49 protein-coding genes, 1 tRNA gene and 1 pseudogene (2 of these 51 cut by a window edge) are annotated in these 57,051 nt (G+C 63.9%); 22 read left to right on the top strand and 29 right to left on the bottom strand.

The features are described from left to right. The 9 genes from lolA to OIN59_RS06210 form a co-directional block, all read left to right on the top strand. A protein-coding gene (gene lolA, locus OIN59_RS06170) for an outer membrane lipoprotein chaperone LolA (protein ID WP_274108201.1) crosses the window boundary here: on the top strand, nt 1-224 show its end. It extends 409 nt beyond the left edge of the window; the window shows 224 of its 633 coding nt (coding positions 410-633); the start codon falls outside the window, past its left edge; the stop codon is at nt 222-224. A 94-nt stretch (nt 225-318) separates the two neighbouring features. Next, entirely contained in the window at nt 319-1,674 is a 1,356-nt protein-coding gene (locus tag OIN59_RS06175) for a replication-associated recombination protein A (RefSeq protein ID WP_274108203.1), read from the top strand. A gap of 357 nt (nt 1,675-2,031) precedes the next feature. Then, nucleotides 2,032-2,961 (top strand): branched-chain amino acid ABC transporter permease, encoded by a 930-nt coding sequence (locus tag OIN59_RS06180; protein WP_274108205.1) that lies wholly within the window; start codon nt 2,032-2,034, stop codon nt 2,959-2,961. Nucleotides 2,962-2,974: 13 nt separating this feature from the next. Next, nucleotides 2,975-4,051 (top strand): ABC transporter permease subunit, encoded by a 1,077-nt coding sequence (locus OIN59_RS06185; RefSeq protein WP_274108207.1) that lies wholly within the window; start codon nt 2,975-2,977, stop codon nt 4,049-4,051. Nucleotides 4,052-4,071: 20 nt separating this feature from the next. Beyond that, complete coding sequence (locus tag OIN59_RS06190; protein WP_055403064.1) at nt 4,072-4,866, top strand: ABC transporter ATP-binding protein; 795 nt, start codon at nt 4,072-4,074, stop codon at nt 4,864-4,866. Between the two features lie 2 nt (nt 4,867-4,868). Continuing rightward, a complete protein-coding gene (locus OIN59_RS06195) occupies nt 4,869-5,597 on the top strand; it encodes an ABC transporter ATP-binding protein (RefSeq protein WP_274108210.1) in 729 nt (242 codons plus the stop codon). 220 nt (nt 5,598-5,817) lie between these two features. Beyond that, on the top strand, nt 5,818-6,180 hold the full coding sequence (locus OIN59_RS06200; RefSeq protein WP_015013099.1) for a DMT family protein: 363 nt from the start codon (nt 5,818-5,820) through the stop codon (nt 6,178-6,180). Nucleotides 6,181-6,366: 186 nt separating this feature from the next. After that, nucleotides 6,367-7,014 (top strand): DUF47 domain-containing protein, encoded by a 648-nt coding sequence (locus tag OIN59_RS06205; RefSeq protein WP_274108212.1) that lies wholly within the window; start codon nt 6,367-6,369, stop codon nt 7,012-7,014. Nucleotides 7,015-7,033: 19 nt separating this feature from the next. Next, a complete protein-coding gene (locus OIN59_RS06210) occupies nt 7,034-8,044 on the top strand; it encodes an inorganic phosphate transporter (protein WP_274108214.1) in 1,011 nt (336 codons plus the stop codon). 125 nt (nt 8,045-8,169) lie between these two features. On the opposite strand, the gene OIN59_RS06215 is transcribed toward OIN59_RS06210, so the two are convergent. Then, nucleotides 8,170-8,616 carry a TM2 domain-containing protein gene (locus OIN59_RS06215; RefSeq protein ID WP_056061068.1) on the bottom strand — a complete coding sequence of 149 codons (447 nt, stop codon included), beginning with the start codon at nt 8,614-8,616 and terminating at the stop codon, nt 8,170-8,172. A gap of 11 nt (nt 8,617-8,627) precedes the next feature. Continuing rightward, a complete protein-coding gene (locus tag OIN59_RS06220; protein ID WP_274108217.1) occupies nt 8,628-9,149 on the bottom strand; it encodes a GNAT family N-acetyltransferase in 522 nt (173 codons plus the stop codon). Nucleotides 9,150-9,294: 145 nt separating this feature from the next. Here OIN59_RS06220 and rpsP point away from each other — a divergent pair, with 145 nt between their 5' ends. The 6 genes from rpsP (at nt 9,295) to OIN59_RS06250 (ending at nt 13,335) form a co-directional block, all read left to right on the top strand. Beyond that, complete coding sequence (gene rpsP / locus OIN59_RS06225; protein ID WP_015013104.1) at nt 9,295-9,546, top strand: 30S ribosomal protein S16; 252 nt, start codon at nt 9,295-9,297, stop codon at nt 9,544-9,546. A gap of 74 nt (nt 9,547-9,620) precedes the next feature. Next, entirely contained in the window at nt 9,621-10,193 is a 573-nt protein-coding gene (rimM, locus tag OIN59_RS06230; protein WP_274108220.1) for a ribosome maturation factor RimM, read from the top strand. Between the two features lie 26 nt (nt 10,194-10,219). Further along, nucleotides 10,220-10,978: a tRNA (guanosine(37)-N1)-methyltransferase TrmD gene (gene trmD / locus OIN59_RS06235; protein ID WP_274108222.1), complete on the top strand. Its 759-nt coding sequence runs from the start codon at nt 10,220-10,222 to the stop codon at nt 10,976-10,978. A 128-nt stretch (nt 10,979-11,106) separates the two neighbouring features. Then, nucleotides 11,107-11,490 carry a 50S ribosomal protein L19 gene (rplS, locus tag OIN59_RS06240; protein ID WP_274108224.1) on the top strand — a complete coding sequence of 128 codons (384 nt, stop codon included), beginning with the start codon at nt 11,107-11,109 and terminating at the stop codon, nt 11,488-11,490. Nucleotides 11,491-11,646: 156 nt separating this feature from the next. Next, nucleotides 11,647-12,291 (top strand): CoA pyrophosphatase, encoded by a 645-nt coding sequence (locus OIN59_RS06245; protein WP_274109045.1) that lies wholly within the window; start codon nt 11,647-11,649, stop codon nt 12,289-12,291. A 57-nt stretch (nt 12,292-12,348) separates the two neighbouring features. Beyond that, a complete protein-coding gene (locus tag OIN59_RS06250) occupies nt 12,349-13,335 on the top strand; it encodes a CobD/CbiB family protein (protein WP_274108226.1) in 987 nt (328 codons plus the stop codon). A 48-nt stretch (nt 13,336-13,383) separates the two neighbouring features. On the opposite strand, the gene rsgA is transcribed toward OIN59_RS06250, so the two are convergent. Genes rsgA through OIN59_RS06265 form a run of 3 tightly spaced genes read right to left on the bottom strand, consistent with a single transcriptional unit; the run spans nt 13,384 to nt 15,983 of the window. After that, nucleotides 13,384-14,328 (bottom strand): ribosome small subunit-dependent GTPase A, encoded by a 945-nt coding sequence (gene rsgA, locus OIN59_RS06255; RefSeq protein ID WP_274108228.1) that lies wholly within the window; start codon nt 14,326-14,328, stop codon nt 13,384-13,386. 12 nt (nt 14,329-14,340) lie between these two features. Further along, entirely contained in the window at nt 14,341-14,679 is a 339-nt protein-coding gene (locus OIN59_RS06260; RefSeq protein WP_060986897.1) for a 4a-hydroxytetrahydrobiopterin dehydratase, read from the bottom strand. Continuing rightward, nucleotides 14,676-15,983, bottom strand: a complete 1,308-nt coding sequence (locus tag OIN59_RS06265) for a M48 family metallopeptidase (RefSeq protein ID WP_274108231.1) — start codon at nt 15,981-15,983, stop codon at nt 14,676-14,678. Before OIN59_RS06265 ends, OIN59_RS06260 begins: the two co-directional genes overlap by 4 nt. A 37-nt stretch (nt 15,984-16,020) precedes the next feature. Between OIN59_RS06265 and orn the strand changes: the two genes are divergently transcribed. The 3 genes from orn to OIN59_RS06280 all read left to right on the top strand — a co-directional run bounded on the left by orn (nt 16,021) and on the right by OIN59_RS06280 (nt 20,496). Beyond that, on the top strand, nt 16,021-16,614 hold the full coding sequence (gene orn / locus OIN59_RS06270) for an oligoribonuclease (RefSeq protein ID WP_274108233.1): 594 nt from the start codon (nt 16,021-16,023) through the stop codon (nt 16,612-16,614). A gap of 388 nt (nt 16,615-17,002) precedes the next feature. Further along, nucleotides 17,003-18,883 carry a DEAD/DEAH box helicase gene (locus OIN59_RS06275; protein ID WP_274108235.1) on the top strand — a complete coding sequence of 627 codons (1,881 nt, stop codon included), beginning with the start codon at nt 17,003-17,005 and terminating at the stop codon, nt 18,881-18,883. A gap of 143 nt (nt 18,884-19,026) precedes the next feature. Further along, nucleotides 19,027-20,496, top strand: coding sequence for a sensor domain-containing diguanylate cyclase (locus OIN59_RS06280; RefSeq protein ID WP_274108237.1), 1,470 nt, complete (start codon nt 19,027-19,029; stop codon nt 20,494-20,496). Nucleotides 20,497-20,512: 16 nt separating this feature from the next. On the opposite strand, the gene OIN59_RS06285 is transcribed toward OIN59_RS06280, so the two are convergent. From OIN59_RS06285 to OIN59_RS06330, 10 genes are all read right to left on the bottom strand, one after another. Beyond that, on the bottom strand, nt 20,513-21,745 hold the full coding sequence (locus OIN59_RS06285; protein ID WP_274108239.1) for a multidrug effflux MFS transporter: 1,233 nt from the start codon (nt 21,743-21,745) through the stop codon (nt 20,513-20,515). Between the two features lie 176 nt (nt 21,746-21,921). After that, nucleotides 21,922-23,484: a cellulose biosynthesis protein BcsG gene (gene bcsG, locus OIN59_RS06290; protein WP_274108241.1), complete on the bottom strand. Its 1,563-nt coding sequence runs from the start codon at nt 23,482-23,484 to the stop codon at nt 21,922-21,924. After that, nucleotides 23,481-25,676 carry a UDP-forming cellulose synthase catalytic subunit gene (gene bcsA / locus OIN59_RS06295; protein WP_274108243.1) on the bottom strand — a complete coding sequence of 732 codons (2,196 nt, stop codon included), beginning with the start codon at nt 25,674-25,676 and terminating at the stop codon, nt 23,481-23,483. The genes bcsG and bcsA overlap by 4 nt, the downstream gene beginning before the upstream one ends. A gap of 311 nt (nt 25,677-25,987) precedes the next feature. Next, complete coding sequence (gene bcsQ, locus OIN59_RS06300; RefSeq protein ID WP_274108245.1) at nt 25,988-26,779, bottom strand: cellulose biosynthesis protein BcsQ; 792 nt, start codon at nt 26,777-26,779, stop codon at nt 25,988-25,990. Between the two features lie 192 nt (nt 26,780-26,971). Then, nucleotides 26,972-28,792, bottom strand: a complete 1,821-nt coding sequence (locus OIN59_RS06305; RefSeq protein ID WP_274108246.1) for a BcsE family c-di-GMP-binding protein — start codon at nt 28,790-28,792, stop codon at nt 26,972-26,974. Between the two features lies 1 nt (nt 28,793). Then, nucleotides 28,794-32,702: a cellulose synthase subunit BcsC-related outer membrane protein gene (locus tag OIN59_RS06310; RefSeq protein ID WP_274108248.1), complete on the bottom strand. Its 3,909-nt coding sequence runs from the start codon at nt 32,700-32,702 to the stop codon at nt 28,794-28,796. Continuing rightward, complete coding sequence (gene bcsZ / locus OIN59_RS06315; protein ID WP_274108250.1) at nt 32,699-33,853, bottom strand: cellulose synthase complex periplasmic endoglucanase BcsZ; 1,155 nt, start codon at nt 33,851-33,853, stop codon at nt 32,699-32,701. The genes OIN59_RS06310 and bcsZ overlap by 4 nt, the downstream gene beginning before the upstream one ends. Beyond that, entirely contained in the window at nt 33,846-36,221 is a 2,376-nt protein-coding gene (gene bcsB / locus OIN59_RS06320) for a cellulose biosynthesis cyclic di-GMP-binding regulatory protein BcsB (RefSeq protein ID WP_274108252.1), read from the bottom strand. The genes bcsZ and bcsB overlap by 8 nt, the downstream gene beginning before the upstream one ends. Nucleotides 36,222-36,718: 497 nt before the next feature. Beyond that, nucleotides 36,719-36,794: transfer RNA gene (locus OIN59_RS06325), tRNA-Lys, on the bottom strand. 83 nt (nt 36,795-36,877) lie between these two features. Beyond that, nucleotides 36,878-38,044: an NAD(P)-dependent oxidoreductase gene (locus OIN59_RS06330; protein WP_328517974.1), complete on the bottom strand. Its 1,167-nt coding sequence runs from the start codon at nt 38,042-38,044 to the stop codon at nt 36,878-36,880. On the opposite strand from OIN59_RS06330, the gene OIN59_RS06335 reads away from it, so the two are divergent. Continuing rightward, nucleotides 37,971-38,852: an alpha/beta hydrolase gene (locus tag OIN59_RS06335; protein ID WP_274108255.1), complete on the top strand. Its 882-nt coding sequence runs from the start codon at nt 37,971-37,973 to the stop codon at nt 38,850-38,852. The genes OIN59_RS06330 and OIN59_RS06335 overlap by 74 nt on opposite strands. Before the next feature lie 30 nt (nt 38,853-38,882). Here OIN59_RS06335 and OIN59_RS06340 read toward each other — a convergent pair whose 3' ends face one another. Together OIN59_RS06340 and OIN59_RS06345 are read right to left on the bottom strand one after the other, a co-directional pair. Beyond that, nucleotides 38,883-39,860 (bottom strand): GMP reductase, encoded by a 978-nt coding sequence (locus OIN59_RS06340; RefSeq protein ID WP_274108257.1) that lies wholly within the window; start codon nt 39,858-39,860, stop codon nt 38,883-38,885. Between the two features lie 203 nt (nt 39,861-40,063). Continuing rightward, nucleotides 40,064-40,795 (bottom strand): hypothetical protein, encoded by a 732-nt coding sequence (locus tag OIN59_RS06345; RefSeq protein ID WP_274108259.1) that lies wholly within the window; start codon nt 40,793-40,795, stop codon nt 40,064-40,066. A gap of 43 nt (nt 40,796-40,838) precedes the next feature. Between OIN59_RS06345 and OIN59_RS06350 the strand changes: the two genes are divergently transcribed. Further along, the gene (locus OIN59_RS06350; RefSeq protein WP_274108260.1) at nt 40,839-43,292 is read left to right on the top strand and encodes a UvrD-helicase domain-containing protein; all 2,454 of its coding nucleotides are present in this window, start codon (nt 40,839-40,841) and stop codon (nt 43,290-43,292) included. Between the two features lie 123 nt (nt 43,293-43,415). Here the strand turns inward: OIN59_RS06350 and OIN59_RS06355 are convergent, their stop codons facing one another. The 5 genes from OIN59_RS06355 to OIN59_RS06375 all read right to left on the bottom strand — a co-directional run bounded on the left by OIN59_RS06355 (nt 43,416) and on the right by OIN59_RS06375 (nt 48,634). After that, a complete protein-coding gene (locus tag OIN59_RS06355) occupies nt 43,416-44,393 on the bottom strand; it encodes a Bug family tripartite tricarboxylate transporter substrate binding protein (protein WP_274108262.1) in 978 nt (325 codons plus the stop codon). Between the two features lie 388 nt (nt 44,394-44,781). Then, entirely contained in the window at nt 44,782-45,735 is a 954-nt protein-coding gene (locus OIN59_RS06360; RefSeq protein WP_274108264.1) for a Bug family tripartite tricarboxylate transporter substrate binding protein, read from the bottom strand. Further along, entirely contained in the window at nt 45,732-46,538 is an 807-nt protein-coding gene (locus OIN59_RS06365) for a citryl-CoA lyase (RefSeq protein ID WP_274108266.1), read from the bottom strand. Before OIN59_RS06365 ends, OIN59_RS06360 begins: the two co-directional genes overlap by 4 nt. A 10-nt stretch (nt 46,539-46,548) precedes the next feature. After that, the gene (locus tag OIN59_RS06370; RefSeq protein ID WP_274108268.1) at nt 46,549-47,442 is read right to left on the bottom strand and encodes a dioxygenase family protein; all 894 of its coding nucleotides are present in this window, start codon (nt 47,440-47,442) and stop codon (nt 46,549-46,551) included. A 40-nt stretch (nt 47,443-47,482) separates the two neighbouring features. Then, nucleotides 47,483-48,634, bottom strand: a complete 1,152-nt coding sequence (locus OIN59_RS06375; RefSeq protein ID WP_274108270.1) for a CaiB/BaiF CoA transferase family protein — start codon at nt 48,632-48,634, stop codon at nt 47,483-47,485. A 154-nt stretch (nt 48,635-48,788) separates the two neighbouring features. On the opposite strand from OIN59_RS06375, the gene OIN59_RS06380 reads away from it, so the two are divergent. Further along, complete coding sequence (locus OIN59_RS06380) at nt 48,789-49,709, top strand: LysR substrate-binding domain-containing protein (protein ID WP_274108272.1); 921 nt, start codon at nt 48,789-48,791, stop codon at nt 49,707-49,709. Between the two features lie 15 nt (nt 49,710-49,724). Here the strand turns inward: OIN59_RS06380 and OIN59_RS06385 are convergent, their stop codons facing one another. The 7 genes and pseudogenes from OIN59_RS06385 to OIN59_RS06415 all read right to left on the bottom strand — a co-directional run bounded on the left by OIN59_RS06385 (nt 49,725) and on the right by OIN59_RS06415 (nt 56,017). Beyond that, nucleotides 49,725-50,234, bottom strand: coding sequence for a DUF1513 domain-containing protein (locus tag OIN59_RS06385; protein WP_328517975.1), 510 nt, complete (start codon nt 50,232-50,234; stop codon nt 49,725-49,727). Nucleotides 50,235-50,249: 15 nt separating this feature from the next. After that, nucleotides 50,250-50,393, bottom strand: a pseudogene (locus tag OIN59_RS06390) (imelysin family protein); the annotation flags it as partial. Between the two features lie 236 nt (nt 50,394-50,629). Next, nucleotides 50,630-52,582 (bottom strand): PhoX family protein, encoded by a 1,953-nt coding sequence (locus OIN59_RS06395; RefSeq protein ID WP_274108274.1) that lies wholly within the window; start codon nt 52,580-52,582, stop codon nt 50,630-50,632. A 244-nt stretch (nt 52,583-52,826) separates the two neighbouring features. Further along, nucleotides 52,827-53,618, bottom strand: a complete 792-nt coding sequence (locus tag OIN59_RS06400; protein ID WP_274108276.1) for a FecR family protein — start codon at nt 53,616-53,618, stop codon at nt 52,827-52,829. Next, on the bottom strand, nt 53,566-54,420 hold the full coding sequence (locus OIN59_RS06405; protein WP_274108278.1) for a BPSS1780 family membrane protein: 855 nt from the start codon (nt 54,418-54,420) through the stop codon (nt 53,566-53,568). The genes OIN59_RS06400 and OIN59_RS06405 overlap by 53 nt, the downstream gene beginning before the upstream one ends. A 176-nt stretch (nt 54,421-54,596) precedes the next feature. Beyond that, entirely contained in the window at nt 54,597-55,550 is a 954-nt protein-coding gene (locus OIN59_RS06410; protein ID WP_274108280.1) for a homoserine kinase, read from the bottom strand. A gap of 104 nt (nt 55,551-55,654) precedes the next feature. Then, nucleotides 55,655-56,017, bottom strand: coding sequence for a hypothetical protein (locus tag OIN59_RS06415; RefSeq protein ID WP_274108282.1), 363 nt, complete (start codon nt 56,015-56,017; stop codon nt 55,655-55,657). A 52-nt stretch (nt 56,018-56,069) separates the two neighbouring features. On the opposite strand from OIN59_RS06415, the gene polA reads away from it, so the two are divergent. Then, a protein-coding gene (polA, locus tag OIN59_RS06420; RefSeq protein ID WP_274108284.1) for a DNA polymerase I crosses the window boundary here: on the top strand, nt 56,070-57,051 show its 5' end (the start). It continues 1,817 nt past the right edge of the window; the window shows 982 of its 2,799 coding nt (coding positions 1-982); its start codon is at nt 56,070-56,072; its stop codon lies off the right edge, out of view.

A 57,051-nucleotide genomic window follows, 5' to 3' on the forward strand; every position in this document is an offset into this window, starting at 1 on the left:
CCGATGGCCTGCAGTGGGTGCTGGCCAGCCCCAAGACCAAGGACGGCCAGCTCAAGAGCGTGCGTGTCGGTTTTGCAGGAGATCAACTGGCGGCGCTGGATATTTTGGACAGTTTTGGACAGCGTTCGTTGATTCGCTTTAACGGCATGCAGGCCAACGCAGCGCTGCCTGCCAGCACCTTCCAGTTCAAGCCGCCCGCTGGAGCGGATGTGGTCAAACAATAGGTTGCTACGAAAGATATAGCTGCCAGCGCTTAATGGTAAGGCGCTAGAGGCCAATTTGGCTTAAAAATCAGCGTGACGTAGACAGGACACGAACATGGCAGCACGCGGTGCCTCCGCCCCTTCCCCGGCACACCCTTCCACCCACCAGCCCCTGGCCGAGCGCCTGCGGCCCCGCACGTTGGGCGAGGTGATCGGCCAGCAGCATGTGCTGGGCCCGGGCATGCCGCTGCGGCTCGCGTTCGAATCGGGCCGCCCGCACAGCTGCATCCTCTGGGGCCCGCCGGGTGTGGGCAAGACCACCATCGCGCGGCTCATGGCCGATGCGTTCGATGCGCAGTTCATCAGCATCAGCGCGGTGCTGGGTGGGGTCAAAGACATCCGTGAGGCCGTAGAGCAGGCCCAGGCCGCGCGCGATGGGCTCATGCAGCAGCGCACCATCGTGTTTGTCGATGAAGTGCACCGCTTCAACAAGAGCCAGCAGGACGCCTTTTTGCCGCACGTCGAAAGCGGGCTGTTCACCTTCATTGGTGCCACTACCGAGAACCCGTCGTTTGAAGTCAACTCCGCGCTGCTGTCGCGTGCGGCGGTGTACGTGCTGCAGCCGCTGTCCGAGCAGGATCTGAAGCAGATTGTGGTCCTGGCGCAGGCAGAAGATGCCTTGCCCGCTATCGAAGATGTAGCGATAGACCGCCTGGTGGCCTACGCCGATGGCGATGCGCGCAGATTGCTCAACACGCTCGAAACCCTGGCCATGGCGGCTACGCAGGAGAAACTCGTCGAGATCACCGATGCCTGGCTGCTCAAGGTGCTCGGCGAGCGCATGCGCCGCTACGACAAAGGTGGCGAGCAGTTCTACGACACCATCAGCGCGCTGCACAAGTCGGTACGGGGCTCCGACCCCGACGCCGCGCTGTACTGGCTGGTGCGCATGCTCGACGGTGGCGCCGACCCGCGCTACATGGCGCGTCGGCTGGTGCGCATGGCTGCCGAGGATGTGGGCCTGGCCGACCCGCGAGCGCTGCGCCTGGCGTTGGATGCCAGCGAGGTGTACGAACGCTTGGGAAGCCCCGAAGGCGAGCTCGCCCTGGCTGAATGCGTGGTGTACCTGGCGGTAGCGCCCAAGTCCAACGCGGTCTACAAGGCCTACAACGCCGCGCGAGCCTGGGTCAAACAAGACGGCACGCGCCCGGTGCCCATGCATCTGCGCAATGCGCCCACCCGGCTCATGAAAGAGTTGGACTATGGCAAGGGCTACCGCTACGCCCACGACGAGGAGGGCGGCTTTGCGGCGGGTGAGAACTACCTGCCCGAAGGCATGCCCGAGCCCGGCTTCTACCAGCCCGTGGAGCGCGGGCTGGAGATCAAGATTGCTCTGAAGCTGCGTGAGCTGCGCGAACGAAATGTCGCAGCCGCCACATCCAGCCCCCAAGGTTCAGATACCCCCTCCTGATCGGTGATTGGGGCAGGAGGGCAGGGTGGCCACGCATCTCCTGCGGCGGCCCCACCGCACTCTGCAGCCCGCTTTATGCCGATTCGGCATGATCTCGGTAATAAGTTTGCACATCAATTATCTTGCGTGCATCAAGATTACTTATGCAGTGCGTGGCGCGCTGATGTGACCAAAACCCGAGGGAAAACCCCGCCCAGCTTGGATTGGGGTGGTTGTGACTACTCGCTACAATCCCGTCCACAAACCCGCACAGCTGCATTCCTGGCGGGTTTTTTGCTAGATGGCAGTCGGGCCCACAAGGCTGTACCGATTTCGGTGCCAAAGCGGTGGGTACGTCACAAACGAAGGACTTCTCTTATGGACATTTTGCTGCAGCAGATCATCAACGGTCTGGTACTCGGCAGCATGTACGCCTTGATAGCCTTGGGCTACACGATGGTGTACGGCATTATTCAACTGATCAATTTTGCGCACGGTGAGGTGCTCATGATTGGCGCGCTGACCAGTTGGAGTTGTATAGGAATGATGCAGGAGGCCATGCCCGGTGCGCCTGGCTGGGTCATCTTGCTGCTGGCCACGCTGATCGCCTGCGTGGTGGCTGCCACGCTCAATTTTGTGATCGAAAAAGTGGCCTACAAGCCACTGCGCACCAGCCCCCGTCTGGCCCCCCTGATCACCGCCATCGGCATGTCGATCCTGCTGCAGACGCTGGCCATGATCATCTGGAAGCCCAACTACAAGCCGTACCCCACGTTGCTGCCCAGCACGCCGTTCCAGGTGGGTGGTGCGTACATCACGCCCACGCAGATCCTGATCCTGGGTGTGACGGCGGTGGCCCTGGCCTCGCTGGTCTATCTGGTCAACCACACCAACCTGGGCCGCGCCATGCGTGCCACGGCTGAGAACCCCCGCGTGGCATCCCTGATGGGCGTGAAGCCCGACATGGTGATCTCGGCCACCTTCATCATCGGCGCCATCCTGGCGGCCATCGCCGGCATCATGTATGCGTCCAACTACGGCACGGCGCAGCACACCATGGGCTTCCTGCCCGGGCTCAAGGCCTTCACGGCGGCGGTGTTCGGCGGCATCGGCAATCTGGCCGGCGCGGTGGTGGGCGGCATTTTGCTGGGCCTCATCGAAGCCATCGGCTCGGGCTACATCGGCACGCTCACGGGCGGCTTGCTGGGCAGCCACTACACCGACATCTTTGCGTTCATCGTGCTCATCATCATCCTGACGCTGCGCCCCTCGGGCCTGCTGGGTGAGCGTGTGGCTGATCGCGCCTGAGGAGCCACACACCATGAAGAACACCAAAACCAACTGGATCATCGGCGCCGTCGCGCTGCTGGTGCTGCCGCTGATCCTGCAATCCTTCGGCAACGCCTGGGTGCGTATCGCCGACCTGGCCCTGCTGTACGTGCTGCTGGCACTGGGCCTGAACATCGTGGTGGGCTACGCCGGCCTGCTGGACCTGGGCTACGTGGCGTTCTACGCCGTGGGTGCCTATCTGTTTGCCTTGATGGCTTCGCCGCACCTTGCGGACAACTTTGCGGCGTTTGCCGCCATGTTCCCCAACGGGCTGCACACCTCGCTGTGGATCGTGATACCGGTGGCGGCGTTGTTAGCGGCGTTCTTTGGCGCCATGCTGGGGGCGCCCACGCTCAAGTTGCGCGGTGACTACCTGGCCATCGTGACGCTGGGCTTCGGCGAAATCATCCGCATCTTCCTGAACAACCTGGACCACCCCGTCAACCTGACCAACGGCCCCAAGGGCCTGGGCCAGATCGATTCGGTCAAGATCTTTGGCCTGGACCTGGGCAAGCGACTGGAGGTGTTCGGTTTCGACATCAACTCCGTCACGCTGTACTACTACCTGTTCATGATCCTGGTGGTGGTGTCCATCGTCATCTGCTACCGCCTGCAGGATTCGCGCATCGGCCGTGCCTGGATGGCCATCCGCGAAGACGAAATTGCTGCCAAGGCGATGGGTATCAACACCCGCAACATGAAGCTGCTGGCCTTCGGCATGGGTGCTTCGTTCGGCGGCGTGTCGGGCGCCATGTTCGGTGCGTTCCAGGGCTTTGTGTCGCCCGAGTCGTTCAGCCTGATGGAGTCGGTCATGATCGTCGCCATGGTGGTGCTGGGTGGTATCGGCCACATCCCCGGCGTGATCCTGGGGGCCGTGCTGCTGTCGGCCTTGCCCGAAGTGCTGCGCTATGTGGCGGGCCCGCTGCAGGCCATGACGGACGGCCGTCTGGACTCCGCCATCCTGCGCCAGCTGCTGATCGCGCTGGCCATGATCATCATCATGCTGATGCGTCCCCGTGGTCTGTGGCCTGCGCCCGACCATGGCAAGAGCCTCACGCAGAAGACCTGAACACCGCAGAAAGTTAGAACATGGCAGAGAACATTCAGAAATCAGCCAGCGACGTGGTGCTGCGGGTTGCCGGCATTTCCAAGCGCTTTGGCGGCTTGCAAGCCCTCTCCGACGTGGGCATCACCATTGAGCGAGGCCAGGTGTATGGCCTGATCGGCCCCAACGGCGCGGGCAAGACCACGTTCTTCAACGTGATCACCGGCCTGTACACGCCTGACAGCGGCACCTTCGAACTGGCGGGCAAGCCCTACGAGCCCACCGCCGTGCACGAAGTGGCCAAGGCGGGCATTGCGCGCACCTTCCAGAACATCCGCCTGTTTGCAGAAATGACGGCGCTGGAGAACGTGATGGTGGGCCGCCACATCCGTACCAAGTCCGGCCTGCTGGGCGCGGTGCTGCGCACCAAGGGCTTCAAGGAAGAAGAACTGGCCATCGCCAAGCGCGCGCAAGAGTTGCTTGACTATGTTGGCATTGGCAAGTTTGCCGACTACAAGGCGCGTACTCTCTCCTACGGCGACCAACGCCGCCTGGAGATCGCCCGCGCCCTGGCCACCGACCCGCAACTGATTGCGCTGGACGAGCCCGCCGCTGGCATGAATGCCACCGAGAAGGTGCTGCTGCGCGAGCTGATCGATCGCATCCGCAACGACAACCGCACCATCTTGCTCATCGAGCATGACGTGAAGCTGGTGATGGGCCTGTGCGACCGCGTGACGGTGCTCGATTACGGCAAGCAGATCGCCGAAGGCACGCCTGCCACCGTGCAGAAGAACGAAAAAGTGATTGAGGCCTATCTGGGCACCGGAGGACATTGAGAATGGCCGAAAAATCCAACAAGGTACTGCTGCAGGTCAAGGGCCTGAAGGTGGCCTACGGCGGTATCCAGGCCGTGAAGGGCGTGGACTTTGAAGTGCGCGAAGGCGAACTGGTCTCGCTGATCGGCTCCAACGGTGCTGGCAAAACCACCACCATGAAGGCCATCACCGGCACGCTGGCCATGAACGATGGCGACATCGAGTATTTGGGCGAGAGCATCAAGGGCAAGGGCGCTTGGGACCTGGTGAAAAAGGGCTTGGTGATGGTGCCGGAAGGCCGTGGCGTGTTCGCACGCATGACCATCACCGAGAACCTGCAGATGGGTGCCTACACGCGTCGCGACAAGGCAGGCATCCTGGCTGACATCGAGAAGATGTTCACCATCTTCCCGCGCCTGCGCGAGCGCAAGGACCAACTGGCCGGCACCATGTCCGGTGGCGAACAGCAGATGCTGGCCATGGGCCGCGCACTGATGAGCCAGCCCAAGGTGCTGCTGCTGGACGAGCCCTCCATGGGCCTGTCCCCCATCATGGTGGACAAGATCTTTGAGGTGGTGCGCGACGTGTACGCGTTGGGCGTGACCATTGTGCTGGTGGAGCAGAACGCCAGCCGCGCGCTGGCGATTGCCGACCGCGGCTACGTGATGGAGTCCGGCCTGATCACCATGTCGGGCCCTGGCCAGCAACTGCTCAACGACCCCAAGGTGCGCGCAGCCTACTTGGGCGAATAAGCGGCTGCAAGCCTGCGCACCGCTTGTGTGGTGCCGCTGCTTTCCAACAAGGCACTCCCTCGGGAGTGCCTTTTTTATGCCTGGTGATGACGTTGGTGATGTAGTGAATTGCTATTGAAAGTATAGCTATCAAGGCATGTCATACCGGCGCAAGTGGTCGATTTTGTTCATAATCGGCCGCTTTGTTCATCCACCCACCCATCCAGACTGTCGCCCGACCATGAACGCGCTTCAATCCCTGCCCATCTCGTTGCAAACGGTGTTGCTGCTCACGGCCAGCAATATCTTCATGACCTTTGCCTGGTATGGCCACCTGAAAAATCTGGCGTCCTCGCCGTGGTACGTCGCCGCCCTCGTCAGTTGGGGCATCGCCCTGTTTGAATACCTGTTGCAGGTGCCAGCCAATCGCATCGGCTTCACCCAGTTCAACGTGGGCCAGCTCAAGATCATGCAAGAGGTCATCACGCTGGGCGTATTTGTGCCGTTCGCCGTGTTCTACATGGGCCAACCCCTGAAATGGGACTACCTCTGGGCCGGGCTCTGCCTGGTGGGCGCGGTGTATTTCATCTTCCGGGGCGCTTGAGGCGTGAACGTCTGAACGGCCAGCGCCCCGCCGCGCCGCCGCCCATGGCCCCGTGCGCATGACTGCATGAGGCAGCGGCATCAGTCCCTGCTGGGCGCACGGTTAAACTCGCCGGGTCACGAAAGCGTCATGGTTTTGTCATGGCGCGGCCTTTTCTCACCATTCGTTCCCGATCCAGGAGTCTCCATGCTGTTTGCCAAGCTGTTGCCACGCGAAGGCAATTTTTTCGAAATGTTCAACCAGCATGCGGACCGCATCGTCGAGGCGGCCCGGGCCTTCTCGCAACTGGTGGCCAACTATAGCGATCCGCACCTGCGCGACAAATACAACCAGGACGTGGACAACGCTGAGCGTGCCGCTGACCGGGTGACGCACGAGGTGAACAAGGCCATCCACAAGACCTTCATCACCCCCATCGACCGCGAGCAGATCCATGCACTGATCAACACCATGGACGACGTGGCCGACCTGATCCAGGACTCGGCCGAGACCATGGCGCTGTACGACGTGCGCCACATGACGGAGGAGATCACCCGCCTCACGGACCTGAGCCTCAAGTGCTGCGAGCGCCTGCGCGATGCCGTCAAGCTGCTCGACAAGATCGCCGACCCTGCTGTGGCCGAGGCCGCACTCAAGACCTGCGAAGAGATCGACAAGCTCGAATCCGACGCCGACCGCGTGATGCGCAGCGCCATGAGCAAGCTGTTCCGCGAGGAGCCCGATGTGCGCGAAGTGATCAAGCTCAAGGCCATCTACGAGTTGCTGGAGACGATCACCGACAAGTGCGAGGACGTGGCCAACTGCATCGAGGGCATCGTCCTCGAGAACTCCTGATCCGCGCAGGCTGACCAGTATGGAAACCGTACAGACGGCCCTCTGGGTTGTGGTTCTGCTTGTGGCCCTGGCAATCCTGTTCGACTTCATGAACGGGTTCCACGACGCGGCCAATTCGATCGCCACGGTGGTCTCCACCGGCGTGCTCAAGCCCGCGCAGGCGGTGCTGTTTGCCGCCTTCTTCAACTTTGTCGCGATCTTCGTCTTTCACCTGAGTGTGGCGGCAACGGTGGGCAAGGGCATCGTGCAGCCCGGCATTGTGGACACGCACGTGGTGTTTGGCGCCCTTGTGGGCGCGATCACCTGGAACGTGATCACCTGGTACTACGGCATCCCCAGCAGCTCTTCGCATGCGCTCATCGGCGGCATCGTGGGGGCCGTGATTGCCAAGGCCGGCTCGGGCGCGTTGATCTCGGCGGGCATTCTCAAGACCGTGGCGTTCATCTTTGTCTCTCCGCTGCTGGGATTTACGCTGGGCTCGCTCATGATGGTGGCCGTGGCATGGATCTTCCGGCGCACGCGCCCGAGCAAGGTGGACAAATGGTTCCGCCGGTTGCAGTTGGTGTCTGCTGGCGCCTACAGCCTGGGTCACGGCGGCAACGATGCGCAAAAGACCATCGGCATCATCTGGCTGCTGCTGATTGCCACGGGGTATTCGTCGGCGTCTGACGCCTCGCCCCCCGTCTGGGCCATCATCAGCTGCTACGTGGCCATTGGCCTGGGCACCATGTTTGGCGGCTGGCGCATCGTGAAGACCATGGGCCAGAAGATCACCAAGCTCAAGCCCGTGGGCGGCTTCTGTGCCGAAACGGGCGGGGCGCTGACCTTGTTCCTGGCCACCACGCTGGGAATTCCGGTGTCCACCACGCACACCATCACGGGCGCCATCGTCGGTGTGGGCTCCACCCAGCGCGCCAGCGCCGTGCGCTGGGGTGTGGCGGGCAACATCATCTGGGCGTGGATTCTGACCATTCCGGCGAGCGCGTTTGTGGCTGCCGTCGCTTACTGGATCAGCCTGCAGCTGTTCTGACGGCCGATGGCCCCGGTGGTTGTGATTGCTATTAAATAGATAGCTATCAAGGCAATCAGCACTGGCGCAAAAGCCCCATTGGATGTGAATTCAATGGGGCTTTTGCTTGGGCGCCTGCCCGCAGATCACTGCGAGATCTTGCGCGCTTCCTCGATCTGGTATTCAAAGTACCGCTGGAAGCTAAACGCCAGGCTGGCCATCAGCACCGTGGTGCCAATCAGCAGCGACACCACGATGGCGCCCACGGTGATCCATTGCGTCCTGCCCGGCGCGGCATCGGGTGCTGCGCTGGGGTTGTAGCGCGCATTCCACGCCTCGGGCGTCATCAGTGCGTACAGGATGGCACGCAGCGCACAGGCGGCTATCGTGAAACCCAGCAGCGGAATCAGCACCCAACTGTAGTGGTCGTCCTGGCCGAGTTGCTGCACTCTCTGGATGCCATAGATGCCCAGCGCAGTGGGAATGGGCAACAGCCAGCCGAGCATGTCGGACAGGCCGTGCAGATAAAAGCGGTGCAGGCCCAGCGGCCCGCCCACAAAGGCGAGCCAGGCCGCGACGGTTTTGTTTTTCATGGGATGCCGTGCTATTCGGGAGAAGTGGTGTTGCCCGCGCCCAGGGTCTTTTCCATGAGCACAATGTCGCGCCAGGCGCCAAACTTCCAGCCCACCGAGCGCATGACGCCCACATCGGTAAAGCCCAGGGCACGGTGCACGCCGATCGAGCCAGCATTGGCAGAGTCGCCAATCACCGCCAGCAGCTTGCGCACGCCAGCCGCTTCGGACTGCACGGCCAGCTCGGTGAGCAGCTTGCGGCCCAGGCCCATGCCACGGGCGCCGTCGGCCACGTAGATCGAGTCTTCGGCCGAGAAGCGGTAGGCCGGGCGGGGTTTGAACCAGTTGGCATAGGCAAAACCCAGCACTTGGCCGTCTTTCTCCGCAACCAGCCAGGGCAGGCCACGCGCCAGCACGTCAGCGCGGCGGCCCGTCATGTCAGCTTCGGAGGGGGGATCTATCTCGAAGGTGCCCGTGCCGTGGAGCACATGGTGTTGGTAAATGGCCGTGATGGCAGGAATATCGCTGTCAGTGCTGGGGCGGATAGAGGGCATTTTGGGGAAATGGATATAATCGCAGGCTTTGCAGCGTGTCGCTGGCCGGGTGGCCATGTCGCGTGTCTCAAGCGTTGCGAATATGGTTGCGAACACTGTGGCTTACGGCAAATGTTGCCGGAGTTCACCACCCGAAGGATAAATCATGGTCGTCATTCGACTCTCCCGCGGCGGCTCCAAGGGCCGTCCTTTCTTCAACATCGTTGTTGCTGACAAGCGCGTGCGCCGTGATGGCCGCTTCATCGAGCGCATCGGCTTCTACAACCCCACCGCCAAGGAATCTGAAGAAGGCCTGCGCATCGTGCAAGACCGTCTGGCTTACTGGGTGGGCGTTGGCGCCCAGTCCTCCCCCACGGTGGACCGCCTGATCAAGCAAGCCGCCAAGAAGGCTGCTTAAAGCTCCCTGAAAAGGGCGGGTTCCGTCGGCTGGTCTGGCGGAACCCGCCCTTTTCTCATTCTGGATTCACTGCCATGGCCACCACACCGTTGACCCTCGAACCCGCAGAACTGCCTGCCGACGCCGTTGAAGTGGGGCGTATCGCAGATGCCTGGGGTGTCAAGGGCTGGTTCAAGGTGCTGTCGCACAGCGGCAATCCTGAGGCACTTTTTTCGTCCAAACGGTGGTATTTGCAGCCCTCGGAGCGTGGTGCCAAGACCTTCAGCGGCACCGTGCTGCTGCCCATCCGCCAGGCCAAGGACCACTCGGACACCGTGGTGGCCTGGGCGCAGGGCATAGACGACCGCAATGGCGCAGAGGCGTTGCGGGGTGCGCGGATTTTTGTGCCACGGTCCAGTTTCCCGTCCACCTCGGATGATGAGTATTACTGGGTCGATCTGATTGGCCTTTCGGTCATCAACCGCGAAGGTGTGGCGCTGGGCCAGGTGCGCGAGCTGATGTCCACCGGCCCCCAGACCGTGCTGGTGCTGGGCTATGAGCAGGACGGCAAGGCGCAGGAGCGCATGATTCCGTTTGTCTCGGCGTTCGTGGACAAGGTGGACCTGGCCGAAAAACGCATCACCGTGGACTGGCAGCCCGACTACTGACAGGCGCATGGACAGTGCCGCGCACCATGCGCTTTGACATCATCACCCTCTTTCCCGAGCTGTTCGCCCCCTTTCTGGCGAGCGGCGTGACCCGGCGCGCCTATGCCAGCGGCCAGGTCGATGTGCGTCTGTGGAACCCGCGCGACTACGCCGACGGCAACTACCGCCGCGTGGATGACCGACCGTTTGGTGGTGGCCCGGGCATGGTGATGATGGCAGAGCCTCTGGCACGGTGCCTTGTCGCCATCCGGGCCGAGCGCGGTGAGCCCGAAGGCGGTCAGGCGCCAGTGGTTCTTTTTTCACCCATCGGCGAGTCGCTGAACCACGCTGCTGTGGAGCGCTGGTCGGCCAGCGCGGGGGGCGTGTTGCTGTGTGGGCGCTACGAAGGCATCGACCAGCGGTTCATCGATGCGCATGTGAATGTGCAGATGAGCCTGGGCGACTTCGTGCTCTCGGGCGGCGAGATTGCAGCCATGGCCCTGCTAGACGCCGTGGCACGCCTGCAGCCCGGCGTGCTCAATGACGAGGGCAGCCACCAGCTCGACAGCTTCAACCCGGCGCTCGATGGCCTGCTGGACTGCCCACACTACACGCGGCCCGAAGAGTGGGCGGGGCAGCAGGTGCCCGTTGCCCTCATGTCGGGCCACCATGCGCAGATCGAGCGTTGGCGGCGTGATCAGCGCTTGGTCACGACGGCCCGCCACCGGCCAGATCTCATCGACGTCGCGCGCAAAGCAGGGCGTTTGGCGCCTGCCGATGAGGCAGTATTGGCCAAGCTCGGCTGAATTGCTATAATCAAAGGCTTTTCGATCCTCTGGCCGGCCGTTTTGACTGGGAGTTCTTCCGCAAAACACTGAGGCGTCAATCCCGACGCAGCCATTTTTGGCGCGGACAAGATCACTAGGAAACTCACATGAACCTGATCCAGACCCTGGAAGCGGAAGAAATTGCCCGCTTGAACAAGACCATCCCCGAATTCGCCCCTGGTGACACCGTCATCGTGAGCGTGAACGTGGTGGAAGGTACCCGCAAGCGCGTGCAGGCTTACGAAGGTGTGGTGATTGCCAAGCGCAATCGCGGCCTGAACAGCGGCTTCACCGTGCGCAAGATCTCCAGCGGCGAAGGCGTGGAACGTACGTTCCAGACCTACAGCCCGCTGATCGCCAACATCGAAGTCAAGCGCCGCGGTGACGTGCGCCGTGCCAAGCTGTACTACCTGCGTGAACGCAGCGGCAAGTCGGCACGTATCAAGGAAAAGCTGCCTTCGCGCGTCAAGGCTGCAGCCACCGCCGCATAAGGCGCGGGCTCGTCCTGACAAGCCGCTACAGCATCTGCCTGTAGCGGCTTTTTGTTTTTTGGCTCGTTCAACCTGCTTTTCGTGAACCCTACTTCCCCTCCCGCCTTCTCATCGGTCATTGCGCCTCTGTCGAGCCTGCCCGACTTTGACCCCCGCATGGTGCCGGTGGTGGGTGTGGACGCGCACTTGCCTGCTGTGCCGTTGGCCGCACAAACGCCCGATGCGCTGCGTGCGCGTTTTGCGCAGCCACCCCAGTGGGAGCCGGAGGTGGTGCTGGAGAAGAAGTTCATGAACCGCGAGCCAGCTCACGCGTCTGTGTTGCTGGCGATCGTGTTGCGCGAGCAGCCCACGGTGTTGCTGACGGAGCGCACCGCACATCTGTCCACCCATTCCGGGCAGGTCGCATTCCCTGGTGGGCGGGCCGATCCGGAAGATGCCAGCCCTGCTGAAACCGCCTTGCGCGAAGCGCAGGAGGAAGTGGGTCTGGACCGGGAGTTTGTCGAGGTGCTGGGAACCTTGCCGACCTACGTGACCGGCTCCTCGTTCATCATCACCCCCGTGGTCGCCCTGGTGCAGCCGGACTGTGTGCTTCGGCCCAATCCGTATGAAGTGGCCGACTTGTTCGAGGTCCCGCTGGCCTTCCTGCTCGACCCTGCCCACCATCGCCGCCATGTGTTCGACCGCGATGGCGTGCACCGGGAGTGGTTCTCCATGCCGTACCAGCAGGGGGACAAAACCCATTTCATCTGGGGCGCGACGGCGGGCATGCTGCGCAATTTCTACCGGTTTATGCAGGCCTGAACCTGCTGCACACGCCATGGGGCGCACCGGCGCGAAGCACCAGTATCATTGCTCCCCATGAGTTTCTTCGCCATCCTGTTCGCTCTGCTGATCGAGCAGGCACGCCCTCTGGCTCGCAGCAATCCTATCCACGCGGGGCTGCGTGCATGGGCGCTGTCCGTGAGCCGCAATTTCGATGCGGGCAAGTCGCACCACGGCTGGGTGGCGTGGAGCCTCGCAGTGCTTGTCCCTGCATTGGTCACTCTGGCCATCCACTGGCTGTTGTTGTGGGGCCTTGGCTGGCCATTTGCGGTGCTCTGGAGCGTCGCGGTGCTGTACGTCACGCTGGGGTTTCGGCAGTTCAGCCACCATTTCACCGGCATCCGCGATGCGCTGGAAGAGGGCGACGAAGACGCTGCCCGTGAGCGCCTGGCGCACTGGCAGCAGGTGGACGTAGGTGTGCTGCCGCGCAGCGAAATCGTGCGCCATGTGATTGAGTATTCGGTGTTGGCTGCCCACCGGCATGTGTTTGGCGTGCTGGCCTGGTTCTCGGTGCTGGCCGCGCTGGGTCTGGGGCCGACGGGGGCGGTGCTGTATCGCCTGGCTGAATTTGTCTCGCGCTACTGGCATTACAAGCAGCGTACGGGCGCATTACCCGCGAGCGAGTCCTTGCAGCAGGCGTCCGCCCAGGCCTGGACTGCCATCGACTGGTTGCCTGCGCGGCTCACGGCACTGAGCTTTGCGGTGGTCGGCAGTTTTGAAGAAGCGATTGAAGGCTGGCGTTTTCATGCGCAGCGGTTTCCCAACGACAACGATGGTGTGGTTCTTGCCGCCACTGCAGGAGCCATCAATGTGCGCCTGGGCGGTGAGGCGTTGAAGGCTCGTACCGAGCTGCATGCGCCACAGGGCCTGGAGATTGACGCCGATATGGGAGACAGCGACTCCACCCCCGGCCGTGAGCCCGAGGTGGGCCACCTGCGCAGCGTGGTGGGCCTGGTGTGGCGCTCGGTGGTGGTCTGGATGCTGCTGCTGGCGTTGCTGACGCTGGCGCGTTTGCTGGGTTAGCCCGCTCCTGTAGCGCTACCTTTGTGCGGCGCTGCTGGCGGGCACCGGTCAATACCGGGTGTGACTCAGCTCTTCAAATAAGTCGCTATATATTTTGTAGCGAGAGGGACTTATTCCTCCGGCGCTTGGCCCCTGTTTGACTGCATCCAGCACACCACAACCCGGTTCGTGCAGATGGGTGCAGTTGTAGAACTTGCAGGCGGTTGCATGCTCGGCGATGTCGGGCATGCAGGCCGCCAATTGCATGGGGGCGATGTGGTGCAGCCCGAATTCCTGGAACCCTGGTGAGTCGATCAGCGCCGTGGTGCGTGCCGCATCCATCCAGTACCAGTGGGTGCTGGTGGTGGTGTGTTTGCCCGAGTTCAGCGCCTGCGAGATTTCGCCGGTCAGTACCGAAGCACCTGGTACCAGCAGGTTGATCAGCGTGCTCTTGCCAGACCCCGACGGGCCCAGCACCAGCGTGGTCTTGCCCTGCAAGTGTTCCATGAGCAGGGCGCGGTCCACATCGCTGGACAGCGCCAGAGATAGCGGCAGCACGCCATAGTGTTTGCCTGCGCCCATGTGCCGGTACGGCAGCAGTCGCTCCCATGCGCGGGCGAAGGGTTCGACCAAATCACTTTTGTTGAGGGCAATGATGGGTTTGATGCCCTCGGCCTCGGCCGCAATCAGCGCGCGGGCGAGTTGACTTTCCGAGAACACCGGTTCAGCCGCAATCAGGATGAGCACCTGATCGAGGTTGGCGGCAAATGACTTGGTGCGGATCTCGTCCTGTCGGTAGAACAGGTTGCGCCGCTCCTTGACCTTTTCGATGGTGCCTTCTTCGCCTTGTCCGGGCGGCGGCGCTTGCCACAGCACATGGTCGCCGACCACGGCCTGGCTTTTTTTGCCACGGGGGTGGCAGATGCGGCGCTCCCCATCCGGGGTTTCGACCATGCAGTGGCGCCCATGGCTGGCCACCACGGTACCTTCCATGAGGGCGCTGCGTTCAGCCATGGTGGGCCCGTGTCACAGCGCGACCAGTGCGTCGAACTGAGTGGCGCACTCGAAGTCGGTGCTGGAGATTCCGTGCACGTCGTGTGTGTTCAGCCGCACCACGCAGCGGTTGTAGTGCACCGACAGGTCGGGGTGGTGGTCTTGCGCATTGGCGATAAAAGCAAGGGCGTTCACGAACGAGATCGTCTCGTAGTAATTGGCAAAGTGGTAGGTCTTCTCGATGGCGACGTTGGCGCCGTCACCGCTGAGGCTCCAGCCCTCCAGTTTGGCCAGGTTTGCTACCACTTCTGTAGCTGTCAGGGCACGGCGGGTCAGCGTGGACCAATCTTTTTTCTTCAACATGGTAGTCATGGGTGGGCTGGGGTTTGCATGCGCGCCAGCCGTTCTGTGGCGGGTGGATGCGAGTAGTAAAACTTCACGTACAGCGGGTCGGGCGTGAGCGTGGAGGCGTTGTCTTCGTACAGCTTGAGCAGGGCCGACGACAAGTCGGTGCCGCTGGCTTGGGCCGTGGCATATGCATCCGCCTGGAATTCGTGGCGGCGCGATTGCTGTGAAAACAGCGGCGAGATGAAGAAAGTAAACACCGGTACGACCAGCATGAACAGCAGCAATGCCAGCGCATCATTGGGTGCGGCAGCCATGGCCGGGTCCAGCGAGATATTGGGCCGCACGCCCAGCCCGGTGTAGAACCACACCTGGGTGGATATCCAGCCCAGCAGCGCAAAGCCCGCCAGGCTCAGCGCAAACATCGTCACGATGCGCTGGATGATGTGGCGGTGTTTGAAGTGGCCCAGCTCATGGGCCAGCACGGCTTCCACCTCGCCAGGCGCTAGCTGGCGCAGCAGGGTGTCGTAAAACACCACGCGCTTGGCCGCACCAAAGCCCGTGAAATAGGCGTTGGCATGGGCGCTGCGGCGGCTGCCATCCATCACGAACAGGCCCTTGGCCGAGAAACCGCAACGCTGCATCAGCGCTGTCACGCGGGTCTTGAGCGACTCGTCTTCGAGCGGCTGGAACTTGTTGAACAACGGTGCGATGAAGGTGGGATAGATCACCATCAGCAGCAGGTTGAACCCCATCCAGAAGCACCAGGCCCACAGCCACCACAACGGGCCCGCAGCGCCCATCAACCAGAGGATCAGCGCGGCAATGGGCAGTCCGATGATCGCGCCCACCAGCAGGCCCTTGAGCGAGTCCACCAGCCATAGGCGCCAGGTCATCTTATTGAAGCCAAACCGTTCTTCCACCACGAAGGTCTGGTACAGCGACAGGGGCAGGTCGACCAGGCCGCTGATGGCGGCAAAGGCCACCAGCAATGCCATCTGTTGCCACATGCCGCCGCCCAGTGCGGCAAGCAGCGTCTGGTTCAATGCGTCCAGGCCACCCAGCAAGGTCCAGCCCATCAGCACTGCTGCGCCCAGCGTCATCTCCAGCATGCCCAAGCGGGCTTTGGTGATCGTGTAGTCGGCCGCCTTCTGGTGCGCGGCCAGGGTGATGCGCTCGGAAAATGGCGCCGGGACCGCTGCGCGGTGACGGGCCACGTGCCGGACCTGGCGCGTCGCCAGCCAGAATTTGAGGGCCAGGCCCAGCAACAGCGCTGCAGCAAAGGCCAGGGTGAGCAGCAAAGAGGGGGAAATGTCGTCAGAGGTGGGCATGTGCGGCGAGTTTAGGCCATCGGCGACAATGCGCGCCATGTCAGAAGCCAACAACCCCACCCCTCTCGCGCTTGCCAAATCCGACCAGAACCTGGTCTGGCTGGACTGTGAAATGACCGGCCTGGAGCCCGACACCGATCGCTTGCTGGAGATCGCTGTGGTCGTGACCGGCCCGAGCCTGGAGCCCCGCATTGAAGGCCCCGTGTTTGCCATTCACCAGTCGGATGAATTGCTGAACAAGATGGATGCCTGGAACAAGGGCACGCACGGCCGCAGCGGCCTGATCGACAAGGTGAAGGCCTCTGCCGTCACCGAGGAGGAAGCGGAGCAGAAGATTCTTGCTTTCCTGGCCCAGTACGTGCCCAAGGGCACCGCGCCCATGTGTGGCAACAGCATCGGTCAGGACCGGCGTTTTCTGGTGCGTTACATGCCCAAGCTCGAACGGTTCTTTCACTATCGCAATGTGGATGTGAGCACGCTCAAGGAACTGGCCAAGCGCTGGAAGCCTGATGCATACACCAGCTTCAAAAAGGCGCAAAAACACACGGCCCTGGCCGATGTCCACGAGTCCATCGACGAACTGGCGCATTACCGCCAGCACCTCTTGGCTGTGGATGTGAAAACGTCTTGAGTCGCTTCTTCCCCTCCTTTGTGGTGAGGGCGAGAGCCCCGCGTGATGCCCGTGCCTTTGAGGCGCGTGCTTCACAAAGACTCGGGAAAAAATTCGGCGCAATCTAGGTGGTTCCACCGGGGCAAAGCACAGGGGGTATTGCGGGCAAACCCTTAATCGTGCAATAATCGATGGCTGCGCAGGAATCCCTCGCAGATTGTGCATCTCCCCTCACACACCGGGCTTGCCAGCCGACTGTCCATAGACAGTGCAGGACTGGCGAATAACGCCCACCCGCTCCGGCCTTTTCTGAGCCAGCGCAGGTTTCGTTTGATGGTTGATGTTTTTTAACCATTTGACGAAGCCAATCGTGGGCTGCGCCCGCGACCGTCTTCGTGAGAGAAAAATCATGACCGACACCTCTTTGGTGCAGGGCGAATTCGCGCCTGCAGACACTTCCTTTGCTGCCGACATTTCCGTGCAGTCTTCTCCCCTGGACGCCGTGGTATCGGCTGTCGAAGCCGATGCTGCTGTGACCGCTGAGCCCAATGGCTTCATCGAGCTGGGCCTGGCCCCTGAACTCGTGCAAGCCGTGGCTGATCTGGGTTACACCCAGCCCACCAGCGTGCAGCTCAAGGCAATCCCTCTGGCGATGGGCGGTGGCAACGACTCCACCAAGTTCATCGACCTCATGGTCTCCAGCCAGACGGGCAGCGGCAAGACCGCCGCCTTCCTGCTGCCCGTGCTGCACACGCTGATCAACCAGCAAGCTGCTGCCGAAGCCGAAGAACGTGCTGCTTTCGAGCGCGCCGTGGCTGAAGCTGCAGCCCGTGGCGAACCTGCTCCGAAGCGCGCCAAGCGCAAGGACCCCACCAGCTCGCGCAACTTCAAGGCTGCCACTCCCGGTGCCCTGATCCTTTGCCCTACGCGGGAACTGGCGCAACAAGTCGCGCACGATGCCATCGACCTGGTCAAGCATTGCCGTGGCCTGCGCGTGGCCAACGTGGTGGGCGGCATGCCCTACCAGCTGCAGATCGCCAAGCTGCAGAACGCCGACCTCGTGGTCGCCACCCCCGGCCGCCTGCTGGACCTGCAGCGCTCGATGCAGATCAAGCTCGACAAGGTGCAGTTCCTGGTCGTTGACGAAGCCGACCGCATGCTCGACCTGGGCTTCTCGGATGACCTGGCTGAACTGAACCAGCTGACCGCTCAGCGCAAGCAGACCATGATGTTCAGCGCCACCTTCGCGCCCCGTATTCAGCAACTGGCCATGCGCGTGATGCACGATGGTGGTTCGTCTGTGCAGAAGGTGACCATTGATTCTCCGCAAGAGAAGCACGCCAACATCAAGCAAGTGCTGTACTGGGCCGACAACGCCCAGCACAAGCGCAAGATGCTGGACCACTGGCTGCGTGACACCACGATCAACCAAGCCATCGTATTTGCTAGCACCCAAGTGGAATGCGATGGTCTGGCTAACGACCTGCAGCAGGAAGGCTTCTCGGCCGTGGCGCTGCACGGCGCCCTGAGCCAGGGCCTGCGCAATCGCCGCTTGATGGCGCTGCGCGCTGGCCAGGTTCAGATCCTGGTGGCTACCGACGTGGCCGCACGGGGTATCGATGTGCCCACCATCACCCACGTGTTCAACTTTGGCCTGCCCATGAAGGCCGAGGACTACACCCACCGCATCGGTCGTACCGGCCGTGCGGGCCGCGATGGCCTGGCCATCACGTTTGCCGAGTTCCGCGATCGCCGCAAGATCTACGACATTGAGTCGTACAGCCGCCAGCAGTTCAAGGCCGAAGTGATTCCGGGCATGGAGCCCTCGCAGCGCGCACCCCAGGCACCTCGCGGTGGCGATTTTGGTGGTGGCCGTGGCGCCCCAGGCCGTTCGTATGACAACCGTGATAACCAGTCGCGCGGTCGCTTCGGTGCTCCCGCACGCGGTGGCAATGACCGTGGCGGCTTTGGTGGTGGTTTTGGCGGTGGCTTTGCCGGTCGTGACAACCGTGGTGCCCCTGCCCGTGGTGAAGGCGGCGGTTTCGCTGGCCGTGATGACCGTGGCGGCGACCGTGGTTTTGCGCCGCGTCGTGACGGTGAAGGCTATGGCCGCAAGCCTGGCTTTGGTGACACAGGCCGCGGTGGCTTTGCTCCCCGTGGCGATGCAGGTGCACCGCGCGGCGATTTCGCTCCCCGCAAGCCGGCGTTTGCCAAGCCTGCAGGCGGTGGTGGTGGCAAGCCTTTTGTGGCCCATGACGCCCGCAAGCGTCCTGCTCGCCCCGCGCGCTGATCGCTGACAGTTCGGTGGCGCTAGCGCCATCCCTGTTGCCAAGGCTGGTACCGCAAGGTGCCAGCCTTTTTTCATGGTGGAGGCCTTGTCAGCCGCAGATGCCGTCGGCGGCTCGTCAATAATGGCCGCCGGAGGAATCTGCTGTGTCGTCTTCTTTTTCTTCGGGTGCGGACTTTGAGCACATGTTTGGGCTGGCCCCAGTGTCACTCTGGTTAGAGGACTACAGCGCGCTCAAGCAGCTTTTTGACCAGTGGCGCGCCGAGGGTGTGGCCGATATCCGCGCATATCTGGCGCAAGACCCGGCGCGCCTGCGGGCCTGCAGCTCCGCACTCAAGGTGCTTCAGGTCAATCAACGCACACTGGACCTGTTTGCCGCCGAGAACCAGCAGGTTCTGGAGGCCAACCTGGACAAGGTGTTCCGCGACGACATGCACGACGCGGTGGCGCACGAGCTGTCACAGCTGTGGGACGGACAGTTGGAGTTCTCCAACCAGACCGTGAACTACGCGCTCGATGGGCGGCGACTGGATGTGCAGATTCGAGCGCGTATCTTGCCTGGTTATGAGGACAACTGGAGCCGGGTGCTGGTGTCGCTGGAGGATGTGACCGGTACCGTGCGCGCAGGTGTCGAGCTGCGCCGTAGCGAGCAGTATGCGCGCGACTTGTTCGAGCATTCGCCCGTTTCCCTGTGGGTGGAGGACTTCAGCACGGTCAAAAATCTGCTCGATGGCGTGCGTGCACAGGGTATCGACGACTTCAAGACCTTCCTCAGGGTGCATCCCGAGTTCGTGACGCGCTGCATGCACGAAATCCGGGTGATCGACGTCAACCAACAGACCCTGCGCATGTTCGGTGCATCGAGTAAGGAGATGCTGCTGAACAACATTGGCCGTGTGTTTCGCGGGGAAATGCATGAGTCCTTTGCGGAGCAGTTGCTGGACCTGTGGGAGGGCAAGACCTTTCAGCAGCGCGAAGTGGTCAACTACGCACTGTCTGGGGATGCCGTGCATATCCACATGCAGTTCTCGGTGCTGGCCGATCACATGAGCGACTGGGGCCTGGTGCTGTTGTCGCTGGTGGATATCACGGCGCGCAAAAAGGCCGAGGCTTATCTGGAGTACCTGGGCAAGCACGATGTGCTCACGCAATTGCGCAATCGTGCCTTCTACGCGGAGGAGCTCAACCGCCTAACCCGTAAAGGCCCATGGCCGCTGTCCATCATCGCCATCGACCTGAATGGTCTCAAGGTGGTGAACGATGAGCAGGGCCACGCAGCGGGGGACTCCATGCTGCGCCGTGTGGGCGAGGTGTTGGCGAAGGCCGTGGATGCCCCCGCCTGCGCAGCCCGTATTGGCGGAGACGAGTTCACCGTGTTGTTGCCTGGCACGGATGAGCGTGGAGCTGTGGCTTTGCAGGAGCGCATTTTGTCGATGCTCGAACTCAACAATCAGTTCTACCCCGGCCAGCATCTGAGCTTGGCCATGGGGATTGCCTGTTGCCAGTCTGGAGATGCGGTGGAGGCAGCGATCCACCGCGCAGACCAGGCGATGTATGCGGAAAAAAACCGCTACTACCAGCAAAAGAACGTGGACAGGCGGCAGCCCAATCCTTGATCAGTTTGTGTCTTGATCAGAGGTGGACCGGCGTGCGGCCGATCTCGGGCCAGCGGTGGTGCAGAAAGATCCAGGACAGCATGCCAATGCACAACATCAAGAGCGATGACAGTGCCAGCAAAATGGTGGAGTGCATTACCAGCGGTGCAATGAGGCCTGCCACCAGTCCATTGGCCGAAGAGCCGACAAACGCCTGCATGGACGAGGCCATGCCCCGGCGCTCGGGGTGGAGGTCTAACACCAGCAGCGTCACCACCGGCACCATCAGCGCCCAGCCAAAAGAGAAGACTGCAATGGGTGCCAGGGCCCACCAGGCGTGGGGTGCGAACAGCAGATTGGCGATCAGGTTCAGTACCGCCACAGAGAACATGATGACAAATCCGTGGCGGATCTGGCGCTTGGGTGGAATACGCCCAGCCAGCCGTCCGCTAAACCACGCGCCGCCCATGATGCCCGAGATGGTGAGCACAAAAAACCAGAAGAACTGCGTAGGCGCCAGTGACAGGTGCTCTCCCAGAAACGCTGGGGCTGACAGCACATACAGGAACATGCCGTTGAACGGTACACCGCTGGCCAGCGCCAGCAGTACAAAACGTGCACTGGTGCCCAGTTGCACGTAGCCGCGCATCAGATGGCGCGCGTGGAAGGGTTGGCGCTGCTCGACATGCAGGGTCTCGGGCAGCAGTCGGAAGTTGGCGGTCCACAGGGCAACCCCCACCAGGGTCAAGAACCAGAAGATGCTGTGCCACCCGGTGTGGACGAACAGCCAGCCTCCGATGATGGGGGCAATCGCCGGAGCCACTCCAAAGTAGATGGTCACCTGGCTCATGACCTTTTGCGCCTGGGCTGGGGGAAACATGTCGCGGATCACCGCTCGGGAGACCACGATGCCAGCTCCGGTGGACAGGCCTTGCAGCGCGCGGAAAAAGACCAGTTGCCCAATCGTTTGCGACAGTGCACACCCTGCGGATGCCAGTGTGAACACGGCAATGCCCCACAAAATCACTGGCCTGCGGCCAAAACTGTCTGCCAGTGCGCCGTGGAACAGGCTCATGAACGCAAAGCCGAACAGGTAGGCCGACAGCGTCTGCTGCATTTCCACCGGCGTGGCTCCCAACGCCGCCGCGATGCCCGAGAACGCGGGGATGTAGGTATCGATGGAAAAAGGCCCCAGCATGCCCAGCACCGCCAACAGGATCGCCAGTGCCCAACGGGGTGCTTTCCAGAGCAGATGGGCTTGTGGGTTCATGGGTAACGAGGAAAGAGTGAGTGCCGACACGCAGAAGGACATCGCACTGCTTGCGCAGCGCAGGCCGGCGCGGAGTGCTGGTGGATTATGCGGGACGCATACGCCCGTCCATGGCTGGGGAGTCCTGCGGCCCCACATTCTCTTCACTCCCCCTCGGGGGCTTCAAGCCGACGAAATCAGTAGTTGTAGGGAACCCATTCACCGTTCCCTGAGCGCATCAGGTATTTGCCCTCCTGGTTTCGCATCACGATCACATCGGCGTTCTCCGATACAAAGGGTGTCGTTGCAGGAGCCGCCAGGCGCTCTGCCAGAGGACGTGCGGAGTCTCCAAAGGGGTTGTCGCGAATCAGATCACCCAGCAGGGTGTACAAGCCCAGGTAGCTCATGGGTTGATTCACTACCAAGGGAGCTGCCGGTGCGGGCGCATCAGATGGTTTCATACCTACCAGTTTCACGGCGACGGGTACGAGGGTGATGCGGGGGCCTGGAATCTCCCGCATGCCTGCCATCTGGATCTTGTCTCCGCGCAGCGATGCCCCATGCTCAGGGACCAGCATCACAACCACGGGGCGCCCCGCTGCCTCCAGCTCGGAGATGAACTTGTCGAAGTCTGCCAGCAACTGCACCAGCCGGGGCTTGAACGTCTCCAGGCTGTTGCGCGAAGCCATGCCAGGCACGCGGTTGCCATCGTGAAGGGAGATGGTGTTGTAGTACAGCGCCACCGGCCCAGCGCTGCGGTCACTGCTGCGCTTCTTCCACCATTGTGACAACAACGCGTGGTCGTTGTAGATGGGCGATCCGTCAAAATTCTGCATGTGCACCGGTGCCCGCTGGTTGGGCAGCAGCTTGCCTGCCAGGCCCCCGCGTTCTTCAAGCGCATGGGCAAACTCCTCGTACACGCCGTCGTGGTTGAGCAGTGCAGCAGTCTGGTAGCCCACCTTTTCCAGGCTGGGAAACACGTAGCACTGCGGATCAATACCATCGTAGAGCTTGTCGTGAGGTGTTTGCCCGCAGGTGCCGTGCAATACGCGCAGGGACGCCGGCCCGCTGTAGCTGGCGGCGCTGTTGAAGTTGGTAAACAGCACATCAAAACGTTTGAGGAACGGGTTGTCGCGCTGTTTTACAAAGTCCATGTCGTCCCACGACAAGGAGCACACATGCAGCAAGATGATGTCGAACGCTGGCGGTGCATTGGGTGCGGTGAACTGAATGCGCCTCTGGCTTTCGTTGGCATAAAAGCGCTGCAGCAGCGCGTCTGGGGAGGTGTCCTGGCTGTCGCTGGGCGAGGCGCCTTGGCTATTGCCCCCTGCCGTGGCCACTGTGACGTGCTCTTGCAAGGCAGCTCCCATCGGCACACTCAACAGGGCCAGCAGTGTGAAGGTCCCTGCACGCACCCGCCGCGCCAACGCCGAATAAAGCAGGACGCCGACCAGCCCCGCCAGAAGCATGTCGGGGTTGAACACCCGCTGGGCCAACTCCAGCCAGTAGTCTGCGCTGAAGCCGCTCAGCGCCTTGACCTGAGACAGTATCCGGGCGGGGCTTGGCAAGTAAGAGTCGGCATACAGAAGCGCTACCGCTGCTGCCAGGGCTACGACAGCGCGTGCACGTCGCCACCCGATGTGTGCGATGGGGGGCAGCATGGACAGCCACAGCAGCAGGTTCAACCACCAGTTCAGGCCAATGTAGCCACCAAAGTACAGCCCTACCTTGGCAAGAAAAGTCAGGTGCCAAAAGTTCATGCCTGCAGCCCTTTCTGCCTGCGCTGGTTGCGAAAGGGCCAACGGCTGCGCGCCGAATCCATCAGCGAAGTCCAGAACTTGCGGTAGCCCAGCACACCCAGCTGGGCAATTTCTTGCAAACCGTGCAGGGGGCGGTCGGTGTCATGGCTGTCGTTCCATTGCCGCCAGGTGTCTGGCCGGGCAAAAGTGCACTGCACCAGATCGATTTGTTGTTCGCGTGTCATGGGGTCAAATTGAAGACCGGTAGCGTTCTGGCCCCTGTGCAGCATCACCGTGGCGGGGAAGGTGCATTCCGTGTCGTTGCGCCACAGTCCAACCTGTACTTTGTCTCCCACAGCCAGCAGGGTGCCTTCGGGTAGTTGCAGACCCACACCGGTCATGGAAAAGTCGATGCAAAGGGCCTGCAACACGGAGCCATCGTCCTGGTACAAGGTCGCTGGCAACTGCGTGGCAACGCGGTGCATTCTCCGCACCTGGCGCGCCTCGGACGCAACGCCCAGTGCCGCCCCCAGCATGAGGATGCTGTAGACGGTCCACAGCAGATTGAGCAGTACGGTGGCCGTTTCCTCGGTGTTCCAGAAGAACAAGCGCAGCAGACCCATGCCAAAGGCCGCAAAGTTGAGCAGCACCAGCACGGTGTATGGACGGGAGATCACCCAGTCGAAGTACGGCTCATCCACCAGCCCGCCCTTGGCCGTCACGTTGAATTTTCCCAGGCGTGGGTTGATCAGCGCTACGGAGGTGGGCAGGGCCACGTACCAGGCCAGCACGGTCTCATAGACCTCCGCCCAGAAAGTGTGCCGGTGCTCGCCTTGCACGTGGGCGTTGGCAATGTTGGATTGCAGGATGTAAGGCAGCACGTACAGCGCGATCATGATGGCGCCCGCGTTGATGATGTGCCACTCAAAGAACAGAAAGGCCATGGGTGCGGTGAGGAACACCAGCCTAGGCAGCCCAAAGAAGAAATGCACCATGGCGTTGGCATAGCAAATGCGTTGCCACAGGGTGAGCCCCTTGCCCAGAAATGGGTTGTCCACGCGGAAGATCTGCGCCATGCCGCGCGCCCAGCGGATGCGCTGGCCCACATGGGCAGACAGGCTTTCTGTGGCCAAGCCAGCTGCCTGCGTCTCGTTGATATAGGCCGTGGTGTAGCCGCGCCGGTGCAGCTTGAGCGCGGTGTGGGCATCCTCGGTCACCGTTTCCACGGCGATGCCGCCGACCTCCATCAGTGGGCCACGTCGTATCACCGCGCAAGAACCGCAGAAGAAGGTGGCGTTCCAGAAGTCGTTGCCGTCCTGGATCAGCCCATAGAACAGCGCGCCCTCGTTGGGCACGCGCCGGAAGGTGCCCAGATTGCGCTCGAACGGGTCGGGCGAGAAGAAGTGGTGCGGCGTTTGCAGCATGGCGCACTTCTGGTCGCGCTGGAACCAGCCCACGGCCGTGGTCAAGAAGGAGCGTGTGGGGATGTGGTCGCAGTCAAAAATGGCGACCAGCTCTCCGTCGGTCTTGCCCAGCGCATGGTTCAGGTTGCCCGCTTTGGCGTGATTGTTGTCAGGCCGCACGATGTAACCCACGCCCATGGATTCGGCGAATGCACGGAATTCCTCGCGTCGGCCGTCGTCCAGGATGAAGACCTTGACCTTGTCTTTGGGCCAGTCCAGCGCCATCGACGCCAGCACCGTGGTGCGCACCACGCTCAGCGGCTCGTTATAGGTGGGGATGTACACATCTACGGTGGGCCAAGACGCGGGCCCGCCCTGCAGTTCCGCTGGGCGGCGGTGCAGGGGCCAGGCGGTCTGGATGAAGCCCAGTACCACCACAAGCCAGGTGTAGGCCTCGGCGGCCAGCAGGCCGTAGCCCAAGACGGACTCGATGACCGAATCGAATTCAATGGAAGAGGTCAGCCGCCACCAGGCGTAGCGCCCCATGGCCAGCAGACTGATGGCTGCTAGTGCTAGCGATGGGTACCGGCCCGGCAGGCGCCGCAACACCAGGGAGAGGCCCCAGCAGAGCAGCATGAACATCAGTTGCCCAAACCAGTTGAAGGGTGTGGTCATGACGACCAAGCCCGTCACCGCCCCCACGGCCAGTACCACCCAGCGCACACCAGGAATTTCCAGGGCAGGCGTGAGCCACTGGTCGGCCAGTCGAATGCCCTTTCCCACGTTGACGTGGGTGGCCAGGCGGTTCATGGACCGCAAAAAAAGCCGGATGGGCCAGAAAAGCAGTGTGAACGCCAGTGCCAGGACTCGCCAGAGCAAGCGCATGGTCCAGCCGAGGACTGTCCACAGCCCGTGTACTGGGCGCAGCAACCAGGAGCGCAACGCGCGCTGCGGCGTGGGGGGGAGAATGAAGCAGCGCCACAGCCACATCCACCAGGGAGCTTCGGGGTCAACCTCCAGCCAGCGTCGGAGCCAAACCAGCGCCTTGTGAGCCAGCGTCAGCCCGCCTGGTTGGTCAGGGGCTTGTGCGGGCGTTGTGGAGCCGGAAGGAGCCTGGGCCGTCATGGTTGGGCAACTCCAGCCACCGGTGCAGGCCGCGGCTGTAATGAAGGCACAGCGAACAGCCAGTGGAAGATTCCCTGGAGATCGTGGGCGGACTGTGCCTGCGGCGCCATGCTGTTCACGCACTGCGATGCGGCCAGCGCGCGTGAAAGGTTTTCGTCTTCGTGCACGGTGTAGGGCAGTAATTGGTCTCCCCACTGTTGGCGCAGGGTGCTGAGTGCCTCACGGTGCGATGCCCGGCGTGGATCAAAACGCGCCACTGCGATGCACTGTGCATCAGGAGCTGCTGGCGATGCCTGCAGCATGGCGCGTATGTTCTCAGCGTTGGCGCATCCGCGCGCAGATGCTTCCAGCACCACCAAAACGGTATCGGCGCAGCGCAGGGCGGCATCTGCCAGCGGCGAGGGCCATTGCGGTGTGTCCAGCAGTACCGTGCAGTGTTCTGGCACGTCGAGCAGTTCCAGCTGGTCTTGCAGCCACCGTGGGTTGGCATCCAGCAGCTTGTGGAGCTTCGTGATGGTTTCGGGCGCTGCCGGACCGAATGGCAGAACGCCGACGCCGTCAGTATTGTCGAAGCTACCGTCCGCCCACCACAAGCCCTGGGTGGCGAGTGTCGCCCATCCCTGCGGGGCAGGGGTGGACATGCCCAGGTGTATGCCCAGCAGATTCTGGGCACTGAGTTCGACGGCCAGGGTGGGCTGACCTTGACGGGCCCCCAGGGACGCCAGGTGTGCGACCAGGGTGGTGCGCCCGGACCCGCCGAGCGGCGAAACGACAGCAATCACGCGCATGCAAACTCTTTGTTCATGGAACCTCATTCATCCCGCCTTGCGGAGGAATGGGGGATTCGCTTGGCGTTAGGTGGGGCTGATAGGGCTGTACGCAGCGCAGCGGTTGGTGCGCCTGCAGCACGCGACGCAGCAGCCAGGCGCATGGCCATGCCAGCAAGACGCCCATTAGCACGTAAACGAGCATCCATGCAGTCATGCAGACGTCCTCCCGAGGGGGCGCGGCACGGCACGCCGTGCAATAGGATGGGGCTGCACGCGCAGCCTCATCACGGAGTGTGGCGGCGCGATGGGCTGTTGGGGCGCTGCACTGTCCTGCGAGGGCAGTGTGGGCGCATCAGTGCGCTCCTGCGGCACGGGCTTCACAGGGTTAGCAGTCTTTGCCACAGGCATGGGATTGCTGGCGGCGGCCAACATGGCGCTGTAGTCGGGTACGCCCGTGCGAAGGGACTCTTGCAGCTGGTCGGTCATGGCGCGTATGCCTGGCTCTGAGCAGTCTGTGGCTTGTGAGGTGAACAACTGGGTCAGAGGCAGCGCAAACACACGTTGCAGTGCCAGTTCCACATCGGGCTCGCGGCAGGCAAACAAAAACACGTAGACAGCTTCGTGGTCGGCAGTGAACAGGTCGCCATCGCGCGAGGTATGGCAGGCGCGTAACGCATCAAGGTGCGGCATCTGGTCCAGCATGTTCAGCCGCACCAGACTGTGTGACAGACCAATGCCGTGGGTACGGTCCAGCATGCCGCGTACCAGTGCGCAGAACCGCGCAGGGGCGTGGTAGCCGCGCTCGCGGGGGGGCATGAAGCTGTCGAGCGCCTGTGCGTAGTCGGGGGACACTTTGCGGGTGTGGCTCTGGGCATTGATGTCCTGCAGCAGTTGCAGCAGTCGCGAAAACCCCACCTCTTTGTACACCACCGTGCTGGCCCCCAGCTGTAGCAGGGCCTGTTCGCTGTGGGTGCGCAACTTGCCCAGGTTTTCGCGTACAACGATCTTGAGTGTGGGGGGGCGTGAGAGGCGCAATTGATGCACCAGGCGCGCTAGGGCCTCAAAGTCGCTCGCCATGCCCGCATCGATCAGCACTGTGGCGGCCACGCAGGTGGCCGCTGCCACCTCGATATCCTCCAGGCCACCCACGATGCGCCAGTGGCCGGGCACTCCGCGCTGGCCCTCTACTGACGCGCGGGTTGCCAACACGCTCCATTGGTCTGCTGCCGTCACCAGCTCTGCGATGGGGCCCTGGGTGCGGGTGCCATCGGCAGTCAGGCGTTCCATGCTGACGTCGTGAGTCAGTCCAAATGTGGTCTGAAAAATGGCTCCCGCATCCGAGCCCCAGCGGTCCAGGCTGAGGCGCCAGCGGTCGGCGTCAGCGTGCATTGCGGCGATGTGCATCGACATCTGACACAGATTGCGCAGCGTTGGTAGTAGCGCTCCGGCATCGAGTGGCGGCGAGAATCCCAGTACGACTGGGCGCTGCCGGCGGCGGCACAGGGCGTCGAGCTGATCGCTGACCCGGGCGAGCTGGGCCACGCTCAGCCCGGACAAAAGGCTCTGCGCGTTGCAAAGATAGAGCGCGTGCTGTGGTTGCAGGCCGGTGCGTTCAAGCTCCTGCATCAGTGGGTTGAGGCCATCGCGCTGAACCTGCGCCTGCAAGTCAGGCAGCAGCATCCAGAGCTTGAGCCGCCCTGCGCGGTAGGCCGCTCGTACAGTGGGGCGCTTCAGCAATTCGTCCAACCATTGCGTGCTGGACGCCACTAGCCCCACGGGACCGGTGGACAGAGCATCTTCGATCAGTGCGGGCAACCATGCCGCCGCACTTCGGCTGTCGGTAGCGACGAGAGAGACGGGCACATGGGGCGGCAACTGGCCGATGCCGTCCGGCAGACCTGCAATGCCGATGGTGGTCGGTTGGTGGGAGACATCGGCCGCTTGCGAGGAGGGCCGAAGGCGCCGTGCAAGCGAACGCAGCACTCCCTGGACAGATGCGCCATTGCGTGGGGATGAGGGGGCAAGGGACATGTCAGAAGCTGGAATAGGTCTGCACCGGCCTTGGGCGGTTGTCCAGTGGAGCCCCTGTCGGCTCAAAGCGGTAGCGGCCATACACCATGAAACTGGTGGGCGCGTAGTAGGCCGATCGGTCCAGTTCCAGCTGCGCACCCAGTGCGAGGTGTTGCGTGACCTGGTACTCCAGCGCCCCCCGGAACGACCGCCCGAAACCCGAGCCCGAACTGCCCGCATACACCGGAACGCCGCCATCGGCGGCCAGGCGCGCACGCGCCAGGGATTGCAGGAGCGCGCTCTGTGGAAAGTAGTCGCTGTCGCCACTGCTGCTGCGCGAAACAGAGACAGATCCGCGTGCCACCCAGGTCAATGCGCCGCGGCGTCCGCTCCACTCCAGCGGCAGGGCGACGGAGACGTAGTTGCGCGGGCTGTAGTAGCCCCCATGGCCGAAGCTGTATTCGGACAGGTCCTTGCCATAGTGCCAGGCCGACACGGCAACCCCGAGATTGACCACGCTATAGCGGTGGCGCCAGACATCGCGGTCCAGCGCCCAGCGCATTTGGATGCGGGTATTTTTTTCCACATTCTTGCCCGTGAGGGCCGCCAGGCTCAGGCTGAGCGAGGTGCTGTAAGGACCGATATCGGTAGACAGGCGACCGGCAGCGCCCGTAGCGACTACGCCACCCCAAATTTGTCCCGTGATGGGATCGCGTGCCCCTGCATACGACAGCAGGCTACCGGTGATGGGACGCCGATACGCTTCGAGCTTGTAGCTGTAGCGGCCCAGATCACCTGTCTTGGCCAGGCCCCCTACCATGTTGGTCACCGGAAAACCGACTCCGGTGGCCCCAATGTCCCATTGGAGGTCATCCTTCACATAGCCGAAGCCCAGGTTGGTGCCCTGGCCACGTTGGCGCAGCTCCGTGACAAAGGGAGACCCTGGTGGCGATGCCGCCACTTGCCCATAAGTGAGCAAGTCTGGGCCGTCAGCGGGAAGATTGCCCGCATCAAGCTGTACCCGATCTACGTGCAAGAAATAGTGTCCGTCATAGCCACGCGGCATCCACGCCACCACAGGGCGCTCCCAGCCACGCAGGCTGGAGATGCCGTCGGTGGAGCGCTTGCTCAGCGCCTGGTGTCCCGCTTCGATCCGCGGCTGGCGTCGTGCCTCAATGGCGTCGATTTCGCCCTGAATCTTGGCGACCACGGCAGCGTCTGCGGGTGCGGACAGTGTGTAACTCTGCTGAAGAGCCAGCGGGTGGCCTGGGTCGTTGGATACTTGGGTATCAGGTGCCGTAGCGGGTGTAGGGGCCTTACCGAGTGTCTCCAGCATGAGGGCGCTGCGGAAGAACACCATGGCCTGCGCGTAGTTGCGGTTGGCCCGCTCCAGGCGCGCCGCATGCAGCAACACGTCACTGTCCTGCGGGAAGGCCTCCAGCAAACGGGCGGCCAATGCCTGCGCTTCGTCCATGCGACCGATGCGTTGCCAGATGCGCAGCAGAGCCAGTTGTTGCCCCGCATCGCCGGGCGGGAGTCGGTCTTTCAGCCACGCAGCCTCATCGGCTGCGGCCCGCGCGGCGCCTGAATCCTGGAGTCGCGACAGGGCGTCAGCCAGCGCCATGCGCACCGGCAGATCGTCGGGCTGCGTGAGTGCTAGGGGGCGGAGCAACTGGGCGGCATCGGCGTATTCGGCGGCGGCCATGAGCAACCGCGCTTGGGCCTGGGTGCGTTGGCGTGGTGTAGAAAGTGTGTCAGGTAGCGGCAACGCCTTGCGTGCCAAGCGCGAGGCTTCGCTAGCGCGACCCGCCTGCCGCTGCTGCTCGATGAGCCGCTCCTGGTGCGCTGTGTACAGCGCAACCAGCCGGGCTTCTTGCTCGGCGCTCCAGCCCTTGGCTTGCAGCAGGCGTGGCAGTTGCTCGGCAAGCCCGGCATCGTCCTCGGCCCGGTTGAGCAATTGGGCGTAGTCCAGTTGAGTGTCCGGCGCCAGCGTGGGTACGCGGGATGCCAGGCGGGCGAAGACGGCTACGCCACCTGCGGGCTGCGCACGGCGAAACCAGGCATTGGCCACGGTGTAGAGCAGATCTGCTTCATTGCCTGCGACTTGTTCTGCCTGGCGTAGCAACGCCTCTGCGTCTGTCGGGGTCTGCGTCGTCAGGGCTTTGGCGACCAGCGACTTGACGCTGGAGCGTCGCACCAGCGCGCGCATGGAGTCTGTCTGATCGGCGGCGGGGATTCGTTGCATGTCGGCCAGGGCCGCGTTGTCATCGTCCAGGGCCGAACGTATCAGTGCACGGGCATACAACATCTCTGCATTGGTCGTGCCAGACAGAGTGCGCGCAACGCCTTCATCCATGGCGTGCAGCGCTTCCTGAGGACGGCCCAGGCGCAGGTAAACACGCGCGAGGCGATGCCGTATCCATGCATCGTCTGGGGTCAGCACCACAGCCGACTCCAGTGCACGCAGGGCGGGGCCGAGGCGCTGGGCCCGAAGGTCGTCCTCGGCTTGGGCCACCAGCACATCCGCCTGGACGCTGGAGAGTTTTTCGGCGAGCGCTGCATCGCGCGCGGCGGCCTCTGTCAGCAGGGTCAACGCTTTGCTCACCCGGCCAGTGCGGGCATACAGGCTCGCCAAGCCTTTGATGGCGGATGTGCCATCGGGCTCCTGCCGCAGTGCTTGTTGGTACAGGTCTTCCGCCAGTGCATGGTCGCCCTGCAGATCGCGGATGCCCGCCAGAGTGGTCAAGGCGTCGGCGCTCTGGGGTTGCATCTGCAGCGCACGGTCGGTCAGGCTGGCCGCAGTGCTCAGTTCATCCTGTTCAATGGCCCTGTCGGCCTGTCGCAGCAGTCCCCAGAACTTGGCGGTAGCCTGCAGTTCCTGCCACCGGCCTTGGCGCGTCAGCGCATAGGCTTGGCCGAACAATTCCTGCGCCTGCGCATGCTGACCCTGGCGCAGGCGGATCAATCCCAGGTTGCCCAGGCTCTCACCATCTTGGGGTCTCAAGGCCAGCGTCGCCTGGATCTGTTCTTCCGCTAGCTCAACGTTGCCTTGATCAAGTGCGGCGCGCGCTGCTTGGCGGGCAATGTTGGCGGGATCACGGGCCGCGCGCGCTGCGCGCTCGACCGCTTGCTGCATGGCCGCCAGTCGTTCCACCATCACCGTGTCAGCGGGGTAGCGCTGCAGGAATGCGCGTACACGGGGCAGGTTGGCCTGTGTGTTGGCCAACCGATCCAGAGCGCGGCGCCACAGGTCCTGCAGTTGCTGGGCGTTCGTGTCGGGCTGCTCTGCCAGGGTCTCGATTTCCCGCGCCACTGCCGCTGGGTTTTCGCCCTGGTACATACGCAGCTCCAGTTGTGCCAGCCGGTAGCGGGATTCTCCGGTCTGCTGGTACAGCCTGGCCAACTGGCGTTGGGACTCGGTGCTCTTTTTGGCCGTCGCTCCCATGATCTGGTGGTATTCCAGTGCCAGGCCACCGAGTGTGGGCGGGCCTTGCGGAAACAGTTCGCGCGCCAGGTCGGCAGCCTCGGCTTTGCGGCCTGCGCGCGCCATCAGGCGCATCTGGGCCAGTTTTTCGCGGTCGGGGCCATAGACGCGGATCAGGGTTTCCAACTCCTGGGTCAGTGCGTGGCCCGGGTGGCGCGCGCGCAAGGTGGCCAGAACGCGCTGAGCCTCATCGTTTTTCTTCTCGCGCAGCGCCAAGTCGCCCAGCGTCGCCAAACCTTCCGGGGAATTCGGGTCCATGGCCAGCAGCTTGTCCACCAACTGTCGAGCCATATCGGGGCGATTCTTGCTGGCCCACATGCGGGCGCCGCTGAGCAGTTCGGCCTCGATGGCGGGCGGAGTGCTGGCATACACGCCTTGCAGCCCGGGCAGACAGGCCGTGGCGAGCAGGGTCAGTGAGGGCAGCCAGCGGCGGGTACTGCGGCTCACGGTTTCCACCGTACAGTGAGTTGGCCAGTTGCCGTGAAGCGATATTGCCCCTCCATGGCGCCAAGTCCAAACAAGCCGAGCATTTGTTCGTAGTAGGCAGTAGGGCGCAAGGGGCGAGCCTCTAGCCGCATGCGCTGCGATTGCAGGGCGCGGTCATCCCCCACAGCCCGCAAAAACGGCAGGACTGCTGCTGAGAACCCGGACGGGGCTGGGCCCGAGGCCTGGGCTGTCAGGATATTGATGGACTCTGGCGGGTAACCCTGTTCACGCACAAAGCGCGCCATGGGCTGCAGATTGTCCAGTAGGGCCTTGCGATCAGGTGCGTTGGCGTGCAGCATGCCCGCCCACAGATAGACGCGAATCGCGTTGTAGCTGCCCTGGCCTTTTTCCTTGCCTTTGTCGTCCACCAGAAAGCCCTGCTTGGCGTCGTACACGGTCCAGTCGGGGGCAAAGCCCTTGGGCGACGCGCCCTGGATGATCTTGAGCGAGCTATCCGCCAGTTGCTTCCACTCGGGCTGTGGGTCTACTGCGGCCAGCCAGTGCATCAGGTGCAAGGGCATGTAGCTGGGGTTCAGGCGCCAACGGCCATTGTCTTGTACAAACCCTTGGGGGGCGGGCAGCAGGGTCAGCCCCAGGCCTGGCAGGTCGGCGGTTTCCTCGCGCAGGATGCGTGCGGCCAGCAGGGCCGAGAGTGCACGGTAGCTGCGCACGTTCCACAGTCGGCCTGCCTCGCCCAATGCATAGGCGATCCAGAGGTCGGCGTCAGAGGCCGCGTTGCTGTCGATGACACCCCAGGTGCCATCGGGGCGTTTACCCCACAGCCAGGCGGGTAAACGGGCCGTCAGGTCTCCATCGCACAGGTTGTTTTCGGTCCAGCGCAACAATTTGTCGAAGGAGGCCCGGTCATTGGCTACCAGCGAAAAAAACAAAGCGTAGGCTTGGCCTTCGGAATAAGTCTGTCCGCCTTCGGCATCGTCCGAGATGACGCGGCCGCCTGCGTTGATGAACTGTGCCTTGAACGCCTCCCAGGCGGGCCACCCGGGGCGGTCTGCAGCGGGCTGTGGCTGTGCGCTGAGGCTGGGCAGCCAGGATAGCAGCGCAGCACTGCCGCCGACCTGCAGGGCGGTACGCCGACGGATGGGATCAGTCATGCGGGGATGCCAGTCGGCGGCGCGCCATGGTGCGCAGGGCGCCGTAGATGATGAAGGTCAGCAGCAGACCCGTGGCAATGCCTGCCAACGCCAGCAGCAAGGGGTGACTGTGCAAGTGGAACCACAGGCGCTGCCACCACGGCAGGTCGCCCACGTAGTACACCGGCTTGATGCGAAAGCTCTCGATGGCGTCTCCGCGCATCAGCCCCAGGTCTCCGCGCAGGCTCTTGATCTTGCCCGCATCGTTCAGGCTCTGGCTCAGCAGTCCCATGGCATCCTTGTCGGTGGCCGTGAGCGCCACCACACTGCGTCCGCTTTGCAAGGGCGACTCGAACCCGGTGACCGCAGCAAGTGGTCCTGTGCCCTGCAGCACGGCTTGCCCCCCGGAGGCGGACAGGCGATGCTCGGATTCCAGGTTGAATAGCTCGATGAACGAGCCCAGGGCGCGTTCCAGTGGCTGCACCGACCGGGTGCCAGCGGCCAGCAGGGCTGGCAGGTGGCTCTGCCATTGCTCCAGCAGGCCATCGCTGTCGGCCTGGGACACGATCAGGATGTCTGTGTCACCTGCCTTGTTGGCGTCTGCGGCTCGCAGCAGTTGAAAGCGAGTGCCGGGATAACCGGTCGATGCACTCATGCGGCCCACGGAGGTCAGGAAAACCTCTATGTCGGCCGTGCTGGGCCGGTTGGGCAAGATGATGGAGGTCTGCGCCAGATCAGGCACCCGGGTGAACGGGAAGCCGCTGTTGGCATAAGCCGCCAGATTGGGCATGGCCAGGTAGTGGCGAAAACCAGTCAGGTCGATCGTGGATTGCGGATCGATGGCCGCGAACAGCTCGGTGGGGGGCGCGGACTTGCAGCGTCCCAGGTCGTTCGGCGGAATCTGGAACGAGAACTGCAACTGGTTATCGCCGCCGATCATGAAGGCGGGGATCTTCAGGTCCGAGCGGTTTTGTGCGTTGCCATCGTCGAACAGGGGCAGCATCACGGTGTTCTTGCCACTGGTGCGTTCTTCGCGCGACTGCAGGGGGTAGGACTGGATGAACTGGTTGTTGATGGAGATGTTCAGACTGCCATGGTCCGACACGCTGCTCGGGGTGTAACGGTAGGCCAAGTCCAGCGGCACGCCCTTGGCGTTCCAGGTGAACAGGTCGGGGGCCATGCGGGTGTAAATGTTCACCGTGTCGTTGAGCACTGTGCCGCGCAGTTGCAGGTCCGAGGGGTTGCCCACCAGCTCGGCCAGCTTCACCGGCCGCTGGTTGGTGATCCAGCGAGGCGCGTCGTAGGGCTTGGTCAGGGCCGGGTAGTCCAGCGACTTGACCGAAATGGTCTGCCCTGACAGCACCGCTTTGCCCAGAGCCAGGGCGTCGGCAGCCATCTGTAGCTGCGCGTCGTCCTGGCCCAGCACCAGTAGCAGTTTGGCGCCCAGCACCTCGGGGTGGTTGATCAGGGAGATCGTGGGCGCAGTCACTGGCTCCATGTCCTGCAGGAACGCGGGACGGTGGCTATTGGTGGCCAGGACCACGGCGTGCGAGCGCGGCAACTGGTTCTCCAGCACGGGGAACTGGTTGCCCCGGTAGCCAGCGAGCATACCGATCCAGCTGGCAATGGAGCCCGACGCCTTCAGTGTGCCGGTGCTGGGTTGGCTGCCGTACACAAACGGCAGCTTCACAGGGCGGTTGTCACGTGGGTCAAAAAACGGAGCGGGCAGCAGTGCAAGGTCGTTGCGCAGCGGAATCTGCCGCAGTGAGAGCTCCAGCTGGCTGTCGTTGCTAATGGTGGCCCAGAGGCTGGAATGGGTGGGTGTCTCGCATTCCATCGTGTAGTGGCCGATGAACTGGAAGCGAAACCGGTTGTAGTCCGTGAAATAGCGGGGGTCGATGTTCAGCTCGACCGTCTGTGGAGTGCCTAGGCGTTCCTTATCCAGCACCACGGTCTGCAAGGTTTCGTCATTGAGCATCAGCTTGAGATGCGACAGTGACGGGATCAGCGCAGGCGACAGCGTGAAGGTCAGGCGCAGCTTGGCGGCCTCAACGACCTCGTCGCGTCGCACTCCCACTCCCACGCTGGCTTCACTCTCCACGCCGCGCAAGGAAATAGGGCGCCCCACGCCCAGCTCCTTGAGGCTGACTTTCCACTGCCGCGCAGGCAACGCTGGTGCCACCAACGGGCTGGTTTCACTCGTGCTGTCGCTGGTCGGCGCGGTGCGGGCCGCCTCACGCTCCTGGCGGGTCAGCGCCTTCTCTTTGGCCGCAGCGTTGCGGGCCTTGCCTGTCTGGGCGCTGGCTTCCGGAGCGGGGGCAGAGATCAGCCCGGCAGTGATCAACGCGATAAAAAGGGGGAGTGCGCGGGTGGCGGAAGTGGATTTCACAGTGTTCTTTTTGCTGGCTCGCACCTGGTGGATGAGACGCATCGGTCCCATGCCCGGGCGGTGTCACTTGTATGACAAAGTGTATCGATGAGGCCGTGCCGTGCCACTTCGCATGACATTTGTTTGCAATTGCTGCGCCGACTGCGTTGTTGCCTGACTGCAGTAGGTACGTGGAGCGTGGGGGCTTGGATTCATGGTTCGAAAAATCGGTGCGCGTCTGTGGCGCTATCGGGTCACCATGGTATGACGGGCGGCATGCTCCATGGCGGGCTGACAGCGGGCAGAGCACGCGGCGGTTCTTGCAAAGACACATCCGTTGCCACCCGTAGAGGGCGGACACCGGGGCCGTGGGCCCCAGGTGGCCAGACGATGGTGCTGTCGGTGGACGACTCCGGGCCATGGGGCCTGGGCCGCCACGGGCGGGGAAGCAATTGGTCTGGAAACAAAAAAGCCTGCTACTTATGGGTAGCAGGCTTTTTGTGCCTTGCGGCTTGATTTGGTGGGTCCTGAGTGACTCGAACACTCGACCTACGGATTAAGAGTCCGCTGCTCTACCAACTGAGCTAAGAACCCAAATCTTTTAAATTTGTCTGCATCGCTGCAGAGCCTCGAATTATGCACTAATTTTTGTGCATCTCGCAAGTCGGGTCAAAAAATTATTGCATCGCGTTGCGGCTGGCCAGTTCGACAAAGAGGCCGCTGTGGTCCAGTTCGCCGAGGCCGTGGTCCACGCCCTCGGCGTACAGCGCCTCAAACAGCGCGGTGATGGGGGCGTCGAAACCTGTCTCCTGGGCGGTGGCCAGCGCGTTGCGCATGTCCTTCAATTGGACGGCCATGCGGCCCCGGGGGGCAAAGTCGCGCTCGACCATGCGCTGGCCGTGCAGCTGCAGGATGCGGCTGTCGGCAAAACCGCCGCTGATGGCCTCACGGACCTTGGCCATGTCGGCGCCGCCCTTGGCGGCAAACAGCAGTGCTTCGGCCACAGCACCAATGGTGATGCCCACAATCATCTGGTTGGCCAGCTTGGCTAGCTGCCCGGCACCGTGTGGCCCCACATGCGTGGCGCGCCCCAGGCTGGCAAACACGGGCTGGGCGCGGGCAAAGTCCTCGGGCCGTCCGCCGACCATGATGGCCAGGGTGCCGGCTTCGGCGCCGACGGTACCACCCGACACCGGTGCGTCCAGGTGGGTCAGGCCCAGCTCGCCCAGGCGGGCCGCGTGGTCGCGAGCCTCGCTGGGCTGGATGGAGGCCATGTCAATGAACAAAGAGCCTGGGCGCATCGCCCGGGCGGTGCCTTGTTCAAACAGGACCCGCCCCACGACTGGGCCATTTTCGAGCAGGCTGATGGCAATGTCTGCGTCCTTGACGGCATCGGCAGGGCTGCCATGCACAGTCACACCCCACTGCGCCAGCGGTTCCGCCTTGGCGCGGGTGCGGTTCCATGCATGCACTTGGTGGCCTGCTTCGCTGAGGCGCCTGGCCATGGGCAACCCCATCATGCCAATGCCGAGAACGGCGATGCGAAGCGGTGTGGTGGTCATGGCGTTGTTCTGCTGCGAAGAGGGGAATTCAGGGGCGTCTCTGTTGCCATCATGTGCCTTTTTGGTGCGCCAGTCTGTCACGGAGCTTGCAGCATGCGGCGATTGGCCAGATGATTCTGCAGAACCAGTGCCGTTCCTGCGCTTGCAAGGCCCTTGAGGGGCGGCCGCATCGCGCGGAATGCCGCTCACTACACGGAGACCATTGCCCATGACCTTGCCCCTGTACGACCCCGCCTGGCTGGAGCGCATGTACAACAACCGTGCCCTGGTTCCCGACCACATGGACTACTTCCAGCGCTGGGCGCAAGACTCCGCCCAGGTGCGCGCCAGTGTCCCCTGCGCGCTGGATGTGGCTTATGGCACGGGGGCCGGGGAAACCCTGGACGTGTTCCCGTCCGCTCGCGCCGCAGGTGGGCCGGTGCCGGTGCTGGTGTTCATCCACGGCGGCTACTGGCGGTCGCTCGACAAATCCGACCACTCGTTCATCGCGCCGCCTTTTACCCAGGCCGGGTTTTGTGTGGTGGTGGTGAACTACGCGCTGTGCCCGGGCACTCCGGAGGCTCCGGTCACCATTCCTCACATCGCGCGGCAGATGGAGACGGCGCTGGGTTGGGTGTGGCACCACATTGCCGCACATGGGGGGGACCCAAAGCGGATCACCGTGGCGGGGCACTCTGCCGGTGGGCAACTGGCAGCCCTGCTGCTCACCAGCGTGTGGCCTCTCATCGGCAAGGGCCTGCCCGATGGCCTGGTGCGCAATGCGCTGTCGATCTCTGGGGTGCACGATCTCGAACCCATCATGCACACGCCCATGTACCAGTCGGTGTTGCACCTGACCGAGCAACAGGTGCTGCAATGCAGCCCCGCGCGTTTGCTGGAACCGCCCACTGGCACGCTGTATTGCGCGGTGGGGGCTGATGAAAGCCCCGAGTTCCTGCGGCAGAACCAGCTCATGCAGGACGCCTGGGGCAGCCATTGTGTGCCCCGCAGCGTGGCCTTGCCGGGGCTGAATCACTTCAGTATCGTGGATGCACTGGCCAAGCCCGGCCATGACCTGCACCACATGGCGCAGAACCTGCTGCGGGCCTGACCGCGCCTTGATTCGCGCGCGGGCGCTGGGTTACATCAGCAGGTGTTCACCTGCGTTGTCGCCGCCCAGGATCACATAGTTGACCTTGCGCACATCCATGAGCTTGGTGCCACCCGAGTAGCTGATGGAGCTTTGCACGTCCTGCTCCATTTCAATCAGCGTGTCGGCCAGCTTGCCCTTGACTGGCTCCAGAATGCGCTTGCCTTCGACGTGCTTGTACTCGCCCTTGTTGAAATCGCTGGCAGAGCCGTAATACTCCTTGAACAACTCGCCATCCACCTCCACCGTCTTGCCGGGCGATTCTTCATGGCCCGCAAACAGCGAGCCGATCATCACCATGCTGGCGCCAAAACGGATGCTCTTGGCAATGTCGCCGTGGCTGCGGATACCGCCGTCGGCAATGATGGGTTTGGTGGCCACGCGGGCACACCACTTGAGCGCGCTGAGCTGCCAGCCGCCCGTGCCAAAACCCGTCTTGAGCTTGGTGATGCACACCTTGCCCGGACCCACGCCTACCTTGGTCGCGTCCGCCCCCCAGTTCTCCAGGTCGATGATGGCTTCGGGGGTGGCTACATTGCCGGCAATCACAAACGCCTTGGGCAGGTGTTGCTTGAGGTAGCCGATCATGTTCTTGACACTGTCGGCATGGCCGTGGGCAATGTCGATGGTGATGTACTCGGGCGTGAGGCCCAGGGCCACCAATTGGTCCACGGTGTCGTAGTCGGGTTTTTTTACGCCCAGCGAGATCGACGCATAGCAGCCCTTGGCATGCATGTCCTTGACGAACTGGATGTTGTCCAGGTCAAAGCGATGCATGACGTAGAAATAGCCGTTCTGTGCCATCCAGATGCAGATGCTTTCGTCCACCACCGTCTTCATGTTGGCGGGCACCACGGGCAGGCGAAAGCGGCGGCTGCCCAGCTCCACGCTGGCGTCGCATTCCGAGCGGCTTTCCACGCGGCATTTGCGGGGCAGCAGCAAGATGTTGTCGTAGTCGAAGATTTCCATGAGATTCCAAGCTCCAGTGAAGGACGCGGCAAAACGATTTTTGCCGCGGTGGGCGCTTGGCTTGGGACCGGCTTTGTGGGTGGCAGCGTGAAAGCCAACACCGAACCCTGGTTGCACAGGCACAAAAAACCGGGCGTCAAGAAACTTGGGCCCGGTGATTGATTCTACCCGCCTGCCAGATGGCCGTCATAACGGCCCTGGTATTACCTGCATACGGATTGGGCTGCCGCCACGATGCGACCCGAGGCGTCCTGCACCCAGCCCACGAGGTGCAGCCGCTCGGCCTGCGCGCCATCAGGGATGCGCATGGAGCGGGTCTCCATCCACGCCCACGGCTTGCCTTTGCTGCGTGCAGACCGGTGGGCCTGGGTCCAGGAACCATCGAACTGGTTGCGCACGATGTAGCGGGGCACGACCGTGCCTTCGGTGCCTGCGGGGATGGACTCCACCAGCAGCAGGTAGAAGGAATGGGCGAGGGGCGTGGCCGTTGTCTTGCGCTGCGGCGCTGCAGGGGACGGGGTGAACGCAATGCCCGTACCCAGGTAGTCGTTGAAAGCCACCCCATGGGCCACACGCAGTTGGGCGCGTTCTGCCCCATCGACCGGGTTGACATACACATCGGTGGTGGCGGGGGGCTTGCGCCCCAGAGCCTGCAGGCGGGGCAGGGCATCGGCCGTGGCCGCCGCCGACAAGGGCGCTTCATCGCCCGCCTTGCCGGGCACGATCCAGTCCAGCACCACGGCACTGGCATGGGCCGATGGTGCCGGGGTGGTCGCATCGCCCCAGCAGGCCTCGCAGTCGGCGCTGATGAAGCGCTCGAAGACGGCCACGGGCCTTGGGGTGCCATCGCTGCTGCAACTGGCCTGGGCCAGCGCCTGGGGGGCATGCGCCAGTGCCAGCCACAGGCTGGCCAGGGTGAGGGCAGTGTTTTTCATGGTGTGGGGCAGCGTGGGGCGGGGTGCTTTCTACAATGGCTGGATGTTCCCACAAGACCCGTTTTCGGGTGTGCCAGATGCTCTGGTGCCCCCACACTCCGGTGCGCCCTCGGCCGCATCCCCCCTTCTGGCCAACCTGAACGACGAGCAACTGGCTGCGGTGACGTTGCCCGCAGGCCACGCGCTCATCCTGGCGGGCGCCGGGTCGGGCAAGACCCGGGTGCTCACCACCCGCATTGCCTGGCTGCTGCAAAACGGTTACGCCACGCCGGGCGGCATCTTGGCCGTCACCTTCACCAACAAGGCCGCCAAGGAGATGGTGGCACGCCTGTCGGCCATGCTGCCGGTCAACGTGCGCGGCATGTGGATTGGCACCTTCCACGGCCTGTGCAACCGTTTGCTGCGCGCGCACCACAAGGCGGCAGGGCTGGCGCAGACCTTCCAGATCCTCGACACGCAAGACCAGCTCTCGGCCATCAAGCGCCTGTGCAAGCAGCACAACGTGGACGACGAGCGTTTTCCGCCCAAGCAGCTCGCGTACTTCATCGCCAACTGCAAGGAAGAAGGTCTGCGCCCCGCCAACGTGGAGGCCCACGACAGCGACGCGCGCAAGAAGGTTGAGATCTACCAGCTGTACGAAGAGCAATGCCAGCGCGAAGGTGTGGTGGACTTTGGCGAGCTGATGCTGCGCAGCTACGAGCTGCTGCGCGACAACGACCCCATCCGCGAGCATTACCAGCGCCGTTTTCAGCACATCCTGGTCGATGAGTTCCAGGACACCAACAAGCTGCAGTACGCCTGGCTCAAGCAACTGGCGGGCAACGAGGTGGGCGGGCGCTTTGAGGCGCGCGGCAGCGTGATTGCCGTGGGCGACGACGACCAGAGCATCTACGCCTTCCGTGGTGCGCGCGTGGGCAACATGACCGACTTTGTGCGCGAGTTCGACGTGCAGCGCCAGATCAAGCTGGAGCAGAACTACCGCAGCTACAGCAACATTCTCGACTCGGCCAACCACCTCATCAGCCACAACAGCCGCCGCCTGGGCAAGAACCTGCGCACCACGCAGGGCGCGGGCGAGCCCGTGCGCGTGTACGAGGCCAGCTCCGACCTGGCCGAGGCGCAGTGGATGGTCGACGAGATCAAGCAACTGGTGCGCAATGACGGCTTTGAGCGCAAAGAGATTGCCGTGCTCTACCGCAGCAACGCGCAAAGCCGGGTGATCGAATCGGCCCTTTTCAATGCCAGCGTGCCCTACCGCGTGTACGGCGGGTTGCGGTTTTTTGAGCGCGCTGAAATCAAGCACGCACTGGCGTATTTGCGCCTGCTGGAGAACCCGCACGACGACACCAGCTTCACGCGTGTCGTCAACTTTCCGCCGCGCGGTATTGGCGCGCGCAGTATCGAGGTGCTGCAGGACGCCGCCCGTGCCGCAGGCTGCTCGCTGCACGACGCCGTGAGCGCCGTGCCCGGCAAGGCGGGCGCCAACCTGGGCGCGTTTGTGGCCATGGTGGACGTGCTGCGCGAGCAAACGCAGGGCCTGAACCTGCGCGGCATCATCGAGCAGATGCTCGAATCCACGGGGCTGGTGGAGCACTTCCGCACCGAAAAGGAAGGCGCCGACCGCATCGAGAACTTGCAGGAACTCGTCAACGCCGCCGAGAGCTTTGTCACGCAAGAAGGCTTTGGCCGCGACGCCGTGGCTCTGCCGCTCGATGAGCACGGCACGCCTTTGGCGCAAAGCACGGTGAGCCAAGGGCTGGACCCCAATGCGCCCGTGCTCGACGAACCTTTGAAGCCAGCCAGCCCCGGCATCGTGGACGCCGACACTGGCGAAACCCTCTCACCCCTGGCCGCCTTCCTCACCCACGCCGCGCTGGAGGCGGGCGACAACCAGGCCCAGGCCGGGCAAGACGCCGTGCAACTCATGACCGTGCACGCCAGCAAGGGGCTGGAGTTTGACGGTGTGTTCATCGGCGGCATGGAAGAAGGCCTGTTCCCCCACGAGAACTCCGCCAGCGACCGCGATGGTCTGGAGGAAGAACGCCGCCTGATGTACGTGGCCATCACCCGCGCGCGCAAGCGCCTGTACCTGAGCCACTCGCAAACACGCATGCTGCACGGCCAGACGCGCTACAACATCAAGAGCCGCTTCTTTGACGAACTGCCCGAGGCAGCGCTCAAGTGGATCACGCCCAAGCAGCAGGGGTTTGGATCGTATGCTCCTAATTCAGGAGCTGGTGGCGCTTATGGATCGGGCGCTAGAGGCCAATTTGGCTTCAAATCCGAGACGTTCGCCAGCCCGCCCGTACCCGTGCAGAAGACCACACCGTCGCACGGTCTGCGCGCAGGCATCAACGTGTTCCACACCAAGTTCGGCGAAGGCAAGGTGCTGGCCATTGAGGGCACGGGCGACGACGCGCGTGCGCAGGTCAACTTTCCGCGCCACGGCACCAAGTGGCTGGCGTTGTCGGTGGCCAAGCTGACCATCGTCGATTGAAGAGCAGGGCCTTGCCGGGCCCGCTTTGGAAGAGTGGGCTTCCCAACAGCCTGCGCCCGCGCCGCTTTGGCTGGCGCCTGGGTCCTGGCGCTGGCCCCGCGCCGGACCCATGGCACCGGTGACTCAATCCACCTTGATGTTGCGTGCCTTGACCACGCGGCTGTAGATCTCCGCGTCTCGGCGCACCATCGCGGCCATCTCTGCGCGTGTCACACCCAGGGGCTCGCTGTGCAGTTCCTTGATGCGGCGTGAGAGATCGGGGTCCTTGCTGGCCTCGACCAGCAAGGCGTTGAAGCGGGTGAGGATGGGCTGGGGCGTGGCCGCAGGAGCCCAGATGCCGTGCCAGGACATCATCGAGAAACCGGGCATCACCTCCGACAGCGTGGGCACGTCGGGCAGCGCGGGGTGGCGTGTGGGGCCCGAGTAGGCGAGTGCCTGCACCTTGCCGCTGCTGATCAGCTGGTAGCCGGTGGCGATGGGCTCCATCAGCGTGTCCACCTGGCCGCCCACCAGGTCGGCGATGGGGCTGGCGCGGTAGGGCACATGCAGCATGTCGATGCCGACCTCGTCCTTGAGCGATTCCACGATCAGTTGCGAGGGGCTGCCCGCGCCGTACGAGGCGTGCGAGTAGGTGCCCGGCTTGGCCTTGGCGGCGGCCACCAGGTCCTTGACGGTCTTGGCGGGGAACTTGTTGGTGGCGATCAGCACCAGGCCTTGGCGCATGGTGGTGGCCACGGGCACCAGGTCCTTGTCGGGGTCGAAGGGCAGCTTGCTGTAGATGTAGGGGTTGATCGTGAACGCCGTGGACAGGTTGTAGAGGAAGGTGTAGCCATCCGCTGGCGCCTTGGCCACCGTGTCCGAGGCCAGGTTACCGGCCGTGCCGGGCCTGTTGTCGATCACCACGGGCACGCCGAGCTTCCTGCCCGCGTACTCGCCGTACATGCGGGCGAAGATGTCCGGTGGCGTGCCGGGCGCAAAGCCCACCACGATCTTGATGGGCTTGTTCGGCCATTCGCCGCCCTGGGCCAGGGCCGTGCCAGCGCTGGCGGCCATCAGCAACCCCGTTGCCAGCCCCAGCATCTTTTTCATGTTCCAACGCATTTTTGTCTCCTGTCGCGGGTTCTGGCCCGCTTGTGTGTCCGTTCCGTGGTGCTGCGCCTGTGCGCCGCAGCGTGGGGGGCTATCCGTCAATCGTTGGCATCACTCCTTTCGTGTCGGGCATGGCTGCGCCAGAGCCGCTCCCGATCCGGGCTGGCTGTGGGGGGATTCAAGGCCTGCTTCAGGTATCAGTTAGTTGTTCATTGCGCTGCGCGCCACCCTTGACGCATGAAACTGGCGCGGCCACGGCCAGTGCTCCCGCGCAAGGGCCGCCCCGCCGCGAAGGCGGCGTATCCAGCACATGCGCTGGGTGCGTTCCCCTCCCGCATTGCGCAGCAAGGCGAGAGAGGGGGAAGGCGCGAAGCGACTCTCAGGGGGGGGCTTCATTTCTCTAGTCCACCTGGGCACCGGAGCGCCGCACGGCCTCGCCCCATTTGGCGATCTCCGCCGTGCCGAAGGCGGCCATCTCGGCGGCATTCATCGCGGCAGACTCGATGCCCTGCGCAGCCAGCTTCTCGCGCACCTCGGCCTGGGCCAGCACGGCCTGCGTGGCATCCAGCAGGGGGCCGCGCTGCGCGGCGGGCATGGACGCGGGCGCATACAGCATGAACCAGGCGACGAGGTCGAAGTCCGCCACGCCCTGCTCGGCCAGCGTGGGCACGTCGGGTGCGGCCGCGCTGCGCTTTGCGCTCGATACACCCAGCGCGCGCAGCTTGCCCGCACGGATGTGCGGCAGCACGGCGGCCGGGTGGTAGAACATGAACTGCACGTTGCCAGCCATCACCTCGGTGAGCGCCTGCGCGCCATCGCGGTAGGGCACGTGCACGAAGTCCTTGGCCAGGCGGATGTTCAGCGTCTCGCCCGCGAGGTGGCCCGAGGTGCCATTGCCCGCCGACGCGAAGCTCACGGCCTTGCCGCTGGCCTGGCGCAGGTCGGCCATGCCCTTCCAGGGGGCGCTGGCCGGTACCACCAGCAGGGTGGGCGTAGCGCCCGCAAAGCCCAACGGCACGAAGTCGCGCAGCGGTTGGTAAGGCAGCTTCTTGTACAGCGTGGGGTTGATGGCGTGGGTGCCCACGGTGCCCATGAGCAGCGTGTTCGCATCGGCGCCCGCACGGGCCACCATCTCGCTGCCGATGGTGCCGCCCGCGCCAGGCTTGTTCTCCACGATCACCGTCTGCCCGAGCTGGCGGCCCAGGGCCTCGGCCAGCACCCGGCCCACGATGTCGGTCGAGGTGCCGGCGGCAAAGGGCACGACCAGCTTGATCGGGCGGGCGCTGCCCTGCGCGCTGGCACCGGCGGCCAGTAGCGCCAGTGAGGTGGCGGCAAGGATCTGGCGGCGCTTCATGGCGCCTCCCCAAAGCCGTCGGGCACGCTGCCCTCGTACTGCAGCTCGCGCGTGGCCTGGTAAGACAAGGCAAAGCCGCTCGGCGTCTCGGCCTCTTCGGCCAGGTGGGCGATGAGGCCCGCCGTGCGCGCCAGGATGGGCACACCACGCAGCGAGGCCACGGGGAAGCCCACGCCCATCAGCACCGCAGGGATCGCTGCCGACACGTTCAGGCGCAGCTCCTTGCCGACGATGCCGGGGATCACCTTTTCTAGCGCCTGGGCGATTTGCACGTAGCGCAGGTCGGCGCCCGCTTCGGTGGCCACGGCGATGAGCCGGCCCACGCGCGGGTCCACTTCCTTGTGCAGCGGGTGGCCATAGCCGGGGATGGAGCGGCGCGCGGCCTTGAGCTCAGTGACCACCGCCGTGGCGGCATCGTCGAGCGTGGCGCCGGCATCGACCCGCGCCGCCACGTCGGCGAACATGCGGCCCGCGGTTTCCGAGGCCCCCAGGATCACCGAGCCGCAGCCCAGGATGCCGGCGGCCACCGCGCCCTGCAGCGCATCGGGCGCCGCGGCAAAGGTCATGCGGCTGGCCTGCACACTGGGCACCAGGCCATGCTCGGCAATCGCCACCAGCGTGGCGTTGAGCACTGCGCTGCAGGCCGCATCGGGCCGGCGGCCGGTGAGCAGCAAAAAGAAGTAGTCGGCGAACGAGAGGTGGCCGATCAGGTCGTTGCACAGGTCCTCGCCGCGCACGACGATGGTGTGCTCGTTGGAGGTGCAGATGGCGGTGCGCGGGACGGTGGATTTTCCGATTTTCATGGAGTGGCTTTCAGGCGTGTTGCGGTTCGAGGCGGAAGTCGTAGTGCGCCGACCACCAGGGCGCGGCCTGTGCGCTGCCGTCGGGCGCCTGGCCTGCGGGGTGCTGCTCGAAGTCCACGATCAGGCTGGGGCGCACGCCGAACACCGCGTCCGACTCGATGTACGGGCTGCCCGCCACGAACAGGTGGGTGGTGACCGGCGCATGCGCTGGTGCCGAGACCATCATGTGGATGTGGCCGGGGCGGTTGGGGTGGCGGCCCATGCCGTCGAGCATGCGGCCCACGGGGCCGTCCACCGGCACGGGGTAGAAGCTCGGGCGGATAGACCAGAACCAGTAGCGGCCCTGGTCATCGGTGCGGATGCGGGCACGCGCGGCCATGCCCGAGCCTTCCACCTGCATGTCGTACACGCCTTCGCCGTCGCCCGACCAGATGTCGAGCAGCGCGCCTGCCAGCGGTTGGCCGTGCGTGTCGGTCACGCGACCGCTGTAGAAGGTGGGCTCGCCCTTGACGCCTTCGGACAGGTTGGCGCCCAGCGGCAGCTCGGGTGCACCCTCCCAGTAGTAGGGGCCTTGCACCGTGGCCTCGGTGGCTTCTGTCATGCGCTGGCTGCCTTTGGCGTGGGCCGTGGCGCGCAGCTGGTCGAGCATCACCACCATCATCGAGGCGCCCAGCGTGTCCGACAGCAGGATGAACTCCTGGCGCTGGCCGGTGCAGGCCTTGCCCACGGCGGTGAGGAACTCGATGCCCTGCATCCATTCATCAGGCTTGAGATCCACCTCGCGGATGAAGGCATGCAGGTGTGTGACCAGCGATTCCATGATCTGCGCGAAGCGCGGGTCGCTGGCGCCGTCCAGGCGTTGCAGCACGGCCTGGGTCAGCTCGTTTTCGTTCGATGGGGTCATTGTTCTTGTCTCCGGATGGTTTTCTTTTTGGAATTGCTTGTCAGGTCGTCTGTCCAAGCCGCTGGCGTATCGGCCCGACGATGGTCGCGTTGTCGGCCCCCAGCGTGGGCGGCGCCGTAACTTCGAGTGCGCGCTCGCCATCGAAGCTCACGGGCGAGCGGATGGTGCGCCACTCGCCGCCTTCGGGGTGGGGCGCGCTCACTTGCAACTGCAGGTGAAGGGCCTGCGGGTCTTCCATGGCCTCGCGGGTGTCGTACATGGGGGCGTGTGGCACGTCCTGGGCTTCGAGGCGCTCGCACCAGGTGCTGCGCGTCTGTTCACGGAACAGGCCGCTGAGCAGCGCGATCAGGTCCTCCTGGTGAGCGATGCGCGCCTCGCGCGTTGCAAAGCGCGGGTCGTCGAACAGGCGCGGGCGCTCGATGGCGTTGGCCAGGCCCTGCCAGAATTTTTCGGGCGAGGACATGTGCAGCGCGATCCACAGGCCGTCGGCGCATTCGAGCACGTAGGACTGCGAGACGCTGGGGCGGCTGTAGGGGCCCATGACCTCGCCTTCCGAGAAGTAGTGCGTGAACGCATCGAGGTTGAAGTGGCACATGGCTTCGAGCATGGACACCTCGACCTTGCGACCCACGCCCGTGCGGCCGCGCTCGACGATCGCGCCCAGTACGCCATAGGCGGCATAGAAGCCCGTCATCGCATCGGCCAGCGCCGGGCCCACCACGCGGGGGTTGGCGGGGTTCACCAGCAGCTTGAGGAAGGCGCTGGCTGCCTGGGCCACGGTGTCGTAGGCGGGGCGCCCGGCGGCGGGGCCGGTCTGGCCGAAGCCGCTGATCGCGCAGTACACCAGGCGCGGGTTCAGGCCGCGCAGCCGGGCCTCGCCCGCGCCCAGCCGGTCGGCCGCGCCGGGGCGAAAGTTCTGGATGTAGACGTCCGCGTCCTTCACCAGCTCGTCGAACACGGCGGCGTCCTCGGGCAGCTTGGGGTTGAGCGTGATGCTGCGCTTGTTGCGGTTGTAGGTCTGGAAGTGGGGGCTGTAGAGCCCGCCGCGGAAGGCGCGAAATGGGTCGCCCGCGCCGGGCTGCTCGATCTTGATGACCTCGGCCCCCAGGTCGGCCAGGAACATGCCTGCCGCCGGGCCCGTGATGAACGTGCCTTGTTCCAGCACCTTGATTCCGCTGAGGACTTTGTGCACCTCGTTGTCTCCTGTCGTTGGATCTTTGGCCGCCCGGTCTTCAGGGGCGGTCTTGTGGGTTGGAGGCGACTGTAGGGGGCGTACCGACTTCCTGGAAATGATTGTTTTTCATGGTTACCATCGATGACATCGATCAATCACCGGTAGAACCGCCATGGAACTGAGGCACCTGCGCTACTTCATCGCCCTGGCGGGCTCGCTCAACTTCACGCGTGCGGCCGAGCGACTGCATGTGACGCAGTCCACGCTGTCGCACCAGATCAAGCAGCTCGAGGAGGAGATCGGGGCTGCGCTGTTCGACCGTGCGGGCAAGCGCGTGGCGCTGACCGGTGCGGGCGACGAGTTCCTGCACTACTGCACCAAGGCCCTGCACGAAATCGACCTGGGCCTGGGCGCCCTGCGCCAGAACAGCTCGGAGGTGGCGGGCGAGCTGCACATCGGCTCCACGCACACCTTCAACCTGGGGTTCATCCCGGGCTGCATCGCCGCCTTCCATGAGCGCCACCCGCGCGTGAAGGTGGTGGTCGAAGAGCTGTCGGCCGACCACATCGCCGCGCGCCTGCAGCAAGGCACGCTGGACCTGGGCATCGCCTACCGGCCCGCTGCACCGGGGCCGTTGCAGTTCGAGCCGCTCTACAACGAGGAGATGGTGTTGGTGGTAGCTCGGGGCCACCCGCTCGCGCGGCGCAAGCGCGTGCGCATGGTGGAGCTGCACGGCATGCCCATGGCGCTGCTGCCCGCGAGCTTTGCCACGCGCCAGATGCTGGACGAGTGCTTTCGCTCCTGCGGCGCCGAGCCGCAGGTGGTGGCCGAGATCAACACCCTGGCGCCCATGATGGACCTGGTGGGCAAGACGCAGCTGGCGTCCATCGTTGCGGCCAATGTGGTGTCTGCGCATTCGGGGCTGGTGGTGGTGCGGCTCGAAAGCCCTACGCCCGTGCGCACCCCCGGCATGTTGTGGTCGCCCGTGGCACGCGAGTCCGCACCCACCCGCGCGTTCTCGGCCATCGTGCGCAAGCTGGCATTGCACGGCAGCCTCAAGGACCTGGCGAAACGAAAGGGGCAGACCGCCTGAAGGCCCTGACTCGTCTCAGGCGAAGGTCACCAGTGGCTGTCCATGCGCGCTTCGGCCAGTTCCTTGGCGTGTGCGTGCGCATGCGCATGTGGGCTTGTGGAGCGCACGTCTTGGAGCGAGTGCGCACACTTCCTCCAGCCCCACCAGGCCGCGCCACTGGCCTTCGGGCGTGAAGGTGGCCACGCCCTGGCTGCGCAGGCAGTTCACGGCCCAGCCCTCGGCGGTGCTGGCGATGCTGCTGCCATGGCCCGCCCTCGACTGACCGACGGGACACAGGCGCAGCGCCTTGCCGTCGCACAGCGCGAGGATGGGGGCGACCGCCTGGCGCCCTTGGCAGCGGGGGGACCAAATCAGTTCGTGCGCATCGATGCCGTGCGTCGCCCACTTGTCCACGGTCTCCAGGCTGCGCGCATCGCGCCGGGCGATCAGACTGGCACCGGTGTCCTCGTCGGTCTCGGTGGTGCAGAGAAAGCGCCTGTCGGCTCTGCCGATCACATGGCTGTTGAAGGAGCGCGTGGCATCCACCCAGTGCCACTGGGCCTTGTTGGCCAGCGCGGCGTCCTTGGCGGCTACCAGGTCACGCAGCGAAGGACCTTGCAGCAGGGTGCCGTTGGCCTGCTTGTACTGGCCCAGCCGCACGTTCTGGATGCCCTGGGGGTTGGTCACCGCATCGCGGTGGGTGTTGCGACGACGCGCGTGCCCAGGTCAACTTTCCGCGCCACGGCACCAAGTGGCTGGTGCTGTCGGTGGCCAGGCTGACGGTGGTGTAGTAACTGGATTTTTAAAAAATAGATCGGTAGCGCCGGTGCAATATGCCTGAGAAGCTATATTTTTTATAGCTAAATGCGCCATCAACGACAACGGGGCCCTGAGGCCCCGTTGTCGTTGAAGCGGGCTGCGCATGGAGCGCAGCCCGGTGCTCAGGCCTGGTTCAGGCTGGGCTGCTTGGCAGCTGCCGTCAGGTAGCCCACGGCCGAGCCGTTCTTATTCTTGTAGTTGGCCTTGATCAACGGGTCGAGTGTGTCCTTGACCACGCTGTGGATGGCACCCCAGTCACCGGCGTGCTGGAAGTTGCTCATGATGTAGGTCCAGCCGTTGATCTCATCGACGGCGTGCAGGCCGGTGGACTCGCCGCCTGCAGGGATCGACATCACGCGTGACAGCTGCTTGGTGTCCACGTTGTAGGCCCACAAGAAGTTGTTGACGTGCTGGCCGCTGTCCTCACCGATGAACAGGGTGCGCATCTTTTCGGAGAACTTGAGGTTGTCCGGGTTGGCGACGTTGTTGGGGTTGGCGGTGTTGCCCAGCGCGTCGGCGGTGATGTCTTCACCGGCCAGCAGCACCTTGGTGTCCACGGGCATCCATTCGCTGTTGATGGTGCCGCCAGCGGTGTCCTTCTGGCCGCCCTTGAGGTTCAGAGCCATCACGGCGCCTGCTACCAGTTGTTTGGGCACCGAGATACCGTTGCCCGGCACGTTGGCCGCGTTGCCCGCCACCATGGACGATTGGATGTTCTGCAGCGCAGAGTAGGCAATCTTGTCCTTGGCGTTGACGGTGGTGCCTTCCATCTTGGTGAAGCCCAGGCTGGCGCCCAGGTAGGCGGCGTAGCGGTGGGTTTCCAGGAAGGCGGCAGCCTTTTCCATGCCGGGGCTCAGCTTGATCCACTCGGTCTTGCCGTTGGCCACGATCTTGGTGTAGCTGGCGTCGGCTGGGTCCTTGCTCACCACGGTCATGATGTCCGTGGGCTTGAGCGTGTTGGCCAGGTTCTCGATCTCGGCGCTGGTGGCCGAGCCCATCTTGACCCAGGTGAGCGGCGCAGCCGTGCCGACCTTGGGGTCGATAGAAAAGCCGCTACCGACCTTGGCCACATACAGCGTACCGGAAGACAGGTCTTTTTCCTTGTCGGCCACGAACACGAAGTAGCCGCTGTTGGTTGCGTCGTCGCCCATCAGCGCCGTGCGGTTGTCAGGCATCACCTGCACCAGTTCGTGCGAGATGCGGCCCATGCAAAAGTGCTTCTTGATGCTGGCCGTGCCATCGGGGTTCACCGTCACTTCGGGCATGTGGCCATAGTGGTAAGGGTTGGCCTTGGTTTCGTCGCCGTACAGGTTCTTGCTGTAGGTCTTGAACATGGCGTTGCTGGCGATGTTGAACGCATCGGGTTCGTACTCTTCGCTCGACAGGTGGGTGCCCCAGGGCGACAGGCTGGCGCCGCAGGTGATCCACAGGCCGTGCACCTTGGAGGTGTCCACGTTGTGGTACTTCACCAGGCTCAGCTTGCCGGTGGTTTGGTCCTGGTCCAGTGTCAACACGGCAATGGGCGAAGGCAGCTTGCCGTACATGTCGGTCTTGCCGTCCTGGGCCCAGGTGGTGTATTCAAACTGCACCACGGCAAACACGGCCTTGCCCTTGAGGCCGGTCACGGTGGGGTTGGCCACGGTCAGCAGCGAGGTGCCGTCTGGCGAATCCGAGAAATACTGGCGCTCCTTGCCAGCCACCGTGGCGTCGACGATGGGCTTGTTGTTGATGTCGTAGTAGCCACCGGACAGGATGGTGCCGCCCTTGCCGTCGGACACCATGTCGCCGGTCACGAAAAACGGTTGGTAAGCCAGCTGGTACGAGCGCACCGAGTCGTCGCTGAGCTTGATGTTGAGTGTGGAGCCCACGGTGGTCGTGGCCATGGCTGCGGCGTTGGCCAGAGTGGGAGCCGCCATCGATGTGAAGCTGGCCGACACGAAGCTGGGCGCTGCGGAATCGCTGCCACCGCAGGCGGTCAGCAGGGCGGCCGAGGCGCTGGCGCTGAGCGGCAACATGGGAACGCCGGCCAGCAGTTGCAGGGCCTTGCGGCGGGTGGGCATCGTCGGTTGGGTCATTTTCGGGGTGTTTCCAAGTGGGTATGCGAACGGCATGCCACGCCCTGATCCGACCTGGAGCCTTGTTGGAAAGGCATGGTGGGCGGGTGGCATGGAGTCCAGCCCGCGATCCTAGAAACGCCCCGTGACAGTGGTTTGACGTTTGTGTGACGGTTTGAAGTGGTGCCCCGCGCGCTGCGTGGCAACACAGCGGGACACACAGGCGAGGCCATTGCTGCGTCTGCCCGGTCGGTCAGTGCCGCGCTCAGTCCCTGGATCCGGGCGGACCGTAGGAGCTACCCGTTCCGTAGGTGCTGCCGGGGGCGGCCGCGCCACCACGTCCGTCTTTGATGCCTTTGCGCCCCGACACCTGCCATGCGGTGCGCTGGTTGATCAGCCCCGCCAAAAATTCCATCTCTTCGTCGGTGTGGTTGATGGCTCCGGCCGGTGTCAGCAGTCGGCCGTTGCGCAGTGTGGGCTCGGCCCAGAACGCCTGGTGGTAGCTGGACTGGCTCACTAGGCGCTCGCCGCCCGCTGTCAGCTCCACCGTGCCGTAGCAGTTGCACAGGTAGCCGCGCTGGTCCTGGTCGGCAAACACCTCGGCGTACACCCCTGTGCCGCGGATGCCCGCTGTGGCGGTGGGCAGCGCAATCTGCCGGTCCGTGCCACGTCCCCATACGGTGGCCACTGCGCCGCTGAGCAGGCGCAACAGCTTGACGGCAGTCGGGGTGTCACTCTCCATTGCCATGCGCGAGTTCTGGCGCACCATGAAGGCGCTGTCGCCCACCGAAAACACCAGGCTGGCGCCCGGCCCGGTTTCGATGCGGTCGTTGGCGGTGATGGTGTGCTGCGCCGTCAGGGGCTCGCCATTGCGCAGTACGTCACCGCGCACCTCCACGATGTTGCTGCGCGCCTGGGCATGGGCGGCAGCCCAGCCACCACCTGCCACCCACAACGCGGCGGCCTGCACCACGCTGCGCCGCTGAAACCAGGCCAGCTCGTCGTCAGAGCGGCCCTGCGGGTGGTGTGTCGGGTGGGCTGGGGGGCGGGTTGTCATGGGGCGCCTCTTCTTGCACGGGGGTGGATGGGGGCTCGAAGCAGTCACGGAAGGTGAAGACCACCGAGGTGAAGAACATCGCCGCCATCATCATGGCGGCGCCCACCATGATGCCACCGGCCATCGATCCCGCAAGCCCCGCCACGGCCAGCAGTGCAGACACGATGCTGACCACCAGCCCACCCAGCAGAAACACCCCCAGCCAGCCCAGCCCATAGACCAGGAACGCGCCAAAGTTGCGCACGCAGGCGACGATGCTGAAGAACAGCGCCTTGACCGGCGGCACGCCATGCCAGTGCACCAGGCCCGGCGCATGCCAGAACAGCAGCGACAGCGGCAAGTACAGCACCATCGACAGCCACATGGCGCGCTGGAAGTCCGGGTTCTCTGCAATCTCCTTGGTCATGGGTGCGCCACCCAGGTACACCTGTGCAAACTGCCCGCCGTCCAGCAGGGCCGACAAGCCCATGATGCCCAGAAAGGCCACCGCATACAGCACACCCAGCGTCAGCATGTCGCGTAGCCGCTCGCGCCCCGTGCGAAACGCCACCAGCAGCACCGTGGGCATCGGAAACCGCCCCTGCGAGGCCTGAGCCGCAGCCACCATCATGGCCAGCGTGGCCGACGGCAGCAGTGCGAGGGCAATGGCCGGGCCCACCAGCGGGATCATCGTGGCCAGCGACATGGTCGCCATGGTCATGAAGAACAGCGCAGCCAGCGCCATGGGCTGTCGCCAGAACGCCCGGACGCCGAGCTTGACCCAGGCCATGCCGGTGCGCGCAGGGACGATATGGAGTTTCATGAATACGTTGGAAAGGAGGATGAGCCCTGCGCCGCTGGATGCGCCCCTGCGCCACGGGGGTGCGCCGAGCTGCGTTCGATAGGGTGTGGGCGAATAACGTCGAATTTACCCCACTGTCCCAAACCGCAGGCGGGGCCAGGGGTTAGAGGGGCGGAAGTCCGTCGTCGGGTCGGGGCTCAGGCAGCGTGTACAGGCAAGGCAATGCGCCCGCGCAGCACGCGCTCGAAATGCGTGGGGTCGTGGGGCTTGAGCATGGAGGCCTCGCGGGGCAGGTAAAAGTCCCACAGGCGCGAGATCCAGAAACGCAGCGCCCCTGCGCGCAGCATGGCGGGCAGCAGCTCGCGCTCGGCGGCGGTGAGAGGGCGCACGGCCTGGTAGGCGTTCAGCATGCGTGACGCGCGGTCGGTGTCGTGGGTGCCGGTGGGCAGGTCGATGCACCAGTCGTTCAGGCACACGGCCAGGTCAAACAGCCAGGTGTCCACGCCTGCAAAGTAGAAGTCGAAGAACCCCGTCAGCTCTTCACCCTCGAACATCACGTTGTCGCGGAACAGGTCGGCATGCACGGGGCCACGCGGCAGGGCGGCATAGGCTGAACTGGCGGCCACATGGTTCTGGTAGGCCAGCTCGGACCGCAGCAGTGCGGCCTGTGCATCGTCAATGTGGGGCAGCACTACCGGCACCGTCTCGTTCCACCAGGGCAGCCCGCGCAGGTTGGGCTGGTGGCGGTCAAAGTCGCGGCCCGCCAGGTGCATGCGGGCCAGCATGGTACCCACGGCGGCGCAGTGCGCGCCTTGCGGCGCCAGCTGGCTCTTGCCACGCAGCTTGTTGACCACGGCGGCAGGTTTGCCACACACGGTGTGCAGGATGTCACCGTTCTTGTCGGCACGCGGGTCGGGCACGGGCACGCCGCCGTGTGCCAGGTGCTTCATCAGGTACAGGTAAAACGGCAGCTGCTCGGCAGTCAGGCGCTCAAACAGCGTCAGCACGAACTCGCCCTGGTCGCTGGTCAGAAAGTAGTTGGTGTTCTCAATGCCACCCTCAATGCCGCGCAGCTCCACCAGCTCGCCCAGTTGCAAACGGCGCAGCAACTCGCGCGCCTCGGGATTGGAGACTTCGGTAAAAACGGCCATCGCTCAGGGGGTCGAAGAAATGAGAAGGGAAGGGACGGGGCAACGGGCGGCAAGCTGGGCTTAACCGGTGGCAACGCAGTGCCTGCGCGCCACCCTGCAGCCCATCAGAACTTGAACACGTTCCAGACGCGGGGCGCCGTAGTGGTCTCTGCGCCGTTGTTGCCACCAGCGCGGCTGCGCGCGCCATCGGGCGACTGCACTTCGTAGGCGGGCAGATTGCCGGTTTTGGGCTGCACCGAGATGTTCTGGGTCTGCCCACCCACCCGCAGTTCATCTACCCGGCTGCCTGCGTCTTCAATCTGAATGCGTTCGGTGCGCTGGTTGCTGCGGCCAGACAGTGGCTCTGGATCGGGCAGCGCTCCGCGCTGGTTGCTGGCGCCCGCAGTGGCGGGGGCAGGGGATGGGGTTTGGGCCAGGGCATTGCCGCAGGCCATGCCCAGCAGCAGAAGAAGGTGAACAGCGCGCATCGGGTGATTGTAGAGCGCCGCCCGGTACGGCCTGGCCGTGCACAATTGCCGCATGAGCAACAAAAAGACCCTGGTGCTGGTGGACGGCTCCAGCTACCTCTACCGCGCCTTTCACGCCATGCCCGACCTGCGAGCCGTGCCCGGCGATATGACCAGCGCCGCCACAGGCGCCATTCGCGGCATGATCAACATGATGCAAGCGTTGCGCAAGGAGGTGGCGGCCGACTATGCCGTCTGCGTGTTCGACGCCTCCGGCCCCACCTTCCGCGACGCCCTGTACACCGAATACAAGGCCACGCGCTCGCCCATGCCCGACGACCTGCGCAGCCAGATCGAGCCCATTCACCAGGTGGTGGACCTGCTGGGCTGGAAGGTGGTGGCCGTGCCCGGCGTGGAGGCCGACGACGTGATCGCCACCTTGGCCAACGTAGCGGCGGCACAGGGCATAGAGGTCATTGTGTCCAGTGGCGACAAAGATTTGAGCCAACTGGTCAACGAGCACATCACCATCATCGACACCATGAGCGGCAAGCGCCGCGATGTGGCGGGCGTGACGGCAGAGTTTGGCGTGCCACCCACGCTGATGGTGGACTACCAGGCCCTGGTGGGCGACACCGTGGACAACGTGCCCGGCGTGACCAAGGTGGGCCCCAAAACGGCCGCCAAGTGGCTGGAAGAATACGGCTCGCTCGACAACCTGATTGCCAACGCCGACGCCATCAAAGGCGTGGCAGGCAACAACCTGCGCGAGGCCATTGCCAGCGGCCAGCTGGCCTTGAGCCGCCAGCTCGTCACCATGAAGACCGACTGCGCGCTGGCCGACTACATTCCCGGCCTGCCCGCGTTTGATGACATCACGCTGGACGCGCCGGACAACACCGGCCTGCTGCCGTTTTACGAAAAGTACGGCTTCAAGGGCCTGGCCAGCGCCATCAAGGTTGGCGCGGCCCCCGCCAGCACAGCCCCCACCGTCGCCATGCCCGGCCAAAGCGGCGACCTGTTTGCCGACCATTCCGCCAGCACCGTGGCCGAGG

This window comes from Acidovorax benzenivorans (assembly GCF_028680575.1).
GTDB classification, from domain to species: domain Bacteria; phylum Pseudomonadota; class Gammaproteobacteria; order Burkholderiales; family Burkholderiaceae_C; genus Acidovorax; species Acidovorax benzenivorans.

Excerpts from the sequence above, each read along its gene's own strand:
- OIN59_RS06275 (WP_274108235.1), top strand. The coding sequence starts at position 17,003 with ATGACCGACACCTCTTTGGTGCAGGGCGAATTCGCGCCTGCAGACACT.
- OIN59_RS06405 (WP_274108278.1), bottom strand. The coding sequence starts at position 54,420 with ATGAAACTCCATATCGTCCCTGCGCGCACCGGCATGGCCTGGGTCAAG.
- rimM (WP_274108220.1), top strand. The coding sequence starts at position 9,621 with ATGGCCACCACACCGTTGACCCTCGAACCCGCAGAACTGCCTGCCGAC.
- OIN59_RS06370 (WP_274108268.1), bottom strand. The coding sequence starts at position 47,442 with ATGACCCCATCGAACGAAAACGAGCTGACCCAGGCCGTGCTGCAACGC.
- bcsA (WP_274108243.1), bottom strand. The coding sequence starts at position 25,676 with ATGAACCGCCTGGCCACCCACGTCAACGTGGGAAAGGGCATTCGACTG.
- OIN59_RS06330 (WP_328517974.1), bottom strand. The coding sequence starts at position 38,044 with ATGTGGTCGGGAACCAGGGCACGGTTGTTGTACATGCGCTCCAGCCAG.
- OIN59_RS06175 (WP_274108203.1), top strand. The coding sequence starts at position 319 with ATGGCAGCACGCGGTGCCTCCGCCCCTTCCCCGGCACACCCTTCCACC.
- OIN59_RS06350 (WP_274108260.1), top strand. The coding sequence starts at position 40,839 with ATGTTCCCACAAGACCCGTTTTCGGGTGTGCCAGATGCTCTGGTGCCC.
- OIN59_RS06285 (WP_274108239.1), bottom strand. The coding sequence starts at position 21,745 with ATGAACCCACAAGCCCATCTGCTCTGGAAAGCACCCCGTTGGGCACTG.
- OIN59_RS06205 (WP_274108212.1), top strand. The coding sequence starts at position 6,367 with ATGCTGTTTGCCAAGCTGTTGCCACGCGAAGGCAATTTTTTCGAAATG.
- orn (WP_274108233.1), top strand. The coding sequence starts at position 16,021 with ATGTCAGAAGCCAACAACCCCACCCCTCTCGCGCTTGCCAAATCCGAC.
- bcsQ (WP_274108245.1), bottom strand. The coding sequence starts at position 26,779 with ATGCGCGTGATTGCTGTCGTTTCGCCGCTCGGCGGGTCCGGGCGCACC.
- OIN59_RS06195 (WP_274108210.1), top strand. The coding sequence starts at position 4,869 with ATGGCCGAAAAATCCAACAAGGTACTGCTGCAGGTCAAGGGCCTGAAG.
- OIN59_RS06250 (WP_274108226.1), top strand. The coding sequence starts at position 12,349 with ATGAGTTTCTTCGCCATCCTGTTCGCTCTGCTGATCGAGCAGGCACGC.
- OIN59_RS06360 (WP_274108264.1), bottom strand. The coding sequence starts at position 45,735 with ATGAAGCGCCGCCAGATCCTTGCCGCCACCTCACTGGCGCTACTGGCC.
- rplS (WP_274108224.1), top strand. The coding sequence starts at position 11,107 with ATGAACCTGATCCAGACCCTGGAAGCGGAAGAAATTGCCCGCTTGAAC.
- OIN59_RS06265 (WP_274108231.1), bottom strand. The coding sequence starts at position 15,983 with ATGCCCACCTCTGACGACATTTCCCCCTCTTTGCTGCTCACCCTGGCC.
- OIN59_RS06415 (WP_274108282.1), bottom strand. The coding sequence starts at position 56,017 with ATGCGCGCTGTTCACCTTCTTCTGCTGCTGGGCATGGCCTGCGGCAAT.
- OIN59_RS06185 (WP_274108207.1), top strand. The coding sequence starts at position 2,975 with ATGAAGAACACCAAAACCAACTGGATCATCGGCGCCGTCGCGCTGCTG.
- OIN59_RS06305 (WP_274108246.1), bottom strand. The coding sequence starts at position 28,792 with ATGTCCCTTGCCCCCTCATCCCCACGCAATGGCGCATCTGTCCAGGGA.
- OIN59_RS06180 (WP_274108205.1), top strand. The coding sequence starts at position 2,032 with ATGGACATTTTGCTGCAGCAGATCATCAACGGTCTGGTACTCGGCAGC.
- trmD (WP_274108222.1), top strand. The coding sequence starts at position 10,220 with ATGCGCTTTGACATCATCACCCTCTTTCCCGAGCTGTTCGCCCCCTTT.
- bcsZ (WP_274108250.1), bottom strand. The coding sequence starts at position 33,853 with ATGACTGATCCCATCCGTCGGCGTACCGCCCTGCAGGTCGGCGGCAGT.
- OIN59_RS06355 (WP_274108262.1), bottom strand. The coding sequence starts at position 44,393 with ATGCGTTGGAACATGAAAAAGATGCTGGGGCTGGCAACGGGGTTGCTG.
- OIN59_RS06380 (WP_274108272.1), top strand. The coding sequence starts at position 48,789 with ATGGAACTGAGGCACCTGCGCTACTTCATCGCCCTGGCGGGCTCGCTC.
- OIN59_RS06220 (WP_274108217.1), bottom strand. The coding sequence starts at position 9,149 with ATGCCCTCTATCCGCCCCAGCACTGACAGCGATATTCCTGCCATCACG.
- OIN59_RS06345 (WP_274108259.1), bottom strand. The coding sequence starts at position 40,795 with ATGAAAAACACTGCCCTCACCCTGGCCAGCCTGTGGCTGGCACTGGCG.
- OIN59_RS06365 (WP_274108266.1), bottom strand. The coding sequence starts at position 46,538 with ATGAAAATCGGAAAATCCACCGTCCCGCGCACCGCCATCTGCACCTCC.
- OIN59_RS06400 (WP_274108276.1), bottom strand. The coding sequence starts at position 53,618 with ATGACAACCCGCCCCCCAGCCCACCCGACACACCACCCGCAGGGCCGC.
- rsgA (WP_274108228.1), bottom strand. The coding sequence starts at position 14,328 with ATGGCTGAACGCAGCGCCCTCATGGAAGGTACCGTGGTGGCCAGCCAT.
- OIN59_RS06335 (WP_274108255.1), top strand. The coding sequence starts at position 37,971 with ATGACCTTGCCCCTGTACGACCCCGCCTGGCTGGAGCGCATGTACAAC.
- OIN59_RS06260 (WP_060986897.1), bottom strand. The coding sequence starts at position 14,679 with ATGACTACCATGTTGAAGAAAAAAGATTGGTCCACGCTGACCCGCCGT.
- OIN59_RS06340 (WP_274108257.1), bottom strand. The coding sequence starts at position 39,860 with ATGGAAATCTTCGACTACGACAACATCTTGCTGCTGCCCCGCAAATGC.
- OIN59_RS06190 (WP_055403064.1), top strand. The coding sequence starts at position 4,072 with ATGGCAGAGAACATTCAGAAATCAGCCAGCGACGTGGTGCTGCGGGTT.
- rpsP (WP_015013104.1), top strand. The coding sequence starts at position 9,295 with ATGGTCGTCATTCGACTCTCCCGCGGCGGCTCCAAGGGCCGTCCTTTC.
- OIN59_RS06200 (WP_015013099.1), top strand. The coding sequence starts at position 5,818 with ATGAACGCGCTTCAATCCCTGCCCATCTCGTTGCAAACGGTGTTGCTG.
- OIN59_RS06245 (WP_274109045.1), top strand. The coding sequence starts at position 11,647 with ATGGTGCCGGTGGTGGGTGTGGACGCGCACTTGCCTGCTGTGCCGTTG.
- bcsG (WP_274108241.1), bottom strand. The coding sequence starts at position 23,484 with ATGAACTTTTGGCACCTGACTTTTCTTGCCAAGGTAGGGCTGTACTTT.
- OIN59_RS06210 (WP_274108214.1), top strand. The coding sequence starts at position 7,034 with ATGGAAACCGTACAGACGGCCCTCTGGGTTGTGGTTCTGCTTGTGGCC.
- OIN59_RS06410 (WP_274108280.1), bottom strand. The coding sequence starts at position 55,550 with ATGGCCGTTTTTACCGAAGTCTCCAATCCCGAGGCGCGCGAGTTGCTG.
- OIN59_RS06395 (WP_274108274.1), bottom strand. The coding sequence starts at position 52,582 with ATGACCCAACCGACGATGCCCACCCGCCGCAAGGCCCTGCAACTGCTG.
- OIN59_RS06215 (WP_056061068.1), bottom strand. The coding sequence starts at position 8,616 with ATGAAAAACAAAACCGTCGCGGCCTGGCTCGCCTTTGTGGGCGGGCCG.